Consider the following 57671-nt stretch of genomic DNA (forward strand, 5'->3'; position numbering starts at 1 on the left):
CCACCTTGTGAAAGTTGATAAACCCCTTTTACCTTATTGCTGTTGTTCAACAATACAACTTTAAAGGTTTCTTGTATGCCTATGGTATCTTTATCCCAATCTTCATAAAGTAGTTCAGCTGCATCTTGTGAACTGCTAATTTTCTGCCACATTGAAGATTTCAGTCCACCTTTGTAGCTTATTTTTATTTCGTTAACTTGTGCTTTCATTGTTTATAGTATTTAAAATGTGAATAATGAAAAAGAGGGCGCATCTTTCGACGGTTACGCCCTCTTTCATTTTTAGGTTTACTTATCGCCTTTACTTCCAAGTAAAAGGATTTCATCGGCTACCACTTCCGTTACATAGCGTTGTTCGTTATCATCAGTTGTATAGCTTCGAGTTTTTAGTTTTCCCGATATTCCAACTTCTTTTCCTTTTTGAACATACTTTTCTACTATTTCAGCAGTCTTGCCCCAGGCTACTATTGTATGCCAATTTGTATCTGTTTGTTTTTCGCCTTTGCTGTCTTTGTAATACTCATTTGTTGCTAGTGAAAAACGGGCTACTTTCTTACCGCTTTCAAGGTTCGTAATTGTTGGTTCTTGTCCAACGTTTCCAATTAACTGTACGTGATTTTTAATAGTACTCATAATAAAATATTTAAGTGATTTATATTTCCCCAATTGATTTAAAACAGATTAAATTTTAAGGGGTGTTTGTTCTTTTCTTTCGTGCACCGCACAATGGATAGAGTGGGTTTTGTCAAGACTTTTAGAGAATAAATCAGGTGTGTTTGCGACGTAGTAAAATCCTTGGATTTTCAAGGAAGTAGAAACCTTATTTTTCACTAAAACTCTGTATAGTCTTGACAAGTTCCATAAGGGCATTAGCAATTCTTTTAAACGCAGTTGCGTTTGAGCGTACCGACAGTTAAGCGAAATAAGTAGCTGTGGTTAAATTAGAATTGGTTAATGTCGTGCCTGTTTTTCGACGACCCGAAAAACAATAAAGGCTTTATCCATTATAAACCCCTTAAAATGTGTAAGACAGCGGTTCGGTTTTTAAGAATTTTCGAGGAAGCACTCAAGAAGGGCTTACCGCAAATTCTGTTAAGAAAACCGAAGTGATGGCTTTCCGCTTTGGCAAGCGGACTTAATTCACAATTTTGGCAATGGAATGTAGTGTTCCTTCCCAGAGTATCGGGAAGGGTTAACGGAATGGAAAGCTGAAATTGGGGATTGTGTCCAAGACTTATGTAGCGAAGCTCTTTTTCCGTAATGGAGCTTTTCGCGAAATGAAGGGGAAAGTGCTGAGGGGATTATAAAACTTGTTTTCAATTAAAGGCTAATATTTTTTTATAGAGCGTAAACTTGTCCTCAAAAAAGTTCTTTCTGGTTTTGAGGCAACATCTTTTTTTCTGATTTTTCAGCCACTTTTAATTTATCTTTTAGAGCTTTTCTTCTTTTATCATAAATCCATCTTCTCAAATTATTCAAAAGTCCCACTTCATATTCTGAAAGCTCTTTAGGTGCTATTTCTTTCATTGCATCTAATTGGTCTCTATTCTTAAACTGACGTGCATATTGAAGTCCTAACCAAGTATAAATATTTACCCATTCAGTTGGCATTGGTGCTTCATACGTTCTGGGCATCATATAGGCTAAAGCTTCAGTAAGTGAAGCCATTTCTTCTTGCTGCATTGAACATAACAGTCGTGATAATTTTACGCTATTCAGTAAGTCTTTAGGAATTATATCCTGCCAAGGGGATTTAAAAACGATGATTGGGCTGGTAAGACAATCCATAAAATTGAAGACAAAATTGTTACTATGCTTTTTATTAGGCTTCAATGTTTTTTCCTTTACTTGTATAGGTTCGCACTCAAAACCGAAGTCGAGCTGTACCATTTTTATAGTGTTCATAATGTTTGGATTTTAGACCTGTCTATAAACAGGTACGATTAAACTTTAAGTGTAAGAGAAAATCCAGTTTAAATAGGTACTGGATAAACCTTTAAATATCTCTAAGCCATTTCATAGACTTCATCAAATAATTTCTTATCCAACCGCTCTTGTTGGCCAAAACTCTTCTTCAATGTATTATGCAGTACCGAATTAAAGGCATTATAGCCTAACCATAGATTCGGTTCTTCATTGAGCAACAAGGCTTCATAGTTTAGGATTTCTATTACCTCACGAGACTTTTTTGAAGGGTCGCTATTCTTATCACTACACTCATATCTAAACAGTTTCGTTCTGTCAAGAATGGCCTTTACGAACTCTTGCGTATCGATGATTTTAAATTCTTTCATCTTATCAAATTTCTTGGTAATGGTATAGAACTCATTATCCAAAAACTTGTCAAACAAGTTGTTCAACCTTGGCATAATAAGGTGTGTATTATTCTTACTGTGCTTAATGGAAAACTCAATTTCTGCCTGAGAAACGTGCAAACCATTGGAACATACTTTTCTGTAAAAACCAAAGTGGCCAGAGGTCTTTTCGCTACCATCATAAGAGTTTTTAAACCGAAGCATCGGCAGTATCAAATCTTCTTTATTTTTTACAGAGAATTGACTTTTATCGTCAATAATGAAGTCTGTAATGAAAGACCTATCATTCTTATTGATGGTACGTTTGTGATAGTTCAGTTGTGCATCGGATAGCATTTCTTCAGCTTTCTTGAAGAACAATTGATTTGGAATGTGGCCGTAGCTGTTTGATACTACATTGACAATTTTTCCATTGGAAATAATGACGTTTTCAAGTCCGCGTCGAGATTCCATCTGCGTAAGTGTTTTTAAGGATTTCATTTCTGATGGAACAAAGATTTCATCCTGCTGTAAATTTTGTAAATACATAGCTTTTGAATTTAGATTAAACAATATTTGGGCGGTTACCCTAACGGAAGCTAAAATCTCAGCTCAAAAGGAAACGGAATAAATAAGTAAAGGATGGTGCGTTGGCTTTATGCCGTAGTCTTTTGATGGGTGTATTTTACGAGTTTACCTTTGCGCTACTATTGATTGATTATTATTCTACTTCATAACCATTTTTATTAAAGTATTATCAAAAAAAAAGAAGAAGAGCTAGCACGAATGCCAACCCTTCTTCAAACAACAAAAGCTAATCTTTAAGTTCCTGAATTTGTTTTTCAAGAACTGTTATGCGCGCGCTCAAACGTTCTTCACGCTTCTGTCGCTTCTCGGTATATTCTTTTTCTATGCTGGCAATCTTAGATTTGTAATACCCTTGCATTGCAGTATAAAATGAAATGTTCGTTAGGTTATTTACGTGATTGCTTTCGCCAAAATGGACTTGCTTGGTGAGCATATACCGTATCAGCTTATGAAAAATTTCCTTTTTGAACTTCTTCTTGAAATTTTCCACAATCTCAATTCTGGTCATTTTAGATATATCTCCTAAAAGTCCAGAAAAGTATTTCTGTTGACACAAATAGCCCACATTATTTTCATAGAGCGATAATGAGAATGCGACCATTTCATCTACCGAAAGTGTTTTCTTAGTTTCGATATATTTGGTCTCTCTTATCATTTCGACAACTTCTTCAAATTGCCTGTTGTTCTCGATTTGCTTCTTGCGGATTTCCCTTTCGTTGATTTTAATGATTTGTTCTTCAGGGGAACAGTCAGCCATTTTTCTATCAGCCAATGGTGCGGTATAGGTCATCGATTCACTTTTCGATTTTTCGATAATCTTTACAAAGACTTCTTTGTATCTGTATGTTTCAGGATGGAAAACGATACCATTTACAAATCCATTTTCTTTTGCAGAATTGTATGTTTCCAATTCCCTTGTATAGTTTTCAAGAGCGTCTTTATATTCCTCCTTAAGTTCTGCTTCAGAATAATCGTAATGTTGGTACTCTTTCTTGATTGCTTCTATTGTAGGTTCAATAGGTTGTTCTATGATTTTCACATCATCGAGAAGATAGACTTTCAATCCGCTATTTTCCAGTTGGGCGATAATGAGCTGATTTCGTTCTTCGTCTGCCCAGTATTTCTGTATCTCCGGAATAAGAATGATTTTTTCTTTCTTTACTTTGTCAATCAGGTTCAAAAACGACTTGCTTTTCTTCGATTCATAACAAGCTGATTTTGTACATACCATTTTACCATCCCCGAACAAATTACCCTGATTTGCCGCATTGAACGGACACTCAATACAAGCTCCAGCTTTTGCAATCAATTTCTTGTCAGCGACATCAAAAGATGCTTTTTCTAAATCAAAGGTCTGGTCTTTAATCATTCTGTTAACTTGATGGGCATTGAAATCTTCGCCCATAGTTTCAAGCATCATTTGCTGTTCTTCTGGTTCGAATAGTGCAACGCCAATTCCTAATGAAATGGTCATATCCCCATTGCGAACAAAATGCTTAAACCCTTCTATAAGTCCAGCTAATTTCAAACGCTGTCTTATAAAATTATCACTTCGTCCCAATCGTTTTGCTATTTCAGAAGGTGCATATTTCTCACTCAGAAAGGCAATTGCTTCTGCTTCTTCGGTAGGTTCGACATCTTGTCTTTGTAGATTTTCGATGATTTGAACTTCCAAAACATCATTATTCTTATACGTTCTCACGATACAGGGTATCGTTTTCTTACTGGCCAATTTACTAGCGCGAAACCTGCGTTCGCCCATTACAATGACATACTCTTTTCCAGATTTACGTACAGTAATAGGTTGAAGTACACCGTGCTTTTTGATACTCTCGGAAAGCTGTTGTAGTAATGCTTCGTTGAATGTCTTTCTTGGTTGCATTGGGTCTGGAATGACCTTATCAATACTCAGGTTTTGAATTTGAAGTCCAATTGCTCTTTGTGTCAATTTTTCTTTGACTTCCTTTTTAACGGCTGTACTTGATTTACCGTTTCTACTTGTGGTACTTGCTTTTGTTGTCATAATACTTAAATTTTAGATTAAACAATATTTAAGCAGGAACCAAACGGAAGATAAAATCTTGGCTCAAAAGGAAACGGAATAAATAAGCAAAGGAAAGAGCGTTGGATTTATGCCGTAGTCTTTTGATGGATGTATTTTACGAGTTTAAATTGCGGTGATATTGTATGATAATAAACTCTCACTAACGAAAAAATATGAATGCTATTTACTAAAATCTATTAACAACTATGAAATTTAATAAGGTTTGAGACTAAATAGAAGTAATGTAAACCAATACGAATGAGGTTCTTAAAATAGCCAAATGTTGTACCTATGTTGTACCCAAGTCTAAAAATTGTGACGAAATTCCCTTGTTAAAAATAAAAAAGCCGAAGATTTCTCTTCGGCTTTTGTGCGGGCGAAAGGACTCGAACCTTCACACCGTGAGGCACTTGATCCTAAGTCAAGCGTGTCTACCAATTCCACCACGCCCGCATTTTAACAATATTTTAATAATAACCATTTGGTTAAATCCTAAGTCTAGCGTGTCTACCAATTCCACCACGCCCGCGTACTTCTGAATTTGTGGATGCAAATATAAACAATACTTGTAAACTACAAAGAAGAAGTATACTATTTTTCTTATTTTTGATGCTAATTAATATACAACACATGCAAAACGTAAAAGATTACATAGCTCAACATAAAGATCGCTTTATTAATGAGCTTATCGATTTATTAAAAATTCCATCAGTAAGCGCTGACCCTGCTTATAATCAAGATGTATTAAATACTGCTGATACCATTAAAGATAGTTTAGAAAAAGCAGGGTGTGATAAAGTAGAGATTTGCGAAACCCCTGGATATCCTATCGTATATGGAGAAAAAATAGTAGATCCAAACTTACCTACTGTATTAGTTTATGGTCATTACGATGTACAACCTGCAGACCCTATCGATTTATGGACCTCTCCTCCTTTTGAGCCAGTTATTAAAAAAACAGACATACACCCTGAAGGAGCTATTTTTGCTCGTGGTGCTTGTGATGACAAAGGACAAATGTATATGCATGTAAAAGCATTAGAATACATGACCAAAACAGGGAACTTACCTTGTAATGTGAAATTTATGATTGAAGGTGAAGAAGAAGTTGGTTCTGAAAGCTTAGCATGGTTTGTTCCTAGAAATAGAGAAAAGTTAGCTAATGACGTAATTTTAATTTCTGATACAGGAATGATTGCTAATGACATTCCTTCAATCACCACTGGTTTACGTGGTTTAAGTTATGTAGAAGTAGAAGTTACTGGTCCTAATAGAGACTTACATTCTGGTTTATACGGGGGAGCTGTTGCAAACCCTATTAATATTCTAACACAAATGATTGCTTCATTACACGATGAAAACAATCATATCACCATTCCTGATTTTTACGATAAAGTAGAAGAATTATCTCGTGAAGAACGTGATGAAATGGCTAAAGCGCCTTTCTCTTTAGATGAATACAAAGCTGCTTTAGATATTAACGATGTTCATGGAGAAGCTGGCTATACCACAAACGAACGTAACTCTATCCGTCCTACTTTAGATGTAAACGGAATTTGGGGTGGATACACTGGTGAAGGAGCAAAAACGGTGATTGCTTCTAAAGCATACGCAAAAATTTCAATGCGTTTAGTTCCTGGGCAAGAATGGGAAGAAATTACTGAATTGTTCAAAAAACATTTTGAAAGCATTGCTCCAAAATCGGTAAAAGTAGAAGTAAAACCGCATCATGGTGGACAAGGATATGTAACTCCGATTGATAATATTGGTTACCAAGCTGCAAGTAAAGCATATCAAGAAACGTTTGGAGTAACTCCTATTCCGCAACGAAGCGGGGGAAGTATTCCTATCGTTGCTTTGTTTGAGCAAGAATTAAAGAGTAAAACCATTTTAATGGGATTCGGATTAAATTCTGATGCAATCCATTCACCAAATGAGCATTTCGGTGTATGGAATTACTTAAAAGGAATTGAAACCATTCCTTATTTTTATCAATATTTTACGGAATTATCTAAGTAATTCATCCTTAACAACATCAATAAAATAGCCTTGTGTAGAAAACAAGGCTATTTTTTTATATTATTTTACACCCTCTACATTTGTAAAATTAATTCTAATTTTTTTAGCAATGTAATTATCAAAAAGATTTAAAACTTTTAGAAGCCAATAACTCTATAAACTTACGAAGTTGGGTAAAAATGGAAAACAATATTTAAATTTTCAGACAAACCTGTGGTTGTAAAAAACTAATTCTGTTAAAAGCCTCTTAAATGAGGCTTTTTTTTGTAACAAAACCCTAAATCACTCGTTATTAAACTATAAGCTTATTTTATGTTAAAACGATTTTTCCTTCTTTGTTCTGGTGCTGATTTAGATTTACTCGAAAAATGTGCTAATGGAGAGCAAAATAAATATGCGGGTATTGGCGCTACAGTTTTCTTCACTGCACTTATGGCAACTATTGCCTCTGCTTACGCCTTGTATACTGTTTTTGACAATATATATACATCCATTTTCTTCGGAATCATTTGGGGACTTCTCATTTTTAATTTAGATCGATTTATTGTTTCAACCATAAAAAAAAGAGAGTCAAAGCGAAAAGAAATTATACAAGTTCTACCAAGATTATTACTTGCGATGATTATTGCAATCGTAATTTCTAAACCTTTAGAATTAAAGATTTTTGAAAAGGAAATCAACCAAGTTTTGTTAACTGAGAAAAACCAAATGACACTAGATAACAAAACTCAAATTGCGCAACAATTCTCACCTGAAATAGAGAAAATTAATAGTGAAATTACTTCACTGAAAAATGAAATAACTACTAAAGAACAAGAAATCAATACACTATATGAAACTTATATTGCGGAAGCTGAAGGAAGAAAAGGCACAAAACTAATCGGAAAAGGTCCTGTTTATAAAGAAAAGAGAGACAAGCATGATACAGCTTTACAAGAATTAACTCAATTAAAAGCTTCAAACAATGAAAAAATTAAAACTAAAGAAGAAACTGTTAGAAATCTAATTCAACAACAAAAAGAAGTTGAATCTAAAACACAACCTATTATTTCTAACTTTGATGGTTTAATGGCTCGAGTTAACGCACTAAACAAACTACCTTGGCTACCTTCTTTCTTTATCTTCCTATTATTTTTAGCAATAGAAACTGCCCCAATTTTTGCTAAACTTATCAGTTCAAAAAGTGAATACGATTATAAATTGGAAAACCATGAATCTCAAGTAAAAACTTGGATTCAACAACAAGTCCATCAAAGAGAGGTTATTTTACAAACAGATATAAACCTCAACAACAAAGTATACTCTGATTTAAAAACAGAAGAAGAACTTTACAACTACAAACAAAAAATGGCTCGTAACCTCATGAAACTACAAACTGATACTTTTTATAAAAATCAACAGGATATTTTATAACGCTATTGCTATCGAATTTTTCACTTCATCAATTGTAAAAACACTTCGGGTATTGCCTACATGTTTTAACGCTGTGAGTTTATTTACTATAAAGTCTCTGTATGCGTCCATGTCCTTTACATAAACCTTTAAAATATAATCATAATCCCCACTTACATGAAAACATTCAGTTACTTCTTCTAGCCTATTAACTTCTTTTTCAAAAACAGCTATATGATCTTTATTGTGTTTCTCTAGCTGCACATGGCAAAAAACTAAAAACGATTTTTCAATTTTGTTCTTGTTAACTAAAGCAACATATTGCTTAATAACTTTTTCTTTTTCCAACTTCTTAATTCGCTCGTAAACAGCTGTTACAGACAATCCCAATTGTAGTGAAAGCTGTTTTGTAGTTTGTTTGCTATCTGTTTGAAGCAATCCTAATAACTTCTTGTCTATATTATCTAATTTCATATGAAAAAAAATCTGTATTTATTATATATTCTTTGCTTAACACCTAATAAAAAACTAATTACAAACACAAAATTAGTATAAAAATCTATAAACCAAGATTTATATTGATTTTTAAACAATTAAAACTGATTTTAGTTGTCACTAATAATTAACCTTAACAGATATGAAATTTAAACCTGCAAACAACATACAAGACCTACAATACTTTGGAGAATTTGGTGGTGTAAACCCATCTATATCTGATTCTTCCACTTACACTTTTTTATCAGCAAAAACTATGTTTGATACTTTTGAAGGAAATACAGACGGATGTTATTTATACTCTCGTCATTCATCTCCTTCAAACTTATACCTATCAGAAGCTTTGGCCGCTATGGAAGGTACAGAATCTGCTAATGTTTCAGCTACAGGTATGGGAGCTATTACTCCCACCATCTTACAAATTTGTGAATCTGGAGATCATATCGTTTCTAGTAGAACTATTTATGGAGGAACCTATGCATTTTTAAAAAATTTCACACCTCGAATGGGTATTGAAACATCTTTTGTTGATATTACAAAATTAGAAGTGGTTGAAGCAGCGATTACTAAAAAAACTAAAATGATATACTGTGAAACAGTAAGTAACCCATTATTAGAAGTTGCCGATATCGAAGCCTTATCAGTTTTAGCTAAAAAACATAATTTACAATTAGTTGTAGACAATACATTCTCTCCTCTATCAATTTCTCCTGCTCAGTTAGGTGCCAACATAGTAATTCATAGTTTAACTAAATTTATTAACGGTTCATCAGACACAATGGGAGGAGTTATTTGTGGAACTACAGATTTTATCAATTCTCAAAAAAGTGTAATTGACGGAGCTAGTATGCTACTTGGTGCTTCGATGGATTCAATGCGAGCTGCATCTATTTTTAAAAATATGAGAACCTTACATATTCGCATAAAACAACACAGTAGAAATGCTCGTTATTTAGCTGAAAAATTTGAAGCTGATGGATTAAAAACTGTGTATCCTGGATTGGAATCGCATCCTTCACACAAAACTTTCAAATCAATGATGAATGAAGAATATGGTTTTGGAGGAATGCTAACCATTGATGTTGGTTCTTTAGATAACGCAAATACTTTAATGGAATTGATGCAAGAACGTAACTTAGGGTACTTGGCCGTAAGTTTAGGTTTTTATAAAACCTTATTTTCTGCTCCTGGTACTTCAACCTCATCAGAAATCCCTTTAGATGAGCAGAAAAAAATGGGACTTACTGATGGATTGATTCGTTTTTCTATTGGATTAGACAACGATATAGAACGCACTTATCAAATGATAAATACCTGTATGAAAGAAATTGACATACTTTAACCTAGAACTATGAACGAAATAATCACTTTTGGCATTTTATCTTTTACCTCATTTTTTACCCTGATTAACCCGTTGGGTACTATGCCGATTTTCATGACCATGACAGCTGATTTAGACAAGGAAAGCAGAAATCAAACTGCAAAAAAAGCTTCCATAGTTAGTTTTATAACTATCTTAATTTTTGCTTTCTCTGGTCAATTGTTATTTAACTTTTTTGGAATCTCTGTAAACAGCTTTAGAGTTGTTGGTGGAGTAATTTTCTTTTTAATGGGTATGGATATGCTTCAAGCAAGATTAGGGAAAGTAAAACTAAGTAGCTCTGAAGTTAAAACATATGTTAACGACATTTCTGTTACTCCATTAGCAATACCAATGATTTGTGGTCCAGGTGCCTTAACCAATGCTATTGTAATGATGGAATATGCTAAATCCTTTGAAATGAAACTAGCATTAATCATTGCTGCTTTTTTAGTAATTATAGCAACATACCTAATTTTATATAGCTCCTCAAAAATCATTAAAATACTGGGGCAAACTGGTATAAATGTTATGATGAGATTAATGGGGCTTATAGTTATGGTAATTGCGGTTGAATTCTTCTTTAGTGGGTTAAAGCCTATTATACTTGATATATTAAATAGTAACTAGATTCCCAACTGATTACATTTGTGTAATTCTTTACAAAGTCGTAACATTACAAGCCTAAAAAAATATCACACATGCAAGACGACAAAAACCTATCTGAAATTGAAATAGAAGATCAAAAAATAATTCAAAATAAAGAGTTGAATATTTGGGAAGCTTTGATTCCTGTTTTTGCTCTGATTGTAATGCTAGCGTACAATGTGTATGTATTTGGAGACGATGCTTTAAGTGGTAGTAATCAGTTTATTTTATTATTGGGTGGTGCAGTCGCAGCTATTGTAGGTTTTAAGAACAAAGTTTCCTACGAAAGAATGATTGAAGAGGTTGCTGAAAACATAAAATCTACCGCAGGTGCTATTTTAATACTTTTAATGGTAGGTTCTTTAGCTGGAACTTGGTTAATAAGTGGAATTATACCTTCAATGATTTATTATGGCTTACAAATTTTAAACCCTACCATATTTTTAGTAGCATGTTTAATTATTTGTGCTGTAATCTCTATTGCTACAGGTAGCTCTTGGACAACAGCTGCAACTGTTGGTATCGCCTTAATAGGAATTGGTGAAGCGTTAGGTATTTCTTTAGGAATGACAGCTGGTGCTGTTTTATCTGGTGCATATTTTGGAGATAAAATGTCACCAATGTCAGATACCACAAACCTAGCTCCTGCTATGGCTGGTACAGATTTATTCACACATATAAGATACATGGCCTACACTACAGTACCTACATTTATTGTAACCATTATCTTTTTTATTATCCTTGGCTTTACACAAACAACCACTGGTGAAGCTAACACACAGCTAATGCTAAACGATATTGACAAAGCCTTTAACATTACTCCGTGGTTATTTATAGTTCCTATACTTGTAATCATCCTTATCATAAAAAAAACACCTCCTTTAATAGCTCTTTTAGCTGGAACTATATTCGGCGGTGCTTTCGCTTTGATTTTCCAACCTCATGTAGTTGCTCAAATTTCTGAAGTTGAAAAGTTAGATTTTGAATCTGCTTACAAAGGAATAATGCAAGCTATAACCGTAGAAACTTCTGTAGCTACTGATAATGAAGTATTAAAGGATTTATTTACTGCTGGGGGAATGAAAAAGATGCTAGGAACCGTATGGTTAATTTTATTAGCAATGGTTTTTGGTGGGGTTATGGATGCTATCGGAGCCTTAGCTAAAATCAGTAGTTTTATGTTAAGTTTATTTGATTCAGTATTTGGATTGTTTGCCAGTACCGTTGCCACTTGTATTGGTTTAAACTTTACAGCTTCTGACCAATATTTGGCAATTGTTGTACCAGGAAAAATGTATGCGCAAGCCTATAGAGACAAAGGTTTAGCCCCTGAAAACTTAAGTAGAACTTTAGAAGATTCAGGTACTGTTACTTCTGTTTTAATTCCATGGAATACTTGTGGAGCTTACCACTCAGGAGTATTAGGAGTTCCGGTGATAGATTATGCTTTTTATGCAGTGTTTAATTGGCTAAGCCCATTTACAACATTACTATTTGCTGCTTTTAGAATTAAAATAAAACAACTTGCTTCTAAAGAATAACATTTATAAACCTCACCTTTCGTGAGGTTCTTTTTTTATGATTGTAAAAGCTCAAATACAAGATGCTGATTTATTAACTGAAATTGCTTTAAGCTCTAAAGCACACTGGGGATACTCTAAAGATCAAATAGAGAAGTGGAAGAATGAGTTAACCGTTACCTCTAAAATGTTTGCCATCTGTAATATTTATAAATTTCAAGTTAATGATATTACAGCCGGATTTTATGTTTTACACAGAGCTAATATTAGAACAAGCTTTTTAGATTTTTTATTTATTTCTCCTAATTTCATAAATCAAGGTATTGGTTCTAAACTTTTAGAACATGCTAAAGACTATTGCAGAAGAGAATCTTGTGCCGTATTGAATGTTTTATCAGATCCTAACTCAGAATCATTTTATTTAAAACATGGTTTTAAGGTAATTGATAAACGTAAAAGCAGTATTAAAGGGCGTTTTTTACCTGAAATGGAATTATATTTTCCTGAAAACATGTAAAATAATTGATACAATTAAAAGTATCCAAGGAGTTCCATGTAAAAATACATCAAACCAATCCATAAATTGCATAGCGTGTTCTCCTGAAAAAGCATTCCCTCCTGCTATCCATTGTAACTTCCCTACAATATGTGGTGGTCTAAAAGGTGCTAAACCTAAAGTTAAACTTGCTATTAAAAACAACTTCCAGTTTTGTCGTAGCTTCTCTTTCATTTTATATAAACCAGTTCCACACTACTCCAAAACGAATTACGAAATCTCTATATGGATAATTCGGAGCCGAAAAATAATTCTTTTTTAACACAAAAGAACTTATGTTGTCTGCTTTAAAATAAATTCGAGTTCTACGAACCCGTGCGTTAAAAAACAAATCTAGCGTTGGATATCCTATTTCTGTATCATCTTGTAAGGTGAATTCAGCTAACAATGGATTATATGAATTCGCTTTATATTTTGAAAAATACTTGAACGTCGCTCCTATTTGTACTAACAGAGGTTTACCTTTAAACCATTCATCAGTATAATAAAGTGTATTACGAGTAACAAATTCTGGAACTCTAAAAACACTATTTCCACTTGCTACTTTTTGATACATTAAGGTATTATCTAAAGCAAACTTTCCGAAGGCAAATTCTTTAGATACTTTTGCTTTTAAATAATTAACATCTCCTGAAAACTGTTGCGGTTGTCCGTTCTCATCAAAATACGTATAATTACTAATGTTGGTAATATCTAACGAAGCATTCCCCCATTTAGAATCAATAACTCCTCCTAAAGAACGTGTTCCTATTTGAGAAAAATTATTTTCCCAGTTATAATCATCATAACTACTTTGATGCAATAAGAAATTAAAATTAGGTGATTTATTACTAATCCCCATTCTTCCTTTTACAGTCAGTACACTGTCTTTCTTATAAAAAGCTTCTCCAAAAAAGTTATTCCCTGATAATCGCCCACTTCCCGGTGTTAGGCTACCTGAAGCATTAACATGAAAATTCCCAATTCTTCCATTCCAATCAGCTCCAAAAGATATGGCATCTCCCTTCAACTTATTTTTTGTTATTCCAACCGTATTATTTTGTAAGTTTTCATATCCATACGTGTAGTTTGATAATTCTGTTTTTACACGGAATTTTCCCAAGACATATTTTGAATTAAAATCTACAAAAAACTGGTTGTTATACAGCAAGTAAATAGTTTTATTATTTATATTACTTGAAATATTTGCATCACCAAACATATCTGAAGCTGTACCTTGATTAAAACGATAAAACTTTGAATCTCTAGTAAATGAATGTCCTAGTTTTAAATTAGAGAAATCTTTTTGACTTACACTATCTTTTGAAGAAAGTAACTTAAAAGTATGTTCAAAGTATAATCTTTTGGTATCTAAATTACTTTCAGCAGTATTCAGGTTCACATCCATCCTACCTCTATTCCCACTAAAATTAGGGTCATCAGCTATAAACGCTTCTAATGATGTCTCTGTCAACCCTCCATTTTCTTGATTAAAAAAATCTTGATTTACAGCATGTCCTCTAATTGTATATTGCCCCTTAGGAGTCTCATAGCTAAAGCTTACTCTAAAATTACCTGTACTAGCCAAAGAACGTCTATAAGTACCCAGTGAACGAAGTCCTTTATAGGCTATAGCTAAGTTAAATCGCTTGGAAAAGTTTGTAGTAAAAAGCGCATCTAATACCTGTCCCTGTTCCAAACCAGTTCGGTACATAATTTCCGTTGTAGGTGTAGGAACATGGTAATAATTCACATCTTCAATATCAAAATAATTGAACATTTTTGCTCTAAATCCTATATTTGGAAATCGTGAAATATTAGTAAAATCGTATCCTAAGTTATTAAACGTTTGCCCTTGATTATGAAAAGCTAGCAATTCAAAATTATCCTTTCTTAAGAAATTAAACTTGTACTCTTTTTGAATTGTCAATGTGGTATCTACAATGGTAGTATCATTCTTGTGTGATATAATTTTATAATCAGTATACTTAGTTTTCCCACTAAGCTTTACATTTATTTCATTATCAGGTAGTGAATCCACATTTTGATTAAGCCCTCCTCTATCTCTTCCAAAACCCCCATCAATTGGTCTTATTTGGGCAAAAATCACTTGAACACTTATCAAACAAAAAAATACTAAGATATTTTTCTTCATAGCAACAAAAGTAAAATAATTTAACGACAAAAATCACGATTAATTTCTTTGAAATCTGTTAATTTGTAGCATGTTGCAATTAAATTATAGCGGGCATAAATTTGAAGCAGGAACAGATGAAGCTGGTAGAGGCTGTTTATCAGGACCTGTTGTAGCTGCTGCCGTTATTTTACCTGACAACTTTAAACACGAGTTATTAAATGACTCTAAACAGATTTCTGAAAAAAAACGACAAAAACTTCGACCTTATATTGAAGAGCATGCGCTTGCATTTGGAGTTTCTTTTATACATCAAGAAGAGGTTGACGAACTAAATGTATTACAAGCGTCAATTACAGGAATGCACCGTTCAATAGAACAATTAGCTATGCAACCCGAGTTTATTATTGTTGATGGAAATAAGTTTAGGCCTTTTAAAGAAATCCCTCATCAAACTATTGTAAAAGGTGATGCTAAATTTATGAGTATAGCAGCTGCGTCTGTACTTGCAAAAACGTATCGTGATGAGTATATGGAAAAAATTCATCAAGAATTCCCTCAATATAACTGGAAAAAAAACAAAGGATACCCAACTAAAGAGCACCGTGAAGCTATTCGTCAGTTTGGAGCGACTCTTTATCATCGAAAATCATTTAAATTGTTACCTGAACAATTAAAATTCGAACTTTAATTTTTCTATTTTTGTCTTCCAATTTTTTAGAAGATGATTAAAAGAACTCGTACCGAAATTAATAAGTGTATTATTCACAAAGTAGGGAATAAGTATAATAGTGGACAAAATGCTTTTTCAGAAAGTTTAGTTCGTTTTGATGAAGAGAGCTACGAATTATTACTTCCTTTTTTATTAAAACCTTTCGGGGCTGTTACGCAAAGTTACCGTTTTAGTCATCATGCAGATGTTCGACTAAATGAAATAAATAAATACGCTGCTGATATTTTTGAAGATGATAGCAATGAGGTTTTTATTGAGCATTCTAAAAATATTGTTAATCACCTTTACGAACAATCAAACTCTGCCAATATTAAAACAGGAGATGTTATTGTTGCCTATTTTGAAGGTATCGAGTATAAAGATGTTTTAACTGAAGCTGTTGGAGTTTTTAAAATTGAAAGTAAAGTAGATTTCTTTCAAACCTATTTAGATGATGATAGTTTTGATGTAGTGGTACAAAAAGGAATTTCAACCAAAAGATTGGATAAGGGTTGTTTAATTTTAAACTCTACTGATGCAGAAGGAACTGTGGTTTTATCAGTAGACAACAATCAATACGATGCACAATACTGGATAAAGAATTTTTTAAGTGTAAAATATGCTGATGATCGTAACTTGCACACCCAAAACTACCTTGAAATGTGTAAGGAGTTTTCTGAAGAAATTCTAAAACCTGAATTAGGAAAACAAGAGCAAAGTAATTTTTTAGCTAATACTGTTGATTACTTTAAAGAACACGAAAGCGTAGACTACCACGGGTTTAAAGATGAAATTTTTGAAGAGGACAAGCATAAAGACATGTTTGAAGACTACAAACAACACTTTGAAAAGTTAAATGACGTATTAATACGTAATAACTTCGAAGTCTCTGATGTGGTTTTAAAAAAGGAAAAAAGTAAGTTTAAAACAGAAATAAAACTGGACACCAATATCCAAATTAAAATTGATGTTGATGCTCCTGATGCTTCTGCTGAATACTTAGAGCAAGGTTACGACGAAGACAAAAAAATGAAGTTTTATAAAGTATATTATAATACTGAGAAATAATTAGTTTCAAAGTTTCAAAGTAAAATCTTAAACTTTGAAACTTTGAAAACTCAACTTCTTTCAAACTGAATCTATTCCTTTTCAGCCATTTTCTTTACATAATCGGTAATAATCACGATTTGAGTAGCTCCTACCTTACCTTCAATATACTTAGCGTTTTCAGGATCTAACGAAATTCTACGTACAGCCGTTCCCTGTTTTGCTACCATACTAGAACCTTTTACTTTTAAATCTTTAATCAACACTACACTATCTCCCGCCTGTAAAATAGCACCGTTTACATCTCTATGAATTATTTTTTCACTCTCATCTAAATGTTCACCTGTAGCTTCAGCAAAACGCAGATCCTCGTCTTCTAAATACATCATATCCAACAAATCTTGTGACCATCCGTCTTTTTTAACACGGTGTAACATTCTCCAAGCCATAACTTTTACTGCTCTAAACTCACTCCACATACTATCGTTCAAACAACGCCAATGGTTTGCATCTGTCTTATCTGCATCTTCAATCTGCTCAATACAAGTACTACAAGCCAACAAACTACCGTCAACACCTCCTGTTGAAATTGGTGGCACTTCATAAATTGACAAATCGCTTTTTGACCCGCATAATTCGCATTGATTTCCACTTCTATCTTGTAATTCTTGTAATAAACTCATTTTATTCTTTTTTTGCTTCGCAAAAGTACATTTTTAATTTATATTTAGGCTATGTTATTAGAAAGCGAACGATTAATTATTAAAGAAGCTCTAGTAAGTGACGCTCATTTTTACTTCCAACTATTTAATGATCCTGATTGGATTCAGTTTATTGGTGATAAAAATTTAAAATCTATTGAAGAAACTCGTGTTTACTTAAAAGATATTTTATTTAAAAATTCGAAATTAGGTGGATTAGGTTTTTTTACCGTAATCTTAAAAGAAACTAACAAACCTATTGGAGCCTCAACTGCGCTACAAAGAGATAAATTAAATTTTATTGATATTGGCTATGCTTTTTTACCCGAGGGAAGAGGTAAAGGTTATGCTACAGAGGCTACAAAATTAATTATAGAATACGTTCGTACTAAGTTTAAACAAGAAAAAGTACTAGCTTTAACCATGCCTAAAAATGAAAAATCTCAAAAACTATTAAAAAAATTAGGTTTTGAATTTATTGGAATGCAACAAGTTTTTGAAAATGGAGAAGATTGTGTATTTGAGTATGTTTTTTAATCCATATCCTGAAAAAACAATAACCTTTTAGTAGGTTAAACTTTTATATATTTACACCAATTCTAAATTTTATACTATGAAAAAAATTATTTTATTATTTGCTTTCTCTTTAACTTTCTTAAGCTGCTCCTCTAGTGATGAAGACATTTCTGACAACTCATTAATTGGAACTTGGAAAATTTCTGAAGAATATTTAAACGGTGAAAAAACTCAATTAAGAGAATGCCAAGAAAATGATTTTACAGATTTTTTTTCAAATAACACTTTTAAAGCTACATTTTATGAAAAAGTGGACAACGAATGTATAACAAACGATGATTCTTCTGGCACATGGAAACATGTTAGTGGTGAAGAATATAATATTATCGTTGGAGATAAAAAAGTTTGGTTAACACTATTAGACAACACAACCTTTAAGCTTTTTGAAGATAAAAACAAGGTTAACAGTTATGAAATCTGGGAACTTCAATAAAATAATTACAACAAAAAAAGCGGAAGGATAATTCCTTCCACTTTTTTTTGTTCTATGAAATATCTTTCTTATCCTAAATATAATTCTATCAATCCTTCTGGAGTTTCAACTTCTATAGTTTTATTCTCTCTATCTACTTTTTTGATGAAGTCATCAATCATAGGGATAAAAATCTCTTTACCTTCTCTATCAATTTCAAATAAAGGTTGGGCAGAAAAGTCATTAATACTTACAATTTCACCTACTTCTCCAAAAGCAGTATCAACAACTGTAAAACCTATTACTTCATGATAGTAAAATTTGTTTCCTGAAAGTTTTGGTAGCAAATCCAATGGCAAATAAACTTCTGAACGTAAAATAGCCTCAGCATCAGCCTCTGTATTTACATCTTCAAACTTTACTCGAAACATTGTTGCCTTACTTAAGGTAGACTTCTCAATAAAAAAAGGAATCAGATTATTGCCTAAATCGACAAAAACTGATTCCAAATTTTCGTAAAGATCGGGTTCATCAGTATCTAACTTAATAATTACCTCGCCCTTAAAACTATGTTTTTTAACGATTTTGCCAAGATAAAAGCAATCTTCTTTTTGCATCATCGTAGTACAGTTTTTTATTCTTCGCTATCAGCACCTGATTCAACAGCAACTTCCTCGCTATCTTCTGCAACAGGAGTTGCAGCAGCTACACGTGCTTCGTTTACAGCTTTCTCAGCTTCTAAAGCTTTTGCTTTAGCATCTGCTTCTGCTTTTGCTAAACCGTCAACTTTACCAGCTACTTTATTTGCTTTTTCTTCTACCCAAGCATTGAATTTAGCTTCTGCTTGCTCTTCAGTTAAAGCTCCTTTTTTTACTCCACCAGCTAAGTGATTTTTCAATAAAGCTCCTTTATATGATAAAATAGCTTTAGCAGTATCAGTTGGTTGAGCACCATTTTGTAACCACTTTACAGCTCCATCAACATCTAAGTCAATAGTTGCAGGGTTAGTGTTTGGGTTGTACGTTCCGATTTTTTCTAAGAAACGACCGTCTCTTTTAGCTCTAGAATCAGCAGCTACTACCCAGTAAAATGGTTTTCCTTTTTTACCGTGTCTTTGTAATCTAATTTTTACAGGCATAATTTTAATTTTTAAGGTACGCGACCTTGATTATTAATAAATCTTACCATCTCGTGATAAGTGGGCGCAAATTTATAAAATCTTTTTTACTTAAAAGCAAAAAACTAATTTTATTAAAATAAAAAAGAGCCTGTTTAACAGGCTCTTAAGAAAAATAAATTCTGAGATATATTATAATACTCTAACGCTAACTGCGTTTAATCCTTTTTTTCCTTCTTTAAGTTCAAACTCAACAGTATCACCTTCTCTAATCTCATCGATTAAACCTGATACGTGTACAAAATGTTCTGTGTTTGATCCTGACTCTGTAATAAATCCAAAACCTTTAGATTCATTGAAGAACTTTACTGTTCCTTCTTTCATTGTAAAAAATATTATATTAAAGTGCAAATATAAATCTTATTAATTGATTATCAACTACTTTTTTTTATTTTTCTTTTAAACTTAACCTACAGTTAACATCATTTTTTGATTACAATCAGCTATTCAAGCCTTTACATCAAGCTAAAACACTCGTTAATAACTTCTCAGTTAATCAATGCAAATTCTTCGTATTTTTACACTTTGTTTTACCCAAAACGCTTCAACAAGTAATTTTTGCCCATGTATTTAATTTTCGATACCGAAACTACTGGATTACCTAAAAGCTGGAACGCTCCAATAACCGATACCGATAACTGGCCTAGAGCCATACAAATTGCATGGCAATTACATGACGAATTAGGGAATTTAATTGAACATAACGATTTTTTAATTCAACCTGACGGATTTAATATTCCATATGATGCTGAACGTATACACGGAATATCTACCGATTTGGCTATTGAGCAAGGTATCCAATTAAGTGAGGGGTTAAAGTTATTTAATAATGCTTTACAAAAAACAACCTTTATTGTTGGACAAAATGTTGGCTTTGATGTCAATATTATGGGTTGTGAATTTCACCGTTTAGGCGTTGAAAATAATTTAACAGAGTTACCAGTTTTAGACACCTGTACTGAACACACAGCACAATTATGTCAAATTCCTGGTGGTCGTGGAGGAAAATTCAAACTTCCTACCCTTACCGAACTACACCAACATTTATTCGGAACTGGTTTTGGAGAAGCACATAATGCAACTGCCGATGTAGAAGCAACTACTCGCTGTTTTTTAGAATTAATTCGCTTACGTCAATATACAGAAGATCAATTAAATGTTACTTCAGATTATTTTCACCATTATACAGAAACTAATCCAACCCCAATACAAGTAGTCGGACTTAAACACTTAAACCTTAAAAAGGAAAGTGAAAAAATCCGTAAAAGAAAATCTTCAGAAACTGAAGAAGCGAATACAATTTCTACCGCTGAAGGACTAGCAGAACTTGAAGGTGTAAGGTTTGCTCATTTACATAACCACACACAATACTCCGTTTTACAGTCTACCATTCAAATTGGTAACATTGTAAATGCTGCTGCTAACGATAATATGTCTGCAGTTGCCATGACTGATACAGGTAATATGATGGCGGCTTTTCACTTTGTACAAGCAGTTATAGGACATAATAAAGCCGCCGAAGCAGCTAACAAAGAAGCTTTAGAAAAAGGAGAAGAACCAACACAAAGTATTTTAAAACCTATAGTAGGTTGTGAATTTAATATTTGTGAAGATCATACTAATAAGAGTCAAAAAGACAACGGATATCAAGTTGTTTTACTAGCAAAAAATAAAAAAGGATACCACAACTTAGCTAAAATGTCTTCTATAGCCTTTGTTGATGGATTTTATTACGTTCCGAGAATTGACAAAAAAGTTATTGAACAATACAAAGAAGACGTAATTGTATTAACAGGAAACTTATATGGTGAAGTTCCTAGTAAAATATTAAATGTCGGTGAAGCCCAAGCCGAAGAGGCATTACTTTGGTGGAAACAACAATTTGGTGACGATTTGTACATTGAATTAATGCGTCACGGACAAGAAGATGAAAAAGTCGTAAATGAGACTCTTATTTCTTTTTCTAAAAAACATGATGTAAAAATTGTTGCTACAAACAACACTTTTTACTTAGGTAAAGAAGACGCAAATGCACATGATATCTTATTATGTGTAAAAGACGGGGAAAAACAAGCAACTCCTAAAGGTAGAGGAAGAGGTTACCGTTATGGATTACCTAACGACGAGTATTACTTTAAATCTACCGAAGAGATGAAAAAACTCTTTGCTGATTTACCAGAGGCTATCATCAATATTCAGGAAATTGTGGATAAAGTTGAGCCTTTTGGTTTAGCTCGCGATGTATTATTACCTGCCTTTGATATTCCTGAAGAGTTTAAAGATGAAAAAGATCTTGAAGACGGAGGAAAGCGCGGGGAAAACAATTTTTTACGTCACCTAACATATGAAGGAGCCAAAAAACGTTACGGAGAAATTACCGATAGTATTCGTGAACGTTTAGATTTTGAGCTAGATGTAATTGCTAAAACAGGATATCCTGGATATTTCTTGATTGTAGAAGACTTTATTCGAGAAGCCCGAAACATGGATGTATCAGTAGGTCCCGGACGTGGATCTGCTGCTGGTTCAGTAGTTGCCTTTTGTTTATGGATTACCAATATAGACCCTATTCAGTACGATTTGCTTTTTGAGCGTTTCTTAAATCCTGAACGTGTATCGATGCCCGATATCGATATTGATTTTGATGATGAAGGTCGTAGCCGTGTAATGGATTATGTAATTGAAAAATACGGAGCCAACCAAGTAGCACAAATTATTACCTACGGTACTATGGCTGCGAAATCATCTGTACGTGATACTGCTCGTGTACTAGATTTACCGCTATTTGAAGCCGATAGAATTGCCAAACTAATTCCAGGAATGAAGTTGAAAAAAATCTTTTCTTTAGATGAGAAAGGGTTAAAAGAAAAACTTCGTTCTGAAGAAATTGAAATGGTAAACGAGTTAAAAGCCATTGCTAATGGTAGTGGATTGGAAGCTGAAACCATTAACAAAGCCAGAATTTTAGAAGGTTCGGTTCGTAATACGGGAATTCACGCCTGTGGAGTAATTATTACTCCTGATGATATTACCAAATTCGTACCTGTATCTCTAGCGAAAGATTCTGATATGTATGTTACTCAGTTTGACAACTCGGTAGTAGAAAGTGCAGGATTACTAAAAATGGATTTTTTAGGATTAAAGACATTAACTCTAATTAAAGATACCGTAAAAATTGTAAAAGCACGTCACGGTGTAGAACTCGATCCTGAAAATTTCCCTATTGATGATGAAGAAACTTATGCGCTGTTCCAACGTGGAGAAACTGTAGGGATATTCCAGTACGAATCTCCTGGAATGCAAAAATACATGCGTGAATTGAAGCCTACGGTTTTTGCAGATCTAATTGCAATGAACGCCTTGTATCGTCCAGGTCCTTTAGAATATATCCCTTCTTTTATCCGAAGAAAACATGGAGACGAAGAAATTCAATATGATCTTCCTGCTATGGAAGAATATCTAGCGGAAACCTATGGGATTACCGTATATCAAGAGCAAGTAATGTTGCTTTCACAGAAGTTAGCTGATTTTACCAAAGGTGAGGCCGATGTACTCCGTAAGGCTATGGGTAAAAAACAAGCTGCGGTATTAGCTAAAATGAAACCTAAGTTTGTAAATCAAGCAAAAGCCAATGGTCATGATGAAAAAGCCTTAGAAAAAATTTGGAAAGACTGGGAAGCATTTGCTTCGTATGCCTTTAACAAATCGCACTCTACTTGTTATGCTTGGATTGCTTATCAAACCGCTTATTTAAAAGCTCACTACCCTGCTGAATACATGGCTGCAGTGCTTTCAAATAACATGAACGATATTAAAACGGTTTCGTTTTTCATGGAGGAATGTAAACGTATGGGGTTAGAGGTACTAGGACCTGATGTAAACGAATCGTATGCTAAATTTTCAGTAAATAAGGATGGTGCTGTTCGTTTTGGTATGGCGGCAATTAAAGGTGTTGGTGGTTCTGCTGTAAAAGCAATTATTGATGAACGTAAAGAAAATGGGCATTATTCTTCCATTTTTGATGTTGCTAAACGTGTTGATTTACGTGTCGCCAACAAAAAAGCTTTTGAAGGTTTAGTATTAGCTGGTGGTTTTGATTCCTTTACAGATACTCACAGAGCTCAGTATTATGTGAAAGATGAAAAAGGACAAACTTTTTTAGAAAAGGCTATTCGTTTTGGAAATAAGTTTCAAGAAAATCAGAATTCATCTCAGGTATCTTTATTTGGAGAAGCTTCGGATGTTGATTTACCTGAACCTTTAATTCCTGAATGTGAAACTTGGGGAACTATGGAATTATTGGCTCGTGAAAAAGAAGTTGTGGGGATGTACATTTCTGCGCATCCGTTAGATGATTTTAAAAATGAACTAAAGTTCTGTAACGCTTCCTTAGCTCATTTTAAAAATATTGCGCAGTATGAAGGTTTAGGGCTTTCTTTTGCAGGAATTGTTACGGATGTACAACACCGTGTTTCAAAAGCAGGAAAAGGTTGGGCTTCATTTATCATAGAAGATTATAACGAAAGTTTTGAATTTAGAATTTTTGGAGAAGATTACTTAAAATTTAAACACTTTTTAGTTCCAAATTCATTTTTATTTATCAAAACTACTATCAAACCTGGGTGGACTAATAAAGAAGGTGTTAAAGGTGATCCTAGAGTTGGGTTTAATGAGTTTTTGCTATTACATGACATTATGGATAAAATGTGCAAAAAACTTACTATTAAAATTCCTTTAAAAGAAGTAAAAGAAAACACTATAAAAGAATTACAACACCTATTTGCTATTAATAAAGGTTCACATAGTTTATATTTTACTATTTGGGATGCTGAAGAAAAAATAGAATTAAGCTTACCAAGTAGAACGACTAAGATTAAAGTATCAAGCGAATTTTTAAAAGCCTTAGATGAGCAGTTTATTAATTACAAGCTGAATTAAGAAAATGTTTCCAAGTTATCAAAATAGTATAGATTTATTAACTAATGTAGCCAATACCAAGCTATATAAAGAACTTATAATTCAACTTAACAAAGATTTTGGTTTAACAGGAATTAATACTTCTTTTTCTGAAAAAAGTACTCCCTTACAATTGAAAGAGGAGTTGCAGACATCAATAAAAGAACTCATATTACACGATTTCAGCTCATACACCAATCTTTTATATTGCATTGATGTTTCTGAAAAAGACTCACAAATTGTTGAATCTACCGATATGAATGTATATACAGAAAATGTTACGTTCTTAATTTTAAAAAGAATCTGGAAAAAGGTGTGGTTTAAGCATCAGTTTTCCAAATAAAAAATTTTATGCTATTACTTCTTCTATAATAGTATCTATGTTATGGATTTCTTCAAAATCACTTAACCAAGTTGCTGTTTCTTCATGATTTAAAAAACTATTTAATGCTTCTCGTACAGCTATTCTACTTTGTTGTGGTAAATCTTCTACGACTTCTGTCAAGTTACTTAATAAGTGTCTTGGAGAAGTGTTTTCTTCATAAAGTTTAAATGCTATTTTGCCCGTCATATCTAGGAACTTTACATAATTTACTTTGGTCGTTATAGGTGTATTAATTCCTAATCTTTCAAAAACCTCTTTTACTACTCCTGAAGTTTGACGTCCCCATACACCATCAACTAAAATTTCTTCCTTATAAATATATTTTAACACTAGTTGTAAGTATAAGGTTTCTGATTTTGATGTTTCGTTATAATCAACAGGAACACTTGTATCAACATGCCAATGATCTTTATGGTTTGGATAGTAATAGTTTAATACAATACCAAAGTGTTTTCTTAAAAAAGATTCTATTCCTAAATACAATTCTTTTTGATGTATAAAATTAGACGTAACTAACGTTTCATCTCTCCAAAAAATAGCATCCAAGTCGAACGCTTTTCCATGTCCATGCTGTCCAGGTTTGTCAACAAAAATTCCTGCTGTGGTAATTACTTCTGGAATTCCTAAAGGACAGTGTTCGAAAACCTCTTGAAGCGCTTCTTTTAAAGTATCTAAAAAACGCTCTTCTATTGCAAAATTACGTTGTTCTCCTCTTGTTCCGTATGGGTGATTTGTTAAACGTGCATAATGTAATGGAATTCCGTGTACTTGATTTATTGTTTTCATATCCTATTTTTTAAATTGAAATATTCGTTGTTCTTCCTTCTTTTGTGTATTCTCGTTTTATTCCTTCTAAAATATACTGTCTTAATATTTTATTCTCTTTATTAGCTATAGTTTTTAAGCATGCATATTGAACTGCGTTTACAATATTAGCTCCTGTAATATTGAATTTTTTGGCTAATTCTTCTATTGTAATTAACCCTTCAAGCTCTATTTTATTAGGTAAATTCTTTTTCCACAATACTAACCTCTCCTCATAGTTTGGTGTTTCAAACTCTATAATATTATTAAAGCGACGTGTAAATGCTGTATCTATATTATTTTTAAAGTTAGAGGCTAGGATAATCAATCCTGGATGTGCTTCTATGCGTTGTAGTAAATACGACACTTCTTGATTAGCGTATTTATCATGGGCGTCTCTTACACTGGTTCTTTTTCCGAAGATAGAATCAGCTTCGTCAAAAAATAAAATCCAATCTTTATTAATGGATTTATCAAATAATTTAGATAAGTTTTTTTCTGTTTCTCCTATATATTTTGATACAACCATCGATAAATCTACTCTGTATACATCTTTTCCTGTATGTTTTCCTAGCAGACCTGCTGTTAATGTTTTTCCAGTTCCTGGGAGTCCACAAAACAACACGCGATATCCTGGTTTTATTTTTGAAGACATGCCCCAATCGTTCATTAAAATTTCTTTATACGCCAACCAGTTTTCTATTTCTTTTACATCATTCAATGTTTTTTCTTGCAATACCAAATCGTCCCACTCTAAATCTGTGGTTATTAAGCTTGCAGGAAAATCTTGACTTAGTTGTGGTTTTAATTCTTTACCTGTTAAAAATAGATGTACATATTCTTCTGTTAAAATTAATTTTCCCGACATCATAGGTTCTCCATAGGGTACTTTTTCTATTCCTATAATGGAGTTTTTTATGAGTTTACTATCACACAGTATAAAGTTTGTAATTTCCTTACGTTCTTCGACATCATTCCCTGCCAAGATATATAAAGCTGTTTCAACCGTCGGAATAATTCCCCTATGATTTTTTCCTTTTACACCTCCAAATTCAGGAAGTTCACCTCCGTTGGGTAAAAAATCGGAGATGATATTACTAAAAAAATTAGGTGAAATGTTAGGTATAAAAACCATTAACAAAACTAATATCTCATCTATATTTAAGTTGTTTTTATTTATAACTTTCGAAAACTCAGAATTATCATTAGCAATATCACTAAATATTGGAAATGCAAGTTCTTCAGATGAAAATTCTTTTTTGAATCTATAATAGATGACCTCTCTTAAATAAGAGATCTTTTCATCAAAGTGTGATTGACTTTTCAATATGAGATGTTTTGTTTGTTTCATTTATTGTTTTACGCTAAAGATTTAAATTATAGCGTTTAGTTTAAAATATTATTCATAAATAATGATACTCTTAAAAACGTAGTTTACAAGTCTTCTAAATACATTTTCATTGATTCTTCATCATCCAATGGTTCATCATACCTTTCAGAATTAACATACCCCCCCAAAGAACTAAAAGTAAGACACTTATCCCCTTGAAGCTCTTCCCAAGAAGTTTCATTTCCATCACTGCTGTAACTAGAATAAATATATTGCTTTGCTATTTTATAATTTTCACCTTCTCTAATTATAAATAAGGATTCAGACATAGTGTTGAAATCATCAAATGGGTTTATCTCAGACGTATAAGCCACCCAAACATCTTTATATTTCTCATGTTTATAATGACTTATTTTATACACCTTTCTGGTATTGAAAGGCTCAGAGTCTTTATAATCATTATAAAACTTTTCAGATTCTAACTTTTCAAGCTTTAAAAGTCCCATCTGACCTGCTAATTCTTTTATTAAAAAAGTATTCATTTGTTCATAAGCGTTGTTGTAGTTCTTAACATTTGGCTTTAATCTTAAATAATTTGCCTGCGCTTCTATCTGTGTAAATCGATCTAAAAAGATTTTTATTTGTTCCATTTTAATTATTGTTTGCTAAGTATTTCTCTTAAATGTACATCTTGACCAATCTCTCTAAATATTGTAGAATTAACCGATCTTATGATTCCTCCGTCTTTATCTTTAAGATGGATTTTTACAACCCTATATTTTACTCCTCTACAAAACTTAGGGTCATTATCTCTTGAAAGCACTCTATGCAGCTCTTGCAATCTTTCTCTTCTCTGTTCTGGTGTTTCTCCAGAGATTTCTTGTGTTTGACTAGAAATAGTATCACTCACAGCGTTATCAGAAATTGACATCCATTCTGCGTCTACACTTAAATCAAACGTAATATACTCAATTCCTTTAATGCTCCTAAACCTTCTTTCTGCCGTAGCTAAACGTTCTTCTATTTGAGATTCTGCTCCAAACATAATTTGCTTGTTATAGTGCTCTGATGTTGTCATTAAATTGAGTGCTTGAGCATACCCTGAACCTTGGAACCAATCGGCTATTAAGTGAGAAGCATTAAACTTAATGGTTGTATCATCTACCTGACCTGTAAACTGGTCTCTCATACCATCCATAACTTCTTGATAATTCTCCTGATTTGGTGAATTAAGTACGTTGTCTCTATCTGAACTATTACTGGTATTAGCGTCTTGAATTGCAGTTCTACCATCTACATTACTAGCAGATACTGTTCTACCTCTTGAACCAGGCTCTTTTAAGGCTAAATTCCTTCCTTCTATTGAGTGATTTGTAATATTCCCTCCAGTGCTCAACTGACTTTGTTGGATTGTTACAGTAAATTCTCTTTTCTCTGGAGGCTGATTCCCTATCTGAACCGTATAGTTATAATTAACAATTAATTGCCCGCTTGAAGTCCCATCATAGTCGACACTAGAATCTAAAATTTTGTATTGATTATGTTCTCCTTCATCTCCTCTAAATAAAGAATCTAATCGTTGATTAGCTACTGGCTCTCTTTCTCTATCAAACACCTGATCTCTAATACTGGCATAGGCATTTCTTGCTTCTCCTCCTTCTATTTCTGCAATCTTTTGATTAATTACATTTGTTTTCTCTGTATTTTCAATTGATGAATCTAACACTCTATCAGCGGCTCTTTTAACTTGCTCTTTGGTGTAATCTCCGTAAGCTTCTGAATTCGAAATTGGGTGTTCTATTACCTGCTTTGTTTTTGGACCATCACTCTTAAACTTATTAACCAATCCTGACCATGAACTAAATCCTCTACTCTTATTTTCATCTCTTAAAGCTTTATTTGAATCAAAAATTGCAGTAGATTCTTGCAATAGCATTGGATGAGCACTCAAGTGGGTTTTAGATACAATATCTCTTTCAAACCCAACATACATCGTATCTTCATTATCAGTATCACCAAAAATGGTGAATAAGTTTCTAAAAATAGAAACCATTCTGTCTTGAGTACTTTCCACTCTGTCATCTGCTTCTACTGCCTCTGAAGTCGAATCAGGAGTAGGGGTAGCTGTAGCCTCTGAAAGTTCTCTATTCGCTGTTATTGCCTCATTTTTAACTTGCTCATATAAATACTCGGCAGAATCTAAGAAGCCTCTAGCTACTCTTTTCTTAGTATCGTCTAATGAGTCTAGCCTAGATCGCCAGTCTATTAACTTCGTTGCAATAACTGATGGATTACTAGCAATCATAACATCTACATCGTTTCCAGAAACTCTAATCCAAATCCTATGATTCTCACCTTCAGCATCAAACCTTACAATTTTTCCTATTTCTCCATCTCCTTCTTGTAAACCTGAATCTACAGATTCAACAATTTCTACTTTGGGTTTACCAATTTCTGTTTGATTTCTTTCTCCTATAGTAAGCAGATAGTCCCAAGTATCATTTCCATCAACAACTCTCGCAGAGATAATCACATCGTGTTCACTTTTCCAAATTCTCAATAAATCTTGAGCTGCAGATTCATCTATTTTATTATCTTCACTTACAGCTCCTCTTTCTCTAGCTCTAAGATCTTCAATTGATTCAGTAATCATTCTGCGTTGTTCCGCCTCACTCATTAAAGCAATTCCCAACAGATGTCTCCCGTTATTTTCTTCTCCATGTTCTACATAAACAGCTACACTTTCTGCTTCTTCATTTCTAGTTTGAATTCTACGAATTCCATACCTGCGTTTTACCGTATTAATTTTATCTTCTACTACTCCAATGGTAGGTTTTGGATTGGCATTCTCCATTTGAGACAATTCATCTAAAGCACGCATGTATTTTTGCTCTTCTGAAAGATTACTTAAATCTTCTTCTCTTCTACCTGGTGGTAATCCTTCTCCTTCTCCTGTTATTTCAGGGTTTTCTGTTTGATTACTATTTGCGTTTTCTCCTTGCCATTCTCCTTCAGGACTCGATTCACTGTCTCCCATACTTCGTGGAGGCGGATCAGCCATTACATCAGCCGTAAACTTGTCTGCATCAAACTCAACAGGAGACATGGTTAATTCTGGCGGTTCTTCTCCTCCTACTAGCCAATCTACATCGGCACCTATTCCTAAACTATCTCCAATTGGATATTGTACTTCCCCTAATGGATATTCTTCTCTACCATCTGGTGCTGGTGACCACCATGGACTGTCTAGTTCATAAAATAAGGCTCCAGATAATTGTAAGAACAATTGGGCTGCTGCTTCAAAATGTCCTTTTAATCTTGATTCTCCTACTTTTCCTCCTTCTGGAGAAGCTTCTTCTTTATATTCAAAAGTTGGTGTGGCTTCTGCATACGCTCTTAATCCTGCTGCTGCAGTAACATTTACTCCCGCTTTTACGTCGTGACCTATCAAGGTAACTCCCACACCTGCTTCAGCCTCTAATCCAAGTACTGCAAAAGCATTGATTCCTAGGGTTCCTGTGATATTAAACTCCTGTAATACTGATGGATCCGTAGAGTAGGTTCCTGTAAAACCTACATTTTTTAATACCAAAGGCCCAAAACCTGCATTGGCAAACATTCCTATACTAGCGAATAAAAACACTTGTCCTACTAATGGAATACCGTAGCCTGCTCGTATTTCAACTTGGAAAATATCTACTTTTTTCCCACGTTGCTCCATTAACTCTATCTCATCTGGAACCACAATTTCTCCTACAATGGTGACATGCCCTTCGTTATCTATTCCTACTTTAGCTGTTCCTTCCAGCCAAGGGGTTATAGTTGCTTGCACTTCTCCCCAACCTGCTAATACTTGATTGTCTTTTGTTTTTGATACAGTAGCCTGCTCTTGATTAGCGGATGCTTCAGCTTCCTGATCCATACTTTCTACTCCTAATGCAGCATGCATCATTTGGCGAGAACGAGTAGCATCGGTAACTAATAAAGTGATTTCTCCGGAAAATTTATCTGAATTCATTCTCCCTGTACCTTGTATTGTTACTGCTCCATCATCATACTCAACATTTAAAGATGCGCTTACATTTGCTATATCTGCACCAATACTTGCTTGTCCACTTAATTTTCCGTCAGCGCCTCTTGCTACATTAAACTCTCCCGATGCTAACCCTGCTATATCTACGGTGGAATTGAGTTCAAAGCTTAAATTAGAGTCTGTAATTCCTAAACTACCAGTTGCTTCTATATATCCATCAATATTGGCTGATAAATTATTCGCTCTAAAGTTTAATCCTCCGTTTTCAAACCTGTTCTCTAATCCCTCTGCAACTTCTATAGGACTCAATCCTAAGAAACTCATTGCTTCAAGGTTCTCATTAATTTTTTGAATAATCCCTAAAACATTTGGAACAACTTCTTCTCCTGCTCTAACACTTAAAAATCCTGTGGTGTTTTGTTCTTCTCCAAAGTTTCGCAATACTAAAACAGGAAATACACCAGCATCTCTGAGCGGATTTAAAAACGACATTCCACGGACATCTAAATGATTATTTCTTCTACTACTTGAAAGCTCAAACTTTTGAGCTTGTCCTTCTGCAGGTCTTCCAAGTTTTCGAATTTTAATAGTTCCTTCGAATTGTGTACCAATCTTAACATTTACATCAAAGTTACGTGTCCTTGATTCTTGCTCGATATAAGCCAACCAATCATCAGATAGTTGTAGTCCATTAGTGATGTCTATCGCTTGAGTGGGAGCCACTAAAGTTACTGTATCAGTTTCTCCTTCCGATTTTTGAACATTGTTAGCTGCTGGCGAAGCTCCTTGTTGTACGGTATGTGTTAACTCATGTGCCAACAAATGCTTTCCAGAATCACTTTCTGGATTATATTTCCCTTCGTTAAAATAGATATCATTTCCATTGGTAAATGCTTGTGAACCTAGTTCTTGGTTCATTTGTACCGCATTACTATCGTTATGAACACGTACTCCACTAAAATCAGCTCCAAAACCTGACTCCATTTCGTTTTGGGTATTTGAAGGCAATGGACTTCCTCCTCCTTTTGAGCTATTCAAATCATTTTCTAACGAAGAACTATCGTCTCCTCCTGACATTTGCAATTGCTGAATTTCTTCTTCCTCTTTTTCCTGAACCTCCTCCTCTTCTTTTTGTTGGATTTCTTCTTCAGATTTTTGTTGAATTAATTCATTACTAAATGATGTAGTGTTATCTTCTTTAGCTTGTAGATTATCTTCTGTTACTTCCTGAATATTTTCATCTTCTACTTTTTGTACTTCTTCCTCTTCTTTTTGTTGTACTTCTTCTTGTTTTTGAAGGTCTTTTTCTGATGTTAATTGAACTACTGGACTTATAGAATCAACCAAAGGTTTTTGCTGAACTTCTTGTTCATTTGATTCTTGTTTTTGAATCTCTTCTTCATTTTTCTTTTGTACTGTCGGTGCGAAAAAAGAGTTTGGGGTTTCTTTTCCTTTCGCTACTATTTTATCCGCAGCTCTATCTGCCTCTACCTCATATTTATCACCTGGTTTCCCAACATTTAATTTAGGTTGAATAAAGCTTCCTCCTCCATTTGGTTTTGAAGAAATTGGTTTTGTGGTATGTTGGGTTTTTGGTGAAAACATAAAGTTTCTTTTATATAATTATCTTATAACTGTAGTTATTTTCACATAAAGTCTTATTCCTGGACAATCCAATGGATTTACTCTAATAGAAACTCGTTGTAAACCAGAACCTGTGTTTAAAGTTCTGGATTCATATGGAAATGGTTCTGCATCTCCGCAATGTGTATCTCCAGCAGGCATTCTTTGTCGTCTTCCTCCATTTATTGATACTTCATAGGGTGTTTCCCCTGTACAACAACTAACCCTATCATGAAACTCCCATTTTGCTTCAAAAGTTATTGATGAACGACAACCTTCTGGCACCATAAAATCATAGTCGATTCCACTTCTTAAGCGATAATTTCGAACATCAGAAGCAGCACATCTACTACTTCCAGATTGCTTTTGCACTTTTTTCTGCACCATTCCTTTTTGTTGAATGGTATGTGTTAACTCATGTGCTAGCAAATGTTTTCCTTCTTTGGAGTTTGGATTGTATTTTCCTTCGTTAAAATAAATATTATTCCCGTGTGTAAATGCCTGCGCTCCTATCTCTTGACTCATTTGTGCTGCTTCTGAATCGTTGTGAATGTTTACACGGCTAAAATCGGCTCCAAAACCTGACTCCATTTCACTTTGTGTTTGTGCATCCATTTTTTGACCTCCATTTTCTCTTTTTAACTTACTTTCAAAAGAAGGTTTATTTTTTGTTGAAGTAGATTTTTCCGTTTTTGACTGCACAGCTTCCTCTTCTTCTTGCTTTTGTACTTTCTCTTCTTTTTCACAATTATCGCACTTCGATTGTACTGTTTCTTCCTCTTCCTTACTTTGCACCGCTTCTTCTTCCTCCATCTTTTGAACGGGTTGCTCATCTTCAGTAGCTTCCATTTTTTGTACTAAAGGTGTTACTTCAGAAGCCAGTGGTTTTTGCTGTATTTCTTCTTCATTTTCTTTTTTTTGTATTGAATTAGCTTCCTTATTATTTCCTACAACTTTATCAGCCATTTGATCTGCTTCAACTTCATATTGATCTCCTTTTCTTCCAAATGCTAACTTCGGCTGAATAAACAAATCCTTTTTTTTATCTTTTGCTTGAACGTTATTAGCTTCTGGTTTTTTATCTCTTTTAAACATGACTTTTAAAGTTTTAGTTATATTTTACCAATTCGTAAAGATTAATTCCTTCATCCAAGGAAGTTTACATAAGCTTAAATTCCATGGTAATTTGGTATCTATTAAAATATCTTGTGTTTTTCTTTCAACTGTTAGATTGGGGTTGTCTTTAGTTAAATCTAGTTTTCCTTCTCTTTGTAAATACTCATTACGCAATAGGTCGTTTGAAGAGCTTTTTAAAACCGACCAATTTTGAAGTACTGCTTTTAACAATTCTTCTGATTTTTCTTTTAGCTCATCACTCAGTACTATATTTCTCTCGATAGAACTTTGTATGGGCAGATTACACAAAAATTTTTCGAAAATTAAATTGTTTTCAAACTGTTGTTCTTTTTTAGTTGCTACGTAATGTAATAAGTGAACAGCTTCATTGGATTTAATAATTTTGTTCTCCTTGTTTAAAAAACCACATGAGTTAAAAAACTGTTTTAAAAAAGGGTGTAATAAAATTAATCCTGCATTTTTTACAATATGAGTTTTAAATTCACTTACGATTTCTTTTTTACTTAAAAATGTATTCTTTAATGCCTCGTTATGTCGTCTTTTATATTCAGCCCTTTTTTGATCTTTGAGTGCTTTTTCATTTTTTAAGGTTACATCTTTATCTTTATAGATGTTCTTACTTTTCTGCTGCATTTTTGTACTAAGTTCTTCTTTTACTTCTTTCTTTTTTTCTTTTGGTGATAACTGTTTCTTTAAATCCTCTTTTTTGTTTTGATTATCGCTTTCTTCAAAAGAAATGGGTAAATTAAGACTGTCTATTTCTTTATCTTTAAACGTTAATTTTTCATCAACAACTTTATTCTTTTCAATATTCTGTTTATTAATTATATTTTGACCATGGGTGTTGTTAACTTCAAGGTCTATTTTATTTGTCTTTTTAACCCTTTTTTTATTTGATCGAATTATATTTATACCTTCATCCTTTTTATGCTTTTTATCAAAATCATCAATAATATCTATATTTTCTTCTTTTGCCTTTTCTTGTTTTTTATCAATTTTAATTCCAAGTTCTTTTAGTTTTTCTACATTAATTTGGTTTTTAAATATTGTGTTTTCCAAAACCAATTCTTCTAAAAAAAATATTAACTCTTCTGTATAATTCTTTAGAAATGTTGTTCTTTTTAATATTATTATTTCTTCTTGAATTACATCTACTATTCTTGAAAAGTCGTTGTTTATTATAGCTTTAATGAAAAAATCCCATACTTTATTTTTTATCTTGTGGTTTTTAAAACCAAACTTTTTAATGGTTGTTAGAAATGATTCATATCCTTTAGGTTTATTAAAAATACTTAGAAATAATATTTGTAACTCTTCAGCCTTAAACTGTTGAATTAATCGTTTTTTTTGAATCGGGTCTCTTAATGATTTAAAAAAACGTTCTTCAAAACTTTGATTTTCGGTTATTTCAAATAATATTTTTTTCGTGAAGTTTTTTTCTTTGTTTTGCCCCCTCCAACCAGTTATACCGTGTTGTAAAAAATGAAAAAAAGTATCTAATTTAGATTCTGATACAGTACTAGTTTTTATAGCTACCTCATGTAATTCTGGCTCTTTAAAAATTGTTTTTAACTTCGTTATGAGTTGTTCTTTTATTTCTCGCTTTGTGCTACTATCGTTTATAGATGTATTGCTACTAGGTATATTAACTTCAATATTTAAGTTTTCTATTTGTTGAATAAGTACTTCATTCTCTATTTCTAGAGAATTAAAGTACTTTTCTATTTCTGGAAATACTTCTTTCTGTAAAAAGTTTTCGATAGTGTTTTTACACTCCTCAGCTACCTTTTTACTTTTCGTATTTACCTCAACAAATACTTTTTGAATACTATGATCTCCTTTAGCAAGCATTATAAGTTTGGTATTAGTTTTCCATCAATAAACGTAGTAATGTATTCAGCTTGAATTTCTACTGAGCATGCTTTTAAAAATTGTAGAAAAGCCTCATCTGCTACTTTTATTTGATTTTCTTTAAATGAAATAAAAGCAGTATCTATAACTTCTAACAGCTCTAAAATAACTTGTCTATTTTCCTCTAAAACTGTTTGCTTTTGACAATGAAGGATGTTTAAAAATAATCGAGCTTCTGCTTTAAAATATTTTATTAGCAATGCTCTGTTTTCAATATCTTCAATGAGTAATTTTGAAGTGTTCATAAGTAACTTAGAGAATATACCTCTTAACTGATTATTATTTTCTCCTATTAGGTAAGAATTACTTTCATCGGTTATAATTGCTTTATAAGCGTCATTTGTAGGAACTACTACAACCATGTTAACATTAGTACCACTACCTCCATCATTTATACTAAACTTATTTAACTTATAATAGTTTCCAACTTCTGTTTTTGTTATTTCCTCACAGGTTTTATCTTGTGTTTTTCCAATTTCTATCACTTCTGTTATTGTGTGTTCTCCACACTCACTTGCTACCGTTAAAGAGACTTTTACTGAATCTCCATCAAAATTGCTCAGGTCTTCTGTTATTGTTGTTCTATTTATTTGAGGTTCTCTTTCAACTCCGTTAATTATCCAAACGTATTTATCTCCTTTTTCAGAAGTATTCGTCAACGATAATATTCTCGTTTTTGAATCAAAACTATGTGTAAATCTTGCTTGTGGTGTTGCTGTTAAATTAATTGTTTGTGTTACAAATGTTCCTACAATACCAATACTTACAACTCCTGAATCTGTTAGTCCAGAATTAGCAGGTACAAACTCCCAATTATTTGTTTCTTTATTAAATTTCACTTTTCCACCTGTGAGTTGGACTCCTTCAAATTGTGGTCTCACAATAACTGGATAAGGTTCTTTATCACTTAAACAAAAAGTAGTGGGTAAATTTATTATAAACTCTGGAAACGCAATAGTTTTTGTAAACTCCGCGGTTGAAAAACAGCTATTACCATCAGTAATTGTAAGTACTACTGTATATGTATTTTCTGTTCCTTCTTTAACCAATAATTTAGGATTAAAAAGTTCAGTTCCTGACTCAATATCGTTTACACTCCAATTGAATTTTAATCCTTCTGGTTTTACACCTTCTGGAAGTATTGCTTCGAAAGCTGCTTCGTAAAATAACTGTCCGTCTTTCCACATAAACCTTGATTCACTTTGCTCTGAAATACTTATTTGCTTAACTTCATGAATTGTGATTCTTGCATTGGTTGTTTGTCCGTCTTCTAAAAACTCAATTATTTGACCATAATTTTCAAAAACTGCTATATCAACAACTAGTTCATTGTTTTCAATCGTTACTCCATTTATGACTCCATCTACAATGGTTATGGTTCCATTAACATTCGTAAATGGAATTCTAGCCACTTTTTCTTCAGTAAAATCGATACAATATGTGGGCTGAATTGCTAATTCAGATGGTGTTAGTGTATCAAAAACTATTGGTTTTATAGCAATCGTTTTCTTACATGGACCTAATGAAATTTCTAACCCTGGTTGTATTTCATTTTTTATATCATCAATTGGTAGTATATAATTTTGGAAAACTTTGTTATTTATAGGTGTACGTTCTACCTTGATGCCATCTCCCATAAAATCCCACTCATATTTAATATTGTTAAAGAAATCAGCATTTACAAAATCAGTGTCTTTCCAATGTAGCACATAGGTTACTCTAGCTTTCGATTTATCCTCATTATATTCGATAGGTTGTTCTACTTCCACCAATAATTCTAATGTTGGATATACAATAAGTTCACAATCTGTAGGTTCATCATTAACCATAAATTTAATTGGTTTACCTAATAGGCTCTTATCTATTTTTGTAACATCAATTTTCCATTTTTTATCTTCAGGGTCTAGATAAACTCCTGACTCCACACCTTCAGGCACATTTGCTTTTACGTCTCCATCTAATGGTCTTACAGTAAATAGTAAAGAGTCAATTTCTATATCTTTTTTCAAACAAATAGTACTTACTGGCAAGCTTAAAAATGGTGGTTCTTTAGGAATTATGAAGTTCACTGGAGCACAATCTGAACAACACATATATGGTAAGGAAAAATCTGCTACTACTGTGTTTTTCAGTGTTTCATTTTCTTTAATTACATCGTTTTCGTCGAAATATAGTTTCTTCTTAGTTTCTAAAACAACAGGGTTATATAGCTGTAAAAAGTATTCGTCTTTAGGTACTAAATGGTCTTTAATAGTAATACGCATTCCTACAGAACCGTCTTTGTACATAACCGTTTCTTCTGCATTGAGCAATTTAGACATTCCTGCTCTAGACCAAGTTCTATTTAAAAAAGCTGAAAAATTACTTACTGTTTCTGCTAATGTTTTACCTACCAAAACTACATCTTGATCAGAAAACCTTTTTCCTTTAAAATTAAAATAATGTCCATCCACAAATGAAAATTCTACGGTTGAACTTTTATCCCATAGCTTTATTATTCCTCCATTTCTATAAATAATCTCATCTTTACCAAATACTAAATCTTTAGAGTTTGTAAACTCTTTTTTAACACCTAATTCTTTATCCGAAGTTATTGGTTGATTTTTAAATACAATGTTTAACACTACATCATCAAATGTATTTTTATCTGCTGCATTTTCGGTAACATAAACCATTACAAAAGTTCCTCCTGGAATAACTCCTGCTTTATGTTCAATACCTGGATGTTGTTTTACAAATTCTGAAAGTTGTATTCTTTCTAAAATTTTTTTCTTTCTTTTTTCTATTTCTGCTAGTAATGTTTCTAACTTTTTTCCTGAACAACAAACAATTGATAATTGGTTAATCAATAAACCTAAAATTTGTTTGGTTGAAACTTCCAATGAGGTACTGTTATATTTTGCTTGTAGGTTTTTTACTTTCTTACACAGCTCCGCTATTGTTAATTTATAGCTTGTTAATACAAGGTTATCTATATCTCTTATATTTAATGGGATTTTTGTATCTAAAACATACGTATGAACTAACGTTTCTGTAAGGTCTGTTAATATAAAATCACTAAGCGTTGGTTCTTCTTTCCATACTTCTTTTTCTTTTAAAGCTTCCGTTTCTTTGTTCAATTCAACAATAATATCACTTGCAGACCCTTCTTTGTTTTTATCTATTACACGATCTATTAAATAACCTATCGAGTCTTCCTCTTTCGTTAAACTTTCTTTAACTATATTTTCTTTATTAAGTAGATAATCTTGGTATTTGTTTGAAACAGTTTCATTGTATCTATATACTGTTTCTTGATTTTTAGTTGCCTCCTTAGAAAGAAACTTCATTTTATTTATTACTTCCTTGTCCATAAAAGCAGTGTCAGCTGCTACTTCTTCAGTTGCAATTATTCTTTTACCTTTTGATGGAATTAACTTATCTACTACTGTATTAACCTTTGGATTGGTTAGTTTGAACGCTGAAAATGTTTTACTTACTTCTGATAAAATACAATTTTGCTCTGCTCTCCATGCGTTTAACAACATTTTTAAATCTTCAAACTCACATTCGTAATTGTTTATATTAATTGTTTGTTCAGCTGCATTAATTGAAAGTGTTTTGACATCAAAACTCAACCCGTTATCTTCTTTAAGCTTTATTATTTTTGCTAAGGCTTCTCTATACATTTTACCTTGATGCCCTTCAATTCTATAGAAATCATTTTTATCAATATTGTATGATAGTGGGTTTTGAATTGCTACTGACTTTTTTAGGTTTTCTTTATGGTAACTTAAATTTTGATTCGCTCTATAGTTTTTTGTTTTATTAAAATCCCACCTCTTCAATAGTTCCGAAGAAACATTGTAATAAAACGGAATTGCTTTTTCACTTAATGATGTATGCGCTTGCGATGGAGTTATTACCACCTCTTTTGACTTTTCTTTCCCTATGTAATTGCTTGCAATAGTAATAGCTCTGTCAATTAACAACTGTAGTTTTTGAAGGTTTTCATTTTCATGACCTACAATAGTTGATTTATAAAATCGGTGACGTAATTCTGGATATGCTGTTTCTTTCTTCAACTTTCCTAACATGATATGCTTTGGAAAAGCTCCAATATCTGGACAACAGTTTACATTAATATGGAGTAATAATTCTTTAATTTCATTGTAAGTATCCACTAAATCTTTTATGACATCATACCTGTATTGAAAATCTAACGGAACTGCTAACGGACTAAAATTAAATAATTCTTTTATTTTAGTAGTTATTGATGGTTTTTGAAATTTTGAGAATATCGTATCAAAGCCTTCAATTAAATCTACACCTATACTTTCATCTTTAATCGCACTGCTAAACTGAGCTTTTAATTCTGAAAATGTTTTGGTGTTTTTCTCATTTAACACCACTCTTTTTGTTTCTACAACAGGTAGTTCATTATTTATTTTATACCAATTGTGCTTTAAATAGATAATATCTTTAGCTACAATAGCTTCTAAATCTTCAATACTTACAAATAATACGCGTAAATTATTAATTTGCTCAATACCCTGATTGTCACATGTTAGTTTATTACACAATACGTCTTCATTTGGATATTGTTCGAGGTACAACAGAACAGCCATTTTTTGTATCTCTGGAAACTCAACTAAAGGGGTATGCGACTCATCTTCCTCACTATGTAACTCCCATAAATCATATTGCTTGTCTTGAGCATTTCTAAATCGCTCGTATTTACCATCGGTATCTTCAAATTTTTTGTAGAATGAAAACTTTTTTGATTTTATATTTTCTTCTATTAATTCAAAAAACTGAACCAAATCTCCATCAGTAGTTACCGCTGTTCCTTGGGCAATATCAATACTCGTTATTGCTGTTTTATCTATATTGAAATTAGGAGTTACTTCAAACCCACAGGCTATCCCAACACCACTTAAACCAAGTCTTGACAAACGATTTTGATCATCAAAATAATCGATAAATGTATTGAGTTGTGTTTCTGTTAATACCTGATTAGCGTTAAACTTGCTATATTCGGTTGTAATTTCTTTTAGTTTCAAGTTGGTCGTTTCCATACGTATTATGTTTTGGCTGTGTTAATGAATAAACACGTACTATTTTTATGAGTTTTCTTCGTTTGTATTTTCCTTTTCTGATTGTATGTTTCCTATACTAGATTGGTTTAGTATAATTCTTCCATCTAATGCTTCGTCTTCTGCATTACAATCGGTTAATCTTCCTACAGGGTAAATCGTATTTAATTGCTGCATTGCTTGTATTAAGTTTGGTAACTCATTATTCTCTGTCGGTTGTTCCTGTTCAAGGTTTGTTTTTACAAACAAGTACTTTTTATATGCGTTTTCGAATTGTAACAAATCGTTTTCTTCATCTGCGATAGTTCCTTTTCGTTCTCCTACCCAACAAATTCTCGGTAAAATATGTGATGGAAGTTCTTGCCTAATCACATCTTCCATATAACGTCTAAAATCTGGGTTTGAAAAACGATAGGTATATCCTGGTAAAACGATACTTACTCTGTAAGAATAAGGATCAATCGTTCCACAATCTTCACAGTCTTTAGCACAAATAGATAAGAAATTTGTTGCTTCATTATTGGTAACATCTGGACGCAATAGCATGTGTTCTACTAAAAACATTCCTTCTTCTGTAAAATCTTTTTTCAGAAAAGAAATTGTGTTTAACAATGCTTCCTTTAAATCATTGATATCAGTATAGTATTTGTATTGTTTTGCAATGATGTAATCGGTACTGCTCTCTGGTTTTTCTGGATTTATAACATCAAAAGAATACTTTACTGGAATAGAAGGTTTTGATGGTGTAGATTCATGAATTCTTATAAACCCTACTTGCATATTATTTGTAATACCCTCTTCAAAAGCTTCCTCTATATCTTTTTCCTTGGTTTGCACAATTTGTAATACTGCAAAGTATAATTCTTCAATAGCAAAAACTTTTTTAGTATAGTTTTCAGTTGCTGATAGTAATATATTTCCATTAGTATCTTTTAACCTCCATCTGTATGTATTACTACCTTCTGTTACTTCATAAATATCTACACTGGTTTCCGTTAAATGTCTTCTTTTTTCATTGGTAATTCCCATTAAACGTGCTATCCGTTTTTGAAATCCAGATACATTATTCGTATCCCATAGATTTTCTTGGGTTTGTTTATAGTAGTTAAAAGCAAGTCCTCTTTCACTACTAATTACTTTATAGTCTTTTAAAAAGGCTTCTTTGTTCGATAGTACAATTTCATCGGTTGCCGTTCCATACAACGCTTTCATAATAAACGTGTATTCTCCAAATCGTTCTGCAAAACGCGCCAATAAATGATCTAAAACGGAATTTCTACGTTCTACATTATTATCAAACTGATTGAATAATAGCTTTGTTAATTCATCATCGTTTGATTCTGGATATTCACTTACAAGCTCATCAAAATCTTTAATATCTTTTACTGCTTGCGTAAAAAATGTTCGAGTTTCTTCTCCGCTAACAGACAATAATGTTTTTACTTCTGATAAGTGTTTGAAATAGGTTGCTAAGATTTGATCGAAAAATGTTAAATACGCCTTTAGTTGTTTCGCTTTTGCTTTTCTTTCATTGGTTACGTGTATTGCTAGCCCTTCTTGACCAATTCCGTAGGTATCAGGAAAATCGTTCTGAATAGTAGTGTACTCTCCAGCTCCTATTGAACTGCCTTTGGGTAGTGATAAAACTTTCTCTTCGGCTGTGATTTGTTGTAAAGCAACTTCATCTTCTTTTAATTGTTTAAGATACTCATCTACTCTATCATAATTTAAGTTCAGTGGGAGAAATCCTTTGCTAAAATTAAACGTACTTTTTTCACACAATACTGGTTTTTTATCTGGATCGATACAAACTACCCATTTATTTTCTTGAACGATGTTTTCGTCACAAAATCCTACAGAAATGTCTTTAATTAACTTAACTCCTTCTACATTCATTATGATTTTCATCACATCTGAAAGACGTACTTCCTTTCTTAGCTCTGCTTTTTTAAGCTCTTCAATATCTATAAATCCGCTTTCCAACACTGGTCCATCAAATACCTCATCGGTAGTATACCCTCTATTTAGCATTTGTTGAATTGAATAGAATTTTAATGACGGTGATAAGTAGTTTTCTATTTCAAATAAAATAGTAGCATACACCCATTCTTCATCGGCTTCTGGCACAACATCAACATTTGCACAAATGGCAATAAGCTGCGTATCTACTTCGTTTACCTCTATTAAATCTTCACATAAATTTCTATTCTTGTGATATGTTTTTTTAATATGTGGAAGCACTTGCTCTTTTGTATAGCCCTCTTCTAAATCAACTAACAGTGAATACAGCCCCTTTAACTTAAAATCTTTTTGAAACTCTGGTAGAATCTCTTCAAACTTTTGATACCCTAATTTGTTATTCTTACAATCAACAAACACTTGTTTATCATAAATTCGCAACCAACAGTTTTTTACTCCTTCTAAATCAATAAACAGTTTTCTATAATCTAATTCATTGACTGGTTTCGTTGGAAAAATTTCTGATGCTTTATAAAACTGTGCTTGTAGTGATAAATTTGGATCTTTAGATGCTAATAAATCTTCTAGTGGTGTATTAATACGCATCCCTAAATCGGTAATAGCGTAACACAACATTTCTAAAATAGTTACTCCAGGATCGTGCGAATTGAAGTCAGTCCATAACTTACCTCCGAATGTTTCTAAATAAGAAATTCCTTCTTTTCTTAAAAAAGAAAAATCTAAGTCATCTTTGGTAGATATATTCTTAGGAATATTGATATGTTCGTTTATAGCTGACATGTTTGTTCTATGGTTTTTTTAGTTCCTTTACAGGTAGTTAATACAGTACTTACATTATGCTTTTTGGCAGATACTAATATTGATTTTGGATCACTTGGTTCTATTTTGTACACCTTGGCATCACCATTCATGGTTACATTTTGTAAATAATCTACATAGGGTAGTTTTTCTAGATAATCGATTAAAACACTTTTATGTAACATGATTCCGAAAGTTACTTCTTTGGTTTCGTCAAACGCCCAAGGTGATAGGAATTTCGTAATGTCAGTTTTTAGTTGTTCGGTATAGAAATTCTCATCATATCCATCATAAAAACTTACTTCTAAACCTATACTTACTTCTTCGTAATTAGGATTGATAATTTCTGCATTTACATGTAGTGTATTTAATGAGTTGATATACTGTGTTACACTGTTTAAAGTGGCTTTACTTACTCGTGGTTGATACATATCAAACACATTCTTATTAACAGTATCTGGAACAACTACGAGTGTTACATGACCCGCTGCTGTAAAACTTGTTTCTGAAGTATGGTTTAAGCATTTTACTTTATAAATCTCTGGAAATTCTTGAAGAATTAAATGCTCGTAATCCCACAAAGTTATCGCTCTGTTTTTATGACGTAAGCGTTCACTTATTCTTCTGTAAAAATTATCGTCTGATTCTTCAGGGCTTCCTCCAAAGGAACTATAAGGTTGTGAAACTGATTTAATTTGTGGTATACGTGTCACCATTTTTTTGATGGTGCCACTGGGCAATCCGTTTTTTAAATGATTTACCTCATTATCGTTATTTACAAACGACGCTTCCACTGCTTGTGCATGAATACCTATCGCTTTACATACTGCTTCAAACGATTTATTCATTTGTGCTTTTATCCAAGTATAACCTGACGGTAATAATGTATTGTTTGAAGTTGCTTCTTTAGGTATTGAAAACTTAACAATTCCTGATTTTAAGAAGTTGTCTGTATTATTAGAAATGATATTATTTTCTAACGTTTTCCACTTATTATTACATAATATCGACCAATTTATCTTTTCGTTTTCTCCAAAGCTTTCTACTAGTGGATTTTCACTTCCTTCTAATACTTGAATTAATAATGAAAGATTTTGTTGAGGTGCTAAGTTTTCAATTCCTAAAAATAAATGACCTCCTATACAGTATTTTGGTACTAGTGTGGTTTGAATAACATCTTTATCAAAAACATCTACAATTCCTTTTTCTTCTTGTAAATACTTTTTTTCTGCGTAATTTTCTTCATGCTGACCAAAAGGATGTTCATGAAAAAGTTGAATACGATTTCCTTCCATGCTTATTCCTTCCATCACGATGGTTTCTTCTGCTGAATAATTCACAGAAATTGACTCAACCAAAGGAGTGTAAGGCTCATTAGGAAAAATAATATCTTTATCATCTGCACTTACTGCTAATGCATACAATTTAGAATATAATTCGTGTAAAAAAGATTGCTCTAAACTAAGTTGTAAAGCTTCTGCTTTTTCTATTTCATAAGCATTTGCAGTATTTTTCACTTCAAACTCTGACATATAGCTTACTTCATCAGTCTCTTCATCTACCTCTTTTATAAAGAGATTTTTTATTTCCCCTACTGTTTCATTGGCTTCTCCCGCGGCGTGTAATAATCGTTTTTCTACTTTAAAATGCGTTTCATTATTCACCAATAAGGCTCTTTCATCTATCTCTTTTTTGAGTACCTCAATATATTTATTGATTGATGAATAGTTTGGTGATGTTACATATGCTTGATACCATTCTTTAAAGTCTTCTGGGGTATTTTTCCAACGTAGGTTTACGGTGAAATCATTCCATTTTTTTGAAAAAGCTTCGTCATAACTCACACTAAAATTCGACCTCTCAATGGGACGAGTTGTAAAAGGATGAAATGGTTTTTTAGTTCTTACCGTTCCATTATCATTTTCAACGGTTGCTGATTTTACTCCTTTGACATCTGTTTTTATAGTTACTCTTTCAAGTGTATTTCCTGCTAAAAACCTGTAAAAATCATACCCCACAGTAGTTGAAACATCAAATTCAAAACGCACTAACGGATGTGAAGTGTTATATTTTGTTAGTAAAAACTCTTCGTTATATCCTACTAATGCACCTGAATCATATCCTAAGCTAAATGTGAAACTTATTTGATTCGTAGTAATTAATGCTCCATCATTTACACTGTTAATAGCAACCAATGTTGGTTCAATCCATGTTTCTTTTCCACTTCCAAAAATTTGAACAGTTTGAAGTAGTTCACTTACATCAAAAGAGTTTTCTTCAAAATTGTTTTTAAACTTAATCCTAATTGTTACTGTTCTATCCCCTTCTTGCAATAATAACATTGGTGAGGCAATTGAAAAACCTACTACTGCATCTGGTAATTCAGTAGCATTTTTTTTACTTGCAGGATATCCGAAAGGATACCAATATGGAGCATCCTCTGGTAACGGTTCTTCAAAACCATCTTTTGTATTAGCTACCGCGCTCGCTTTTATCTTTTGTAAACCTTCTGAATTGTTATTATAAATAGTTTTTATAGCACTTACTGAGGCTTTGTTTACAATTAACTCTTCTGTTGTTTCGTATACTAATGGATTTCCTAAAGCGTCTTTTTTTGCATCTAATAAAGTCCCTTCCTCAATTCGTTTGTCTGCAATCTTTTTTGCTAATTCAAAAATTATATGTGCATGATCTGAAATGGGTTCTCGCTTTTGAACTTGTAATATTTCTTTGTAGTAAAAATCTAAATGACGTTTGGTTAAATTATTAAATCGTTCTTTTGAAAATTCTAATAACTCTAAGAAGCAAACAAATAAGGTTAAATGCGGACTCAACTTTCCTTCCTCCGTATATCCATTAAGAGTTGAGCTAATATTTTCTTTTAATTTTTGATATTCTCTGGTTCCCCTAAAAGGAATAGTTGACGTGGTTAATTTTTTAAAAAAATATTGCCAATCTCCTGATGCTACTTTATGATTTTCTGTAGGAAAATAATTTAGTTTTTCTGCAAAATTATAGGCAAACAAAATCCAATCTTCTATAGTAAAATCGTGAAGTTCGAAATTATCAGGATCTAATGCGTCAATATAACGCAGCTCTTGTCCTGTTCCGTTTCGTTGTAATATGCTAGAAATGATTTTACTCATGGTGTGTCTTAATTTATATCGGTTCCTTCTCCTTTATAAAAAGGGAAAACAACATTCGTTCTACTATTGGTAGCTCTAACTCTGTATTCTATTTTTATTATTAACATTCCTTCTAAAGGGTCTGTTTCTGAAACATCAATATGAATCACATCTATTCGAGGTTCGTGATATAAAATTGCTGTTTCTATTAATTCTTTGGCATAGGTTATTAGCGTTCTATCTAACTTTTCAAAAAGAAGCTCTTGTAAGTTGCAACCGTAATTAGGTAGCATTACACGTTCTCCTAATCTGGTAGTTAACAATATTTCCAAGCTACTTTTAATATCTTCTTCTTCAGAAATCATGACAACTTCGCTTAGATCTTTTGAAAACTCTGGTGGAAAATCCCAACCTATTCCTAAAAATGCTTTTTTATTTTCCATTGTTACCCTATTAAAACTGTTGCTTCTCCTAGTACAATAGTTCCTCCATGTGAAGTACTATCTCCCATTCTTGCTGCTGGCATTCCGCCGATTAATACTGTTCCTGATCCTGCGACTATGCTGTCTGGTGGTCCAGTACATGTTGCCATATCACCTACTCTTGCCGCAGGTAATCCTCCAATTAGTACGGTAGGTTCTCCCGCTGGTAAAATTGGTCCTCCAACGTGAGGAACCGTTCCTGTTACCATTGGACATACATGCATATCTGTTATTCTTGCTGCTGGGTTTCCCATTTTTTTAATTTATTTGGACTAATGAACCTTTTAAAACAGCTATAGCATTTGTTGAAACTTCCGCTCCAGCACTACCCTCTGCTTTAAATTCTGCATTGGCTGCTATACTCACATTTGTCCCTTCAATATTCACATCTCCTGATGCTTTTAATGAAATATCTCCTGCACTTTCCATTGATATTCCGTCACCGTTTATAGTTATTACATTAGAGTTATCATCTTCAATTGTTATGGCTCCTTCATCTTCATCAAGTGAAATAATTTTCCCTGCAGGTGTTTCAATCGTGATTATTTTTTTATCATCATCAAACAACACTTTCATCTCACTTCTTGTAATGATTCCTTTTTCATGATTGTCGTCTGTTGCTGTAATCGGTGAAGGTTTTGCGCTACTATGCAACATGCCTAAAACAATGGCATCGTTAGGGTCTTCATTGATAAACCCTACAATCACCTCATCTCCTATTTCTGGACGAAAGAAAATACCTCTACTATCTCCTGCATCGGGTGAAGCTACTCTACACCAAATACCTTCTTCTTCGTTATTTACTATGGGAATTTGCACTAGAATCCTGTCTTCTCCGTCAGGATCTTCTTCTAATTGAGAAACAATTCCTACTTGTAAACCTTGAATGGCTGGCAATAATCCTGAAGCTGGTTTTGCTGAGATTTCAAAGGTTTCAGAAAACCACTCTGTTGATAAGCCAAATTGTGCATTGGCTACCCAATTTCCTTCTGAAATAACATGTTGAACTCCTGTTACATATACATTTCCGTTAAATCGGTCTCCTACACCTTCTAGTTTTAAAATGGTGTTTGGTTTCACTGATGGGATTCCTTGAAATTTTACACGTCCTCTTACTTTGGCTAATTGTTGAAATAACCATTTAGCATCTGCCCAATCTTGTAATTCGGTGTCGGTTACCACACCACCATGTCGTAACTCCATACTTTCTAAACCTATTGTTTTGTTTAAGTCTGAAACAGATAGGTTTCCGTTTAAACTTACACTTGGATCTTTCCCTTCAATCTCAACCACTTCTTGGTCGGCATGATTCCAACTATAAGCTGCTACTTTTTTAACTTGATGACGTGCATCTATTTCTGCATCAAAGTCTAATAAGGAACCTCCGAAGGTTACAGTTTCAATTTCTGATTGACTCACATTGGGTTTGGCTATGGTAATCGTTCCATCATCTACAAAACACAATTTCCCATTTGCTTGGGCTCTTGAAACCACAAAATCCCAATCTGACGCATTGTATTGTACTAATTCTGCATGATTATAATTGGTAGCTTCTACATCTTTAGATAAGCTATAATTCCCTATAATTTCTTCAAAAATGTCGCTATCGGTACTTTCGTAGAAATACTTACTTTTTCTACCTACCGTCATTTTTACCGCTTCATCTTTGCACTCAACTATTAGTTGTGCTGAGTTTGCTCTAATTCTTAGATTATGCTTGATAACAATTCCTTTAAATATGGTTTCTTCATCTGAATGATATCCTGCAGTAATCTCAATTTCTTTCCCAGGAATTAACAACTCTTCGTTACTTAACTTAAAATCTCTTTGAGAAGCATCTCCATCTAGTAAAACTAACTGAGCTGTAGGTATTTTATTTACTTCCTTAGCTACAGTAATACTTTTTACCTCGTATTGTTTTGAGAGCTCTTCTCCTTCAATTAAGATCTTAAAAGTGACTAAATCGGCACTTTTTGAAGTCTGTATGGTTCCTGTATTATTCATTTATGCGAATTTTTGTAAGGGTGGAAAAAAAATTTCTTGTCCTGGTTGTAATTTTCTAAACTGCATTATTTTATTAACCCGAGCTACTTCTAAATAATACTTTGAGTCACCATAAATACGATGACACATTAGCGGTAAAGTATCTCCCGATTTTACTTTACGATAGTGTGTTAAGTCTGGCGATTGGTTGTTTTCTCTTGCTACTCGTAAATCATCATCAACAGTTCCTTTTACTTTTAATTTTGCATTGGCACGTAAAGGTGTTCCGTCTGGTGCGAACAATCTATATTCAATAGAAAGGTCAACTAAAGAGCCTTTGAAAAGTAACGCTCCCCATTTAATCATTAAATAATAAGGCTTGTGTTCTTCTCCGCTGTAATCGAATACGATTTTTTTAAAGGCTTCTATTTTATCAATAATCCCATCTTTTAAATCAGGGTTACCATCTATAACTCCACTACTATCAAATAACAAGTCCAAGTCTAGTTCTTGTGGAGCGATTCTTGTAAAACTTGGTTGTGTTGCGCTTGTACCTTGCCCTTGTTCTTCATCATACTCAGGTTTATAGGCAATCAAATACTTTTCTGGGTTTACTAATGTTGCAAACTCTCCATCTGCAACTTCATCGGTAAAACCTATATCCTTGTACGCTTTTATGACTAGTTTTTTTAACTCTCCTTGACTCATTATCGTTGTTTTTGTCTTTCCAAAATGTCCATTACTTCTTCAACACAGGCTGTAACAATAGCTGCAGTATTTCCATTTTTTGATCCACTCGTTTTTCCTTGTGATACTGATTTTTCATCCACATTAATCTTAATATGTAACTCTTTGATAGTAATAGGCATTTTATACTATTTTAAAATAATTGTAGCTTAATTCAAGTGTTTCAATAACTAGTTTGCTTTCTTCAGCATTAAAATCACCTACATTCCATTTTACAGGGTATGCATGTTTTACATTCCAAGTTTGTATGGTTTGCTCATCTTCACCCAATAACATTACATTAATATTTACAGGTTGTATTTCGAAGTTTCCTAGAGCGTCTTTACACCACTTAATCACTTCCGAATCGACAAGCATTCCTCTTTTTAATACTAAGTTTGGATATTTAGAACGTACAGGTATTGTATGCTTGAACCTATTTTCTCCTCCTTCGGTTATTTCTTCAGTTTCAAGGTCTACTGAAAGACCTGAAACTGATTGAAATGAATTGTCTCCTTGTGAAGTTGAAATATCTTCAAACTCTACTTTAAAACTAAAACCTACTGGCGGATGATAGTTCATTACGATGACATTTTTAATTTCTCAATAGCCCACTCAGCGGTTTCGATAGCTATTTCATTACCATCAGCTTTTAAATCTGTAGGTTGTACTTTAGTGATGTATGCATTCTGAGCTTCCCATACTACTGCTGGGTCTCCATTTTCATCTAATAATTTAATGGTTAAATCTCCTCTAAACTGCTCTCCTCCTTCTTGGAAATAAACCGTTTTAGCCCATTGCTTATAAAATTGCTTGCTTTCATCTACAAAGGTTCCTCGTTTCATAGTAATATTACTATACTCGAACAACCCAGGTTGTTTTGATTTGTGGTATTCTTTATCTGCTCCTCCACGATACTCTATTACTTTATTATCGAAACTTAACCCTGATACTTCTGTACAATTAAATTTCGTGTCTCCAAAGGTTACCTCAAAGGAAAACTTTGGCATTGGATATGACTCTGCCATGACTCTTTATTTTTTTATTTATAATTTTTGGTTAGTTAATTTACTTATGCTTCTTGCATTTTGTGAGAGAATTTAAGGATGATAAATTCAGCTGGACGTACTACTGCCATACCAATTTCTATTATCATATTCCCTTCTAAAACATCTTGAGTAGTCATGGTTTCTCCTAAACCAACACTTACATAAAACGCTTTTTCTGGCGTAGGCCCTGCAAGTGCTCCAGCTCTCCATTGTTGTGTTAAGAAATTATCAATCATTGCTTTTACACGTACCCAAGTATTTTTATCATTAGGTTCAAAGACAAATTGTTCAGAGGCCTTTTTAATTGATTCTTCTGCCATATTGAAAAAACGTCTTACTGATACATATCTCCACTCGTTATCATTTCCTGCAAGGGTTCTTGCTCCCCAAACTAAGTTTCCTTTTCCAACGAATGATCTAATAGCGTTGATTGATTTCCCTGCTACTGTATCTACATTTAAATCTTTTTGTGCATCATGCGATATATTAACAGATGGAGCATATACATAATTTAACCCAACATTCGCAGGTGCTTTCCATACCCCTCTGTCTGAATCTACTTTAGCATAAATCCCTGCCATTGTTGCACTTGGTGCTAGCTTAACAGGTAACAATCCTATTTCTGATTTTATTTTGTTATACAACGCGTTGTTATCAACTTTTAAATCAGCCAATGAGGGTAATGTCGTAACACCTCCTAAACCATCTATTGCTCCTTTTAAAGCAAATAACTCATTTGTTGTTGTTTGATTTTCCAAACTTGTATAAATTCCATTATTAGTCATATCTACCTCATCAGTAATACCTAATAAATCAAAAACATTTGTCGCATTAGAAGTTAAGCTTCCTATTAATTTTCCTTCTGTATCATCTTGTTGTAGTTTAAATATTTTACCGTGTAAGTCGGCTAGAATAGCTTCTAGATTACTGTCCATCCAAGTTGTCATACTTGTACTTGGTGCTGTTAAAGAGGCTTCTCCTGAGTCTTCCGCTTCAGAAACCAAGTCATTAATTGATGTAGTAATGTCTTCTAAATAGCTAATAATGTTCTTAACGCTAGAAATTGCATCATTTTTAAACGTTAATGCTACTTCATTACCTGCCCCATCAATAGCATTTTTTGTATCAACCAATACAGTCAATAACCCATCTAGTTCTGTTAAATTTATTCCATCGATTACATTATCCGCTTGTACTGACAAGCTTTCTTCTAATCCTTGGATATCAATACTATCTTCATCGTAAGAAAAATCTAAAATTGTATTTAAATACGGAAAATATGCTGCTCCATATTTTAAATAATCTTTTCCTAAAGATAGTTTACTTCTAAGAGCTTCTACCGGATCTACATCCCCTCCTCCATCATCATATTCTTTATCTGAATAGGTGTCAATAATTGCAAAACGGTCTTGTAGTTTATTACACTGAGTAAGCGCTAATGAATATAAACTATAAAAGTCTGCGTCTGATGTTAGTGAAGTTGCATCAGAAAACACAAGCAGGGTTACTTCGTCTATATATTCTATTGCTTCTAAACCTTCTTTTAACCCTTTAAATCCATTATTCCCTACCTCTTCAAGAAGTATGGGATTCGTATTATTATTGGTTCTTGCTGAAGTATAAGTTCCTACTGAAGTTACGTAACATGGTCCTCCTCCATTTGCAAAGTACATTTGCATATTATAATACATTTTAAAAGGAGATGGATTGCTTGGTTGTGTTACTAAAACTTCTTCGTTTGCTTGATTGGCATTTGTTACATTAACTCCAATCGTTGTTTCTTTTTCAGAAAACCCAAAATATGTTTCATATTCCAACATTGAAGTAATCCTCTTAGGTTCTAACAATAAGTCATTATCCTCTTTCTTTTTAGCTTTCTCGGTATAACCAATAAAAGCTGGAATTGCTGTTTCTACTTGAGCTACCGAAGGCGGAAACTTTACAATTTCCTCTACGTAGACTCCTGGTGTTTTGTACGCTGACATAATTACTTGTTTTAAATTTTAATTTTTGTTTATATAAATACTTCCGAATAATAATCTTGCGACTCTTTCTTAATACTTTCTGGAGTAGGATTAGGGAAATAATAATCGTCTTGTGGTTGTGGTGAGACATCTTGTTTGTCTATCTCTACACGTCCATTAAATGTCAAAGGTTTTTCTTCTGACGTAGTCATTACGAGGTTTTCACTTCTTTTTGTGTAACGCCAAAAAGTGGATCTATTTTCAATACAAATAGCAAACTGAGGAAATTCCTCTAATAAACATTGTTTTGGTACATCAAACAATTCTGTTTGCTCATTCTTAACTAGTACTTCTTCTGTTAGGCTAGTGTTGTTATCTCCTGATATCTGGATTTGAACAATACCTATTACCCCGCTATTTTTAATTCTTCTCACAAAAGAATTGATAGTATCTATCACCTTTTCTTCTTCTTTAGTTAAAGGAATAGCGTTTGTTATTTTAGACTCTATAACATCTAATTCTGATACTTCTATATTTGCTATAGTTACTAAGTTTGGTGTAGTTGTATCAAACTCCTTTTCACTTTCTATTTGATGTAATAGCTTTCTTGTTTCACTATCTGAAATCAAAAATGAGCTCCATTTTTTCACCTCTGAGATTGTTTCAAATAAATTGATAGCTGAGGAGCTTTTGTTTGATAAATAATATAACTGCTGCTCTTTTTTTTCAATTATGTTAGAATAGTTTTCAAAATAAGGATGGTGTACTTTTAAGTAAAAAGTTAACGTTAGCGAATCAGATAATGTAATAATTGGACTATATCTTTTTACCTCTTGGTTTCCTTCTTCTGCAATTACTTCTAAAGTTTCTGATACTATTCGAATTCCTTTTTTATGGTTTCTAAGTAATAGTCTATGGTTTTTTAAACTTTTTTTAGTCTCTTTTGTAGGTTGAATTGATAAAAATTTGCTAATATTATATTGTTCTTCTATACGTTTTTTTTCTTCATCTGTAAGCGGTATTGTCCCATTATTTCCTCCATTTAACTCGAAAAAAGTTCGTTCTCCTTCATTTAGAAAGTATGCGTGGTATATATTGATATTGAACAATGTTTTATACATAACCTTTTAATTTTTAATTATTGATTGTTGTTCAATACCAGAGACTACAGTACCTTCTTTAGTTACAATATCTCTTTCTATTTCTAGTAATGTTATTTTATAAAGTACAGATGGATATTGTTTACCTCCTAAGGTTCCCCATATGTAGTTCAACTCCTCAAACGAAGGGGTATATAATTGTGTAATAAACTTAAAGGTCTTTAAGTCCCCTAGTCCATCTATCTCTTCAAAATTGGTGTTTTGATGTGTGAATACTTTTTTTCCTTGAAAAAAGGCTAATATTTTTGTTAAACTCTTTAACGATTCAGCATAACTAGATTTATCTACACTGAATAAAACATAAAGATTTAAATATACTTTTGGGTTTCTATAACTAACTGAAGTTCCTTCTACACGATTATTGGAAGTATTTTTTAACGCAAATTCTTCTTGTGTATTAATTAAAGTTAATGAAATATCTGGAGTATTACCTGGTGAATTCCCATCTCCTTCAGCCATAGCTATATTTGATAAGTCTACGGCTTTTTCGTCGAAATAGGTGTTTAATTCCTCGGTAATGATTTGTAATATTTCAAAAATCATTTGATAGTAAGTTTGGTTAGTTTTTGCTTGTAGATTGAAGGGTTAGCAATCAGACATTGTAAAATTAACCTCTCTTACGAAGAGTAACCGCAATGAAAAACTCTTTTATAAAAGTAGTTTCTCCTAAAAAAATTAAATAGAATTATAGGTAGTAAAAAGGGGGAAATCACCCTTACTTTTTTAAATAGGAAATTTTAAATTTAACGAAAACCAAACAAAAACCTCTTTACGCACAGTATGTAAAGAGGTTTTTCTTCTAATTTTTTTTATTAAAGAGCTTATACTTGTTTATTTAGTTTTTCTTCTTCTATCAATTTTTATTGAGTTAACTCCCTAAATAGGTTTTCTAAATTTTTGTTTTCTGCATTTAATCCAAGAATTTTCAAACCGTTTTCTTGTGCGAAATCAAAAATTACCGGACGCATATCTTCTGAAGTATTAAAGGTTAATATCCAGTTATTTTCTAAGGTGTTTTTATAAGATGCTATGTTAGGTAGGCGTTTGATAAATTGCTCTTCTAGTTTATAATCAAACGTTACTTTGATTACTTGCTCATTATCCGTTTTAAGTTCTGAAATAGGTTTATTGACTACTATTTCACCTTTATTGATAATTATAACTCTGTCACACATTGCTTCTACTTCTTGCATAATGTGTGTTGACAATAATACTGTTTTATCTTTTCCTAGTTCTTTTATTAATTGACGTATTTCAACTAATTGATTTGGGTCTAATCCTGTTGTTGGTTCATCTAGAATTAAGACTTCAGGATTGTGTAAAATAGCAGCTGCTAATCCTACACGTTGACGGTATCCTTTTGATAATTGATTGATTTTTTTATGTGCCTCAATCGTTAATCCTACTTTTTCAACAATCTCATTTATTTTGGGCCTTTCTACGTTGTATAAAGATCCCTGAAACTGTAAATATTCTCGCACATACATATCTAAATACAACGGATTATGTTCTGGTAAATAGCCTATGTTTTTTTGCGCTTCAATAGGGTTTGAGATTACATCAATTCCACTTACCAACACAGCTCCTTTTGAAGGTTGAATAAACCCCGTTAAGATTTTCATTGTTGTAGACTTCCCTGCTCCATTTGGACCTAAAAAACCTACTATTTCTCCTTTTTGTGCTGAAAAAGAAATATTATTAACTGCTTTTTGTATTCCGTATGTTTTTGTTATTGAAGTAAGTTCTATTGACATTTCGGTCTTTCTAAGTATAATGATGAGATTCTGAAATAAATTCAGAATGACAATAATTAATGTTTCTCATAAGAAACGAAACTATAGTCGTATTTATTTTTCTCGTCTGCTTTAAAATCTTCTCGAGCTACTTCTTTCCATATAGTTTTATCAATTTCAGGAAAAAAAGCGTCTGCTTCAAACTCATGATATAAAACAGTAATATCTAGCCTATCAACTAAGTTTTGCTTCAAAGCTTCCTTGTAAATTTGTGCTCCCCCAATGATAAATGCATCCTTTCCTTCTGTTAATTCTATAGCTTGCTCAATACTATTAGCTATTAAACATCCATCTACAAAGTAGTTATTATTTCGGGTAATAATTATTGATGTACGGTTAGGTAAAGGTTTACCAATACTTTCAAAAGTATTACGTCCCATTAAAATAGCATGTCCTGTAGTAACTTTTTTAAAACGTTTTAAGTCGGCTGGTAAGTGCCAAATTAAGTCATTATCTTTTCCTAAAGCATTATTTTTTGCAATTGCAGCTATGAGTGTAATCATAAATTTAGTTTGAGTGGGTTACATACTTTTCACCCATTCTTTAATATATCCTGTAAGATCTCTTTTTTCTGTAGTAGCTTCTTCAAAAGTTTCATTTCTCATATTGTCAACCAACGTATGAATTGCTCTTAATACATTTTCATCATTAATTTCTGCTATTTTATCGTAGAGATCTTCTTTTAAAACATCAACGTCTGTATTCATTTTATAACTTTTTAGGTAGTTTCTTACAAAGCTACTAAACAATATGTATAAAATAAAGTTAAATTATACTGCTACAACTCCTTTTATGTGCGGATGAGGATTGTAACCAACTAATTCAAAATCTTCAAAAATGAAGTCTTCAATATTTTTTATTGCTGGATTAATTTTCATCTTCGGAAGAGATCTAGGTTCACGTGATAATTGTAACTCTAACTGATCCATGTGATTATTATAAATATGTGCATCACCAAATGTGTGGACAAACTCTCCTGCTTCGTAACCGCAAACTTGTGCAACCATCATAGTAAACAACGCATACGATGCTATATTAAAAGGAACTCCTAAAAATATATCTGCACTACGCTGATACAATTGACATGAAAGTTTTCCATCAGCTACATAAAATTGAAAAAATGCATGACATGGAGGAAGTGCGGCTTTTCCATTCGCTACATTTTCTGCAAATGATTTTGAAGTATCTGGTAAAACTGAAGGGTTCCATGCAGACACTAACATTCTACGGCTATTTGGATTGCTTTTTAACGTTTCAATCACTTCTTTCAACTGATCTATCTCGTCACTATTCCAGTTACGCCATTGATGTCCATACACCGGACCTAAATCACCGTTATCATCAGCCCATTCATTCCAAATACGCACACCATTTTCTTGCAAATACCTAACATTAGTATCACCCTTTATAAACCATAATAATTCATATATAATTGATTTTAGGTGTAACTTCTTAGTTGTTACCATAGGAAACCCTTCATTTAAATCAAATCGCATTTGATACCCAAAAACACTTTTTGTTCCTGTTCCTGTTCTATCTCCTTTTTCGTTTCCGTTATCTAAAACATGCTTTACTAAATCATGATACTGCTTCATCCTTCTGCTTTTAACCGTTAAAATTGTTGGATTGTTTAACAACGTAAAAATAAAAAAGCATCTACAAAAAATATAAATGCTTTTAAAATTATATTAATAAGTTATCAAC

General features: G+C 32.8%; 47 protein-coding genes and 1 tRNA gene (1 of these 48 only partly in view). 12 read left to right on the top strand and 36 right to left on the bottom strand.

The window, feature by feature from the left end:
- From Q4517_RS06660 to Q4517_RS06685, 6 genes are all read right to left on the bottom strand, one after another.
- Window positions 1-209: the beginning of a RadC family protein gene (locus Q4517_RS06660; protein ID WP_303507660.1), read on the bottom strand. The gene continues 241 nt to the left of window position 1, outside the view; only the first 209 of its 450 coding nucleotides appear in the window; it begins with the start codon at window positions 207-209; the stop codon falls past the left edge of the window.
- Window positions 210-287: 78 nt separating this feature from the next.
- A complete protein-coding gene (locus Q4517_RS06665) occupies window positions 288-632 on the bottom strand; it encodes a single-stranded DNA-binding protein (protein WP_246906069.1) in 345 nt (114 codons plus the stop codon).
- Between the two features lie 726 nt (window positions 633-1358).
- Entirely contained in the window at window positions 1359-1904 is a 546-nt protein-coding gene (locus Q4517_RS06670) for a hypothetical protein (RefSeq protein WP_303507664.1), read from the bottom strand.
- Between the two features lie 101 nt (window positions 1905-2005).
- Window positions 2006-2842, bottom strand: coding sequence for a DUF932 domain-containing protein (locus Q4517_RS06675; RefSeq protein WP_303507665.1), 837 nt, complete (start codon window positions 2840-2842; stop codon window positions 2006-2008).
- Between the two features lie 265 nt (window positions 2843-3107).
- The gene (locus tag Q4517_RS06680) at window positions 3108-4904 is read right to left on the bottom strand and encodes a ParB/RepB/Spo0J family partition protein (protein WP_303507667.1); all 1797 of its coding nucleotides are present in this window, start codon (window positions 4902-4904) and stop codon (window positions 3108-3110) included.
- Window positions 4905-5296: 392 nt separating this feature from the next.
- Window positions 5297-5378, bottom strand: a tRNA-Leu gene (locus tag Q4517_RS06685).
- A gap of 177 nt (window positions 5379-5555) precedes the next feature.
- Here Q4517_RS06685 and Q4517_RS06690 point away from each other — a divergent pair.
- Together Q4517_RS06690 and Q4517_RS06695 are read left to right on the top strand one after the other, a co-directional pair.
- On the top strand, window positions 5556-6944 hold the full coding sequence (locus Q4517_RS06690; RefSeq protein ID WP_303507669.1) for a dipeptidase: 1389 nt from the start codon (window positions 5556-5558) through the stop codon (window positions 6942-6944).
- A gap of 312 nt (window positions 6945-7256) precedes the next feature.
- Window positions 7257-8357, top strand: coding sequence for a DUF4407 domain-containing protein (locus Q4517_RS06695; protein ID WP_303507671.1), 1101 nt, complete (start codon window positions 7257-7259; stop codon window positions 8355-8357).
- Here the strand turns inward: Q4517_RS06695 and Q4517_RS06700 are convergent.
- Window positions 8352-8810: an Lrp/AsnC family transcriptional regulator gene (locus Q4517_RS06700; RefSeq protein WP_303507673.1), complete on the bottom strand. Its 459-nt coding sequence runs from the start codon at window positions 8808-8810 to the stop codon at window positions 8352-8354. The genes Q4517_RS06695 and Q4517_RS06700 overlap by 6 nt on opposite strands.
- 163 nt (window positions 8811-8973) lie before the next feature.
- On the opposite strand from Q4517_RS06700, the gene Q4517_RS06705 reads away from it, so the two are divergent.
- From Q4517_RS06705 to Q4517_RS06720, 4 genes are all read left to right on the top strand, one after another.
- Window positions 8974-10173, top strand: coding sequence for an aminotransferase class I/II-fold pyridoxal phosphate-dependent enzyme (locus tag Q4517_RS06705; RefSeq protein WP_303507675.1), 1200 nt, complete (start codon window positions 8974-8976; stop codon window positions 10171-10173).
- Window positions 10174-10182: 9 nt separating this feature from the next.
- Window positions 10183-10821 (top strand): MarC family protein, encoded by a 639-nt coding sequence (locus Q4517_RS06710; RefSeq protein ID WP_303507677.1) that lies wholly within the window; start codon window positions 10183-10185, stop codon window positions 10819-10821.
- A gap of 71 nt (window positions 10822-10892) precedes the next feature.
- Window positions 10893-12380 (top strand): Na+/H+ antiporter NhaC, encoded by a 1488-nt coding sequence (gene nhaC / locus Q4517_RS06715; RefSeq protein WP_303507679.1) that lies wholly within the window; start codon window positions 10893-10895, stop codon window positions 12378-12380.
- Between the two features lie 37 nt (window positions 12381-12417).
- Window positions 12418-12876: a GNAT family N-acetyltransferase gene (locus Q4517_RS06720; protein ID WP_303507681.1), complete on the top strand. Its 459-nt coding sequence runs from the start codon at window positions 12418-12420 to the stop codon at window positions 12874-12876.
- Here the strand turns inward: Q4517_RS06720 and Q4517_RS06725 are convergent.
- A complete protein-coding gene (locus tag Q4517_RS06725) occupies window positions 12853-13089 on the bottom strand; it encodes a hypothetical protein (RefSeq protein ID WP_303507682.1) in 237 nt (78 codons plus the stop codon). The two genes, Q4517_RS06720 and Q4517_RS06725, sit on opposite strands and share 24 nt — an antisense overlap.
- A 1-nt stretch (window position 13090) precedes the next feature.
- Window positions 13091-15049 carry a putative porin gene (locus tag Q4517_RS06730; RefSeq protein ID WP_303507684.1) on the bottom strand — a complete coding sequence of 653 codons (1959 nt, stop codon included), beginning with the start codon at window positions 15047-15049 and terminating at the stop codon, window positions 13091-13093.
- 70 nt (window positions 15050-15119) lie between these two features.
- On the opposite strand from Q4517_RS06730, the gene Q4517_RS06735 reads away from it, so the two are divergent.
- Window positions 15120-15719, top strand: coding sequence for a ribonuclease HII (locus Q4517_RS06735; RefSeq protein ID WP_303507686.1), 600 nt, complete (start codon window positions 15120-15122; stop codon window positions 15717-15719).
- Window positions 15720-15752: 33 nt separating this feature from the next.
- Window positions 15753-16808: a nucleoid-associated protein gene (locus Q4517_RS06740; RefSeq protein ID WP_303507688.1), complete on the top strand. Its 1056-nt coding sequence runs from the start codon at window positions 15753-15755 to the stop codon at window positions 16806-16808.
- A gap of 71 nt (window positions 16809-16879) precedes the next feature.
- On the opposite strand, the gene Q4517_RS06745 is transcribed toward Q4517_RS06740, so the two are convergent.
- A complete protein-coding gene (locus Q4517_RS06745; RefSeq protein WP_303507690.1) occupies window positions 16880-17470 on the bottom strand; it encodes an alkylphosphonate utilization protein in 591 nt (196 codons plus the stop codon).
- A gap of 51 nt (window positions 17471-17521) precedes the next feature.
- On the opposite strand from Q4517_RS06745, the gene Q4517_RS06750 reads away from it, so the two are divergent.
- Window positions 17522-18025 carry a GNAT family N-acetyltransferase gene (locus Q4517_RS06750; RefSeq protein ID WP_303507692.1) on the top strand — a complete coding sequence of 168 codons (504 nt, stop codon included), beginning with the start codon at window positions 17522-17524 and terminating at the stop codon, window positions 18023-18025.
- A gap of 76 nt (window positions 18026-18101) precedes the next feature.
- Complete coding sequence (locus Q4517_RS06755) at window positions 18102-18497, top strand: lipocalin family protein (protein ID WP_303507694.1); 396 nt, start codon at window positions 18102-18104, stop codon at window positions 18495-18497.
- A gap of 68 nt (window positions 18498-18565) precedes the next feature.
- Here Q4517_RS06755 and rimM read toward each other — a convergent pair whose 3' ends face one another.
- From rimM to Q4517_RS06770, 3 genes are all read right to left on the bottom strand, one after another.
- Window positions 18566-19093 (bottom strand): ribosome maturation factor RimM, encoded by a 528-nt coding sequence (rimM, locus tag Q4517_RS06760; protein ID WP_303507821.1) that lies wholly within the window; start codon window positions 19091-19093, stop codon window positions 18566-18568.
- A gap of 17 nt (window positions 19094-19110) precedes the next feature.
- Window positions 19111-19614, bottom strand: coding sequence for a 30S ribosomal protein S16 (locus Q4517_RS06765; RefSeq protein WP_303507696.1), 504 nt, complete (start codon window positions 19612-19614; stop codon window positions 19111-19113).
- A gap of 171 nt (window positions 19615-19785) precedes the next feature.
- Entirely contained in the window at window positions 19786-19977 is a 192-nt protein-coding gene (locus tag Q4517_RS06770) for a cold-shock protein (protein ID WP_028891302.1), read from the bottom strand.
- Window positions 19978-20217: 240 nt separating this feature from the next.
- On the opposite strand from Q4517_RS06770, the gene dnaE reads away from it, so the two are divergent.
- Together dnaE and Q4517_RS06780 are read left to right on the top strand one after the other, a co-directional pair.
- Window positions 20218-24591, top strand: a complete 4374-nt coding sequence (gene dnaE / locus Q4517_RS06775) for a DNA polymerase III subunit alpha (protein WP_303507705.1) — start codon at window positions 20218-20220, stop codon at window positions 24589-24591.
- A 4-nt stretch (window positions 24592-24595) separates the two neighbouring features.
- The gene (locus tag Q4517_RS06780; protein WP_303507707.1) at window positions 24596-24952 is read left to right on the top strand and encodes a hypothetical protein; all 357 of its coding nucleotides are present in this window, start codon (window positions 24596-24598) and stop codon (window positions 24950-24952) included.
- 6 nt (window positions 24953-24958) lie between these two features.
- Here Q4517_RS06780 and Q4517_RS06785 read toward each other — a convergent pair whose 3' ends face one another.
- The 23 genes from Q4517_RS06785 to Q4517_RS06895 form a co-directional block, all read right to left on the bottom strand.
- Window positions 24959-25780, bottom strand: a complete 822-nt coding sequence (locus Q4517_RS06785; RefSeq protein ID WP_303507709.1) for a hypothetical protein — start codon at window positions 25778-25780, stop codon at window positions 24959-24961.
- Between the two features lie 10 nt (window positions 25781-25790).
- Window positions 25791-27125 (bottom strand): ATP-binding protein, encoded by a 1335-nt coding sequence (locus tag Q4517_RS06790; RefSeq protein ID WP_303507711.1) that lies wholly within the window; start codon window positions 27123-27125, stop codon window positions 25791-25793.
- Window positions 27126-27232: 107 nt separating this feature from the next.
- Window positions 27233-27778: a hypothetical protein gene (locus tag Q4517_RS06795; RefSeq protein ID WP_303507713.1), complete on the bottom strand. Its 546-nt coding sequence runs from the start codon at window positions 27776-27778 to the stop codon at window positions 27233-27235.
- Between the two features lie 5 nt (window positions 27779-27783).
- Entirely contained in the window at window positions 27784-32766 is a 4983-nt protein-coding gene (locus Q4517_RS06800) for a DUF4157 domain-containing protein (RefSeq protein ID WP_303507715.1), read from the bottom strand.
- A gap of 18 nt (window positions 32767-32784) precedes the next feature.
- Window positions 32785-33879 carry a DUF4157 domain-containing protein gene (locus tag Q4517_RS06805; protein WP_303507717.1) on the bottom strand — a complete coding sequence of 365 codons (1095 nt, stop codon included), beginning with the start codon at window positions 33877-33879 and terminating at the stop codon, window positions 32785-32787.
- Between the two features lie 24 nt (window positions 33880-33903).
- Window positions 33904-35772: a contractile injection system tape measure protein gene (locus Q4517_RS06810; RefSeq protein WP_303507719.1), complete on the bottom strand. Its 1869-nt coding sequence runs from the start codon at window positions 35770-35772 to the stop codon at window positions 33904-33906.
- Window positions 35772-40889 (bottom strand): hypothetical protein, encoded by a 5118-nt coding sequence (locus tag Q4517_RS06815; RefSeq protein WP_303507721.1) that lies wholly within the window; start codon window positions 40887-40889, stop codon window positions 35772-35774. The genes Q4517_RS06810 and Q4517_RS06815 overlap by 1 nt, the downstream gene beginning before the upstream one ends.
- Window positions 40890-40934: 45 nt before the next feature.
- On the bottom strand, window positions 40935-43667 hold the full coding sequence (locus tag Q4517_RS06820; protein WP_303507724.1) for a DUF1508 domain-containing protein: 2733 nt from the start codon (window positions 43665-43667) through the stop codon (window positions 40935-40937).
- The gene (locus tag Q4517_RS06825) at window positions 43655-46831 is read right to left on the bottom strand and encodes a baseplate J/gp47 family protein (RefSeq protein WP_303507726.1); all 3177 of its coding nucleotides are present in this window, start codon (window positions 46829-46831) and stop codon (window positions 43655-43657) included. The genes Q4517_RS06820 and Q4517_RS06825 overlap by 13 nt, the downstream gene beginning before the upstream one ends.
- 8 nt (window positions 46832-46839) lie before the next feature.
- The gene (locus tag Q4517_RS06830) at window positions 46840-47253 is read right to left on the bottom strand and encodes a GPW/gp25 family protein (RefSeq protein WP_303507728.1); all 414 of its coding nucleotides are present in this window, start codon (window positions 47251-47253) and stop codon (window positions 46840-46842) included.
- A gap of 2 nt (window positions 47254-47255) precedes the next feature.
- A complete protein-coding gene (locus Q4517_RS06835) occupies window positions 47256-47546 on the bottom strand; it encodes a PAAR domain-containing protein (RefSeq protein ID WP_099215617.1) in 291 nt (96 codons plus the stop codon).
- 4 nt (window positions 47547-47550) lie between these two features.
- Complete coding sequence (gene vgrG / locus Q4517_RS06840; protein WP_303507733.1) at window positions 47551-49296, bottom strand: type VI secretion system tip protein VgrG; 1746 nt, start codon at window positions 49294-49296, stop codon at window positions 47551-47553.
- Entirely contained in the window at window positions 49297-49983 is a 687-nt protein-coding gene (locus tag Q4517_RS06845; RefSeq protein WP_303507735.1) for a LysM peptidoglycan-binding domain-containing protein, read from the bottom strand. It abuts the gene before it with no gap.
- Window positions 49983-50144, bottom strand: coding sequence for a DUF5908 family protein (locus Q4517_RS06850; RefSeq protein WP_303507737.1), 162 nt, complete (start codon window positions 50142-50144; stop codon window positions 49983-49985). The genes Q4517_RS06845 and Q4517_RS06850 overlap by 1 nt, the downstream gene beginning before the upstream one ends.
- A gap of 1 nt (window position 50145) precedes the next feature.
- Window positions 50146-50583, bottom strand: coding sequence for a phage tail protein (locus Q4517_RS06855; RefSeq protein ID WP_115901847.1), 438 nt, complete (start codon window positions 50581-50583; stop codon window positions 50146-50148).
- Window positions 50583-51029 carry a phage tail protein gene (locus Q4517_RS06860; protein ID WP_115901846.1) on the bottom strand — a complete coding sequence of 149 codons (447 nt, stop codon included), beginning with the start codon at window positions 51027-51029 and terminating at the stop codon, window positions 50583-50585. The genes Q4517_RS06855 and Q4517_RS06860 overlap by 1 nt, the downstream gene beginning before the upstream one ends.
- 44 nt (window positions 51030-51073) lie before the next feature.
- A complete protein-coding gene (locus Q4517_RS06865; RefSeq protein ID WP_303507744.1) occupies window positions 51074-53035 on the bottom strand; it encodes a phage tail sheath C-terminal domain-containing protein in 1962 nt (653 codons plus the stop codon).
- A gap of 29 nt (window positions 53036-53064) precedes the next feature.
- Window positions 53065-54135 (bottom strand): hypothetical protein, encoded by a 1071-nt coding sequence (locus tag Q4517_RS06870; protein ID WP_303507747.1) that lies wholly within the window; start codon window positions 54133-54135, stop codon window positions 53065-53067.
- Between the two features lie 6 nt (window positions 54136-54141).
- Window positions 54142-54717, bottom strand: a complete 576-nt coding sequence (locus Q4517_RS06875; RefSeq protein WP_303507750.1) for a DUF4255 domain-containing protein — start codon at window positions 54715-54717, stop codon at window positions 54142-54144.
- 317 nt (window positions 54718-55034) lie between these two features.
- Complete coding sequence (gene gldA, locus Q4517_RS06880; RefSeq protein WP_303507752.1) at window positions 55035-55928, bottom strand: gliding motility-associated ABC transporter ATP-binding subunit GldA; 894 nt, start codon at window positions 55926-55928, stop codon at window positions 55035-55037.
- A 56-nt stretch (window positions 55929-55984) separates the two neighbouring features.
- Entirely contained in the window at window positions 55985-56470 is a 486-nt protein-coding gene (locus tag Q4517_RS06885) for a dihydrofolate reductase (RefSeq protein ID WP_303507754.1), read from the bottom strand.
- A gap of 18 nt (window positions 56471-56488) precedes the next feature.
- A complete protein-coding gene (locus tag Q4517_RS06890) occupies window positions 56489-56674 on the bottom strand; it encodes a hypothetical protein (RefSeq protein ID WP_303507756.1) in 186 nt (61 codons plus the stop codon).
- 63 nt (window positions 56675-56737) lie between these two features.
- Window positions 56738-57562, bottom strand: coding sequence for a thymidylate synthase (locus Q4517_RS06895; RefSeq protein WP_303507758.1), 825 nt, complete (start codon window positions 57560-57562; stop codon window positions 56738-56740).
- Between the last annotated feature and the right edge of the window lie 109 nt (window positions 57563-57671).

This window comes from Tenacibaculum sp. 1_MG-2023 (assembly GCF_030547425.1).
Classification (GTDB): Bacteria; Bacteroidota; Bacteroidia; order Flavobacteriales; family Flavobacteriaceae; genus Polaribacter.

Bases quoted from the DNA above. Each gene is read 5' to 3' on its own strand.
- Q4517_RS06820 (WP_303507724.1), bottom strand. From the start codon at position 43,667: ATGTCAGCTATAAACGAACATATCAATATTCCTAAGAATATATCTACC.
- Q4517_RS06680 (WP_303507667.1), bottom strand. From the start codon at position 4,904: ATGACAACAAAAGCAAGTACCACAAGTAGAAACGGTAAATCAAGTACA.
- Q4517_RS06870 (WP_303507747.1), bottom strand. From the start codon at position 54,135: ATGTATAAAACATTGTTCAATATCAATATATACCACGCATACTTTCTA.
- Q4517_RS06855 (WP_115901847.1), bottom strand. From the start codon at position 50,583: ATGAACTATCATCCGCCAGTAGGTTTTAGTTTTAAAGTAGAGTTTGAA.
- Q4517_RS06755 (WP_303507694.1), top strand. From the start codon at position 18,102: ATGAAAAAAATTATTTTATTATTTGCTTTCTCTTTAACTTTCTTAAGC.
- Q4517_RS06700 (WP_303507673.1), bottom strand. From the start codon at position 8,810: ATGAAATTAGATAATATAGACAAGAAGTTATTAGGATTGCTTCAAACA.
- Q4517_RS06875 (WP_303507750.1), bottom strand. From the start codon at position 54,717: ATGATTTTTGAAATATTACAAATCATTACCGAGGAATTAAACACCTAT.
- Q4517_RS06745 (WP_303507690.1), bottom strand. From the start codon at position 17,470: ATGAGTTTATTACAAGAATTACAAGATAGAAGTGGAAATCAATGCGAA.
- Q4517_RS06845 (WP_303507735.1), bottom strand. From the start codon at position 49,983: ATGAGTCAAGGAGAGTTAAAAAAACTAGTCATAAAAGCGTACAAGGAT.
- Q4517_RS06725 (WP_303507682.1), bottom strand. From the start codon at position 13,089: ATGAAAGAGAAGCTACGACAAAACTGGAAGTTGTTTTTAATAGCAAGT.
- Q4517_RS06690 (WP_303507669.1), top strand. From the start codon at position 5,556: ATGCAAAACGTAAAAGATTACATAGCTCAACATAAAGATCGCTTTATT.
- Q4517_RS06750 (WP_303507692.1), top strand. From the start codon at position 17,522: ATGTTATTAGAAAGCGAACGATTAATTATTAAAGAAGCTCTAGTAAGT.
- vgrG (WP_303507733.1), bottom strand. From the start codon at position 49,296: ATGAATAATACAGGAACCATACAGACTTCAAAAAGTGCCGATTTAGTC.
- Q4517_RS06860 (WP_115901846.1), bottom strand. From the start codon at position 51,029: ATGGCAGAGTCATATCCAATGCCAAAGTTTTCCTTTGAGGTAACCTTT.
- dnaE (WP_303507705.1), top strand. From the start codon at position 20,218: ATGTATTTAATTTTCGATACCGAAACTACTGGATTACCTAAAAGCTGG.
- Q4517_RS06795 (WP_303507713.1), bottom strand. From the start codon at position 27,778: ATGGAACAAATAAAAATCTTTTTAGATCGATTTACACAGATAGAAGCG.
- Q4517_RS06695 (WP_303507671.1), top strand. From the start codon at position 7,257: ATGTTAAAACGATTTTTCCTTCTTTGTTCTGGTGCTGATTTAGATTTA.
- Q4517_RS06765 (WP_303507696.1), bottom strand. From the start codon at position 19,614: ATGCCTGTAAAAATTAGATTACAAAGACACGGTAAAAAAGGAAAACCA.
- Q4517_RS06740 (WP_303507688.1), top strand. From the start codon at position 15,753: ATGATTAAAAGAACTCGTACCGAAATTAATAAGTGTATTATTCACAAA.
- Q4517_RS06850 (WP_303507737.1), bottom strand. From the start codon at position 50,144: ATGCCTATTACTATCAAAGAGTTACATATTAAGATTAATGTGGATGAA.
- Q4517_RS06770 (WP_028891302.1), bottom strand. From the start codon at position 19,977: ATGAAAGAAGGAACAGTAAAGTTCTTCAATGAATCTAAAGGTTTTGGA.
- rimM (WP_303507821.1), bottom strand. From the start codon at position 19,093: ATGCAAAAAGAAGATTGCTTTTATCTTGGCAAAATCGTTAAAAAACAT.
- Q4517_RS06675 (WP_303507665.1), bottom strand. From the start codon at position 2,842: ATGTATTTACAAAATTTACAGCAGGATGAAATCTTTGTTCCATCAGAA.
- Q4517_RS06890 (WP_303507756.1), bottom strand. From the start codon at position 56,674: ATGAATACAGACGTTGATGTTTTAAAAGAAGATCTCTACGATAAAATA.
- gldA (WP_303507752.1), bottom strand. From the start codon at position 55,928: ATGTCAATAGAACTTACTTCAATAACAAAAACATACGGAATACAAAAA.
- Q4517_RS06720 (WP_303507681.1), top strand. From the start codon at position 12,418: ATGATTGTAAAAGCTCAAATACAAGATGCTGATTTATTAACTGAAATT.
- Q4517_RS06730 (WP_303507684.1), bottom strand. From the start codon at position 15,049: ATGAAGAAAAATATCTTAGTATTTTTTTGTTTGATAAGTGTTCAAGTG.
- nhaC (WP_303507679.1), top strand. From the start codon at position 10,893: ATGCAAGACGACAAAAACCTATCTGAAATTGAAATAGAAGATCAAAAA.
- Q4517_RS06670 (WP_303507664.1), bottom strand. From the start codon at position 1,904: ATGAACACTATAAAAATGGTACAGCTCGACTTCGGTTTTGAGTGCGAA.
- Q4517_RS06735 (WP_303507686.1), top strand. From the start codon at position 15,120: ATGTTGCAATTAAATTATAGCGGGCATAAATTTGAAGCAGGAACAGAT.
- Q4517_RS06710 (WP_303507677.1), top strand. From the start codon at position 10,183: ATGAACGAAATAATCACTTTTGGCATTTTATCTTTTACCTCATTTTTT.
- Q4517_RS06825 (WP_303507726.1), bottom strand. From the start codon at position 46,831: ATGAGTAAAATCATTTCTAGCATATTACAACGAAACGGAACAGGACAA.
- Q4517_RS06800 (WP_303507715.1), bottom strand. From the start codon at position 32,766: ATGTTTTCACCAAAAACCCAACATACCACAAAACCAATTTCTTCAAAA.
- Q4517_RS06835 (WP_099215617.1), bottom strand. From the start codon at position 47,546: ATGGGAAACCCAGCAGCAAGAATAACAGATATGCATGTATGTCCAATG.
- Q4517_RS06705 (WP_303507675.1), top strand. From the start codon at position 8,974: ATGAAATTTAAACCTGCAAACAACATACAAGACCTACAATACTTTGGA.
- Q4517_RS06885 (WP_303507754.1), bottom strand. From the start codon at position 56,470: ATGATTACACTCATAGCTGCAATTGCAAAAAATAATGCTTTAGGAAAA.
- Q4517_RS06895 (WP_303507758.1), bottom strand. From the start codon at position 57,562: ATGAAGCAGTATCATGATTTAGTAAAGCATGTTTTAGATAACGGAAAC.
- Q4517_RS06815 (WP_303507721.1), bottom strand. From the start codon at position 40,889: ATGGAAACGACCAACTTGAAACTAAAAGAAATTACAACCGAATATAGC.
- Q4517_RS06785 (WP_303507709.1), bottom strand. From the start codon at position 25,780: ATGAAAACAATAAATCAAGTACACGGAATTCCATTACATTATGCACGT.
- Q4517_RS06810 (WP_303507719.1), bottom strand. From the start codon at position 35,772: ATGCTTGCTAAAGGAGATCATAGTATTCAAAAAGTATTTGTTGAGGTA.
- Q4517_RS06780 (WP_303507707.1), top strand. From the start codon at position 24,596: ATGTTTCCAAGTTATCAAAATAGTATAGATTTATTAACTAATGTAGCC.
- Q4517_RS06865 (WP_303507744.1), bottom strand. From the start codon at position 53,035: ATGTCAGCGTACAAAACACCAGGAGTCTACGTAGAGGAAATTGTAAAG.
- Q4517_RS06805 (WP_303507717.1), bottom strand. From the start codon at position 33,879: ATGTTTAAAAGAGATAAAAAACCAGAAGCTAATAACGTTCAAGCAAAA.
- Q4517_RS06665 (WP_246906069.1), bottom strand. From the start codon at position 632: ATGAGTACTATTAAAAATCACGTACAGTTAATTGGAAACGTTGGACAA.
- Q4517_RS06830 (WP_303507728.1), bottom strand. From the start codon at position 47,253: ATGGAAAATAAAAAAGCATTTTTAGGAATAGGTTGGGATTTTCCACCA.